Origin of the sequence: Bradyrhizobium sp. S3.3.6 (assembly GCF_040546905.1) — a bacterium.
Taxonomy (GTDB): Bacteria; Pseudomonadota; Alphaproteobacteria; order Rhizobiales; family Xanthobacteraceae; genus Bradyrhizobium; species Bradyrhizobium cytisi.
This window is the reverse complement of sequence record NZ_JBEPOT010000009.1, coordinates 113,047-170,717: the sequence shown is the minus strand read 5'-3', so window position 1 is coordinate 170,717 and position 57,671 is coordinate 113,047. Positions and strand designations below refer to the sequence as shown.

The 57,671-nt window shown below is 64.1% G+C and carries 49 protein-coding genes; 33 read left to right on the top strand and 16 right to left on the bottom strand.

Translation table 11 applies throughout. From position 1 onward, the window contains the following. Positions 1 to 84: 84 nt before the first annotated feature. On the bottom strand, positions 85 to 2,370 hold the full coding sequence (locus ABID59_RS24945) for a xanthine dehydrogenase family protein molybdopterin-binding subunit (protein WP_354085139.1): 2,286 nt from the start codon (positions 2,368 to 2,370) through the stop codon (positions 85 to 87). After that, on the bottom strand, positions 2,367 to 2,858 hold the full coding sequence (locus tag ABID59_RS24940) for a (2Fe-2S)-binding protein (protein ID WP_092231998.1): 492 nt from the start codon (positions 2,856 to 2,858) through the stop codon (positions 2,367 to 2,369). The genes ABID59_RS24945 and ABID59_RS24940 overlap by 4 nt, the downstream gene beginning before the upstream one ends. A gap of 515 nt (positions 2,859 to 3,373) precedes the next feature. Between ABID59_RS24940 and ABID59_RS24935 the strand changes: the two genes are divergently transcribed. The 4 genes from ABID59_RS24935 to ABID59_RS24920 all read left to right on the top strand — a co-directional run bounded on the left by ABID59_RS24935 (position 3,374) and on the right by ABID59_RS24920 (position 6,044). After that, positions 3,374 to 4,138, top strand: coding sequence for an alpha/beta fold hydrolase (locus ABID59_RS24935; protein WP_354085138.1), 765 nt, complete (start codon positions 3,374 to 3,376; stop codon positions 4,136 to 4,138). A gap of 23 nt (positions 4,139 to 4,161) precedes the next feature. After that, the gene (locus ABID59_RS24930) at positions 4,162 to 4,506 is read left to right on the top strand and encodes a hypothetical protein (RefSeq protein ID WP_148750890.1); all 345 of its coding nucleotides are present in this window, start codon (positions 4,162 to 4,164) and stop codon (positions 4,504 to 4,506) included. 186 nt (positions 4,507 to 4,692) lie between these two features. Next, entirely contained in the window at positions 4,693 to 5,364 is a 672-nt protein-coding gene (locus ABID59_RS24925; protein WP_354085137.1) for a dienelactone hydrolase family protein, read from the top strand. Positions 5,365 to 5,561: 197 nt separating this feature from the next. Then, positions 5,562 to 6,044 carry a hypothetical protein gene (locus ABID59_RS24920; protein ID WP_354085136.1) on the top strand — a complete coding sequence of 161 codons (483 nt, stop codon included), beginning with the start codon at positions 5,562 to 5,564 and terminating at the stop codon, positions 6,042 to 6,044. Between the two features lie 117 nt (positions 6,045 to 6,161). Here the strand turns inward: ABID59_RS24920 and ABID59_RS24915 are convergent, their stop codons facing one another. The 3 genes from ABID59_RS24915 to ABID59_RS24905 all read right to left on the bottom strand — a co-directional run bounded on the left by ABID59_RS24915 (position 6,162) and on the right by ABID59_RS24905 (position 8,211). After that, entirely contained in the window at positions 6,162 to 6,902 is a 741-nt protein-coding gene (locus tag ABID59_RS24915) for a polysaccharide biosynthesis/export family protein (protein WP_354085135.1), read from the bottom strand. 202 nt (positions 6,903 to 7,104) lie between these two features. Next, complete coding sequence (msrA, locus tag ABID59_RS24910) at positions 7,105 to 7,761, bottom strand: peptide-methionine (S)-S-oxide reductase MsrA (RefSeq protein ID WP_354031352.1); 657 nt, start codon at positions 7,759 to 7,761, stop codon at positions 7,105 to 7,107. A 132-nt stretch (positions 7,762 to 7,893) separates the two neighbouring features. Further along, positions 7,894 to 8,211 carry a hypothetical protein gene (locus ABID59_RS24905; protein ID WP_148750894.1) on the bottom strand — a complete coding sequence of 106 codons (318 nt, stop codon included), beginning with the start codon at positions 8,209 to 8,211 and terminating at the stop codon, positions 7,894 to 7,896. A 408-nt stretch (positions 8,212 to 8,619) separates the two neighbouring features. Here ABID59_RS24905 and rpsT point away from each other — a divergent pair, with 408 nt between their 5' ends. The 8 genes from rpsT to gyrB all read left to right on the top strand — a co-directional run bounded on the left by rpsT (position 8,620) and on the right by gyrB (position 20,639). Next, on the top strand, positions 8,620 to 8,886 hold the full coding sequence (gene rpsT / locus ABID59_RS24900; protein ID WP_018319466.1) for a 30S ribosomal protein S20: 267 nt from the start codon (positions 8,620 to 8,622) through the stop codon (positions 8,884 to 8,886). Between the two features lie 1,280 nt (positions 8,887 to 10,166). Continuing rightward, positions 10,167 to 11,579 carry a chromosomal replication initiator protein DnaA gene (gene dnaA / locus ABID59_RS24895; RefSeq protein ID WP_246229822.1) on the top strand — a complete coding sequence of 471 codons (1,413 nt, stop codon included), beginning with the start codon at positions 10,167 to 10,169 and terminating at the stop codon, positions 11,577 to 11,579. Positions 11,580 to 11,669: 90 nt separating this feature from the next. Then, entirely contained in the window at positions 11,670 to 12,494 is an 825-nt protein-coding gene (locus ABID59_RS24890) for a hypothetical protein (RefSeq protein ID WP_354085134.1), read from the top strand. A gap of 620 nt (positions 12,495 to 13,114) precedes the next feature. Then, complete coding sequence (gene dnaA / locus ABID59_RS24885) at positions 13,115 to 14,455, top strand: chromosomal replication initiator protein DnaA (protein ID WP_502916830.1); 1,341 nt, start codon at positions 13,115 to 13,117, stop codon at positions 14,453 to 14,455. A gap of 252 nt (positions 14,456 to 14,707) precedes the next feature. Next, complete coding sequence (gene dnaN / locus ABID59_RS24880; RefSeq protein ID WP_354085132.1) at positions 14,708 to 15,826, top strand: DNA polymerase III subunit beta; 1,119 nt, start codon at positions 14,708 to 14,710, stop codon at positions 15,824 to 15,826. A 99-nt stretch (positions 15,827 to 15,925) separates the two neighbouring features. Then, positions 15,926 to 17,062 (top strand): DNA replication/repair protein RecF, encoded by a 1,137-nt coding sequence (recF, locus tag ABID59_RS24875; RefSeq protein WP_354085131.1) that lies wholly within the window; start codon positions 15,926 to 15,928, stop codon positions 17,060 to 17,062. Positions 17,063 to 17,180: 118 nt separating this feature from the next. Then, positions 17,181 to 17,924 (top strand): hypothetical protein, encoded by a 744-nt coding sequence (locus ABID59_RS24870; protein WP_354085130.1) that lies wholly within the window; start codon positions 17,181 to 17,183, stop codon positions 17,922 to 17,924. Between the two features lie 279 nt (positions 17,925 to 18,203). Then, positions 18,204 to 20,639 carry a DNA topoisomerase (ATP-hydrolyzing) subunit B gene (gyrB, locus tag ABID59_RS24865; protein ID WP_148750899.1) on the top strand — a complete coding sequence of 812 codons (2,436 nt, stop codon included), beginning with the start codon at positions 18,204 to 18,206 and terminating at the stop codon, positions 20,637 to 20,639. Positions 20,640 to 20,817: 178 nt separating this feature from the next. Here the strand turns inward: gyrB and ABID59_RS24860 are convergent, their stop codons facing one another. From ABID59_RS24860 to ABID59_RS24845, 4 genes are all read right to left on the bottom strand, one after another. Next, positions 20,818 to 21,723: a LysR family transcriptional regulator gene (locus tag ABID59_RS24860; protein ID WP_354031666.1), complete on the bottom strand. Its 906-nt coding sequence runs from the start codon at positions 21,721 to 21,723 to the stop codon at positions 20,818 to 20,820. Between the two features lie 481 nt (positions 21,724 to 22,204). Next, positions 22,205 to 22,339 carry a hypothetical protein gene (locus tag ABID59_RS24855; protein ID WP_354085129.1) on the bottom strand — a complete coding sequence of 45 codons (135 nt, stop codon included), beginning with the start codon at positions 22,337 to 22,339 and terminating at the stop codon, positions 22,205 to 22,207. Positions 22,340 to 22,458: 119 nt separating this feature from the next. Further along, positions 22,459 to 24,120: a pilus assembly protein TadG-related protein gene (locus tag ABID59_RS24850; RefSeq protein ID WP_354085128.1), complete on the bottom strand. Its 1,662-nt coding sequence runs from the start codon at positions 24,118 to 24,120 to the stop codon at positions 22,459 to 22,461. 1 nt (position 24,121) lies between these two features. Then, the gene (locus tag ABID59_RS24845; RefSeq protein WP_354085127.1) at positions 24,122 to 24,532 is read right to left on the bottom strand and encodes a TadE/TadG family type IV pilus assembly protein; all 411 of its coding nucleotides are present in this window, start codon (positions 24,530 to 24,532) and stop codon (positions 24,122 to 24,124) included. Between the two features lie 363 nt (positions 24,533 to 24,895). Between ABID59_RS24845 and murA the strand changes: the two genes are divergently transcribed. Beyond that, positions 24,896 to 26,191 carry a UDP-N-acetylglucosamine 1-carboxyvinyltransferase gene (gene murA / locus ABID59_RS24840; protein ID WP_354085126.1) on the top strand — a complete coding sequence of 432 codons (1,296 nt, stop codon included), beginning with the start codon at positions 24,896 to 24,898 and terminating at the stop codon, positions 26,189 to 26,191. Between the two features lie 222 nt (positions 26,192 to 26,413). Continuing rightward, positions 26,414 to 27,805 carry an MATE family efflux transporter gene (locus ABID59_RS24835; protein WP_354085125.1) on the top strand — a complete coding sequence of 464 codons (1,392 nt, stop codon included), beginning with the start codon at positions 26,414 to 26,416 and terminating at the stop codon, positions 27,803 to 27,805. Between the two features lie 133 nt (positions 27,806 to 27,938). Here ABID59_RS24835 and ABID59_RS24830 read toward each other — a convergent pair whose 3' ends face one another. Beyond that, positions 27,939 to 28,343 carry a VOC family protein gene (locus ABID59_RS24830; protein ID WP_354085124.1) on the bottom strand — a complete coding sequence of 135 codons (405 nt, stop codon included), beginning with the start codon at positions 28,341 to 28,343 and terminating at the stop codon, positions 27,939 to 27,941. Positions 28,344 to 28,402: 59 nt separating this feature from the next. Beyond that, complete coding sequence (locus ABID59_RS24825; protein ID WP_354085123.1) at positions 28,403 to 29,518, bottom strand: FUSC family protein; 1,116 nt, start codon at positions 29,516 to 29,518, stop codon at positions 28,403 to 28,405. 118 nt (positions 29,519 to 29,636) lie between these two features. On the opposite strand from ABID59_RS24825, the gene ABID59_RS24820 reads away from it, so the two are divergent. Then, complete coding sequence (locus tag ABID59_RS24820; protein WP_354085122.1) at positions 29,637 to 31,007, top strand: MmgE/PrpD family protein; 1,371 nt, start codon at positions 29,637 to 29,639, stop codon at positions 31,005 to 31,007. 4 nt (positions 31,008 to 31,011) lie between these two features. Here ABID59_RS24820 and ABID59_RS24815 read toward each other — a convergent pair whose 3' ends face one another. Next, positions 31,012 to 32,445, bottom strand: coding sequence for a serine hydrolase domain-containing protein (locus ABID59_RS24815; RefSeq protein ID WP_354085121.1), 1,434 nt, complete (start codon positions 32,443 to 32,445; stop codon positions 31,012 to 31,014). Between the two features lie 146 nt (positions 32,446 to 32,591). Continuing rightward, a complete protein-coding gene (locus ABID59_RS24810) occupies positions 32,592 to 33,653 on the bottom strand; it encodes a helix-turn-helix domain-containing protein (RefSeq protein WP_354031340.1) in 1,062 nt (353 codons plus the stop codon). A 222-nt stretch (positions 33,654 to 33,875) separates the two neighbouring features. On the opposite strand from ABID59_RS24810, the gene ABID59_RS24805 reads away from it, so the two are divergent. The 3 genes from ABID59_RS24805 to ABID59_RS24795 all read left to right on the top strand — a co-directional run bounded on the left by ABID59_RS24805 (position 33,876) and on the right by ABID59_RS24795 (position 38,322). Continuing rightward, on the top strand, positions 33,876 to 34,793 hold the full coding sequence (locus ABID59_RS24805; RefSeq protein ID WP_148750960.1) for a pirin family protein: 918 nt from the start codon (positions 33,876 to 33,878) through the stop codon (positions 34,791 to 34,793). Positions 34,794 to 34,895: 102 nt separating this feature from the next. Next, positions 34,896 to 35,810: a phosphoribosylaminoimidazolesuccinocarboxamide synthase gene (locus tag ABID59_RS24800; protein WP_354031338.1), complete on the top strand. Its 915-nt coding sequence runs from the start codon at positions 34,896 to 34,898 to the stop codon at positions 35,808 to 35,810. A gap of 295 nt (positions 35,811 to 36,105) precedes the next feature. Continuing rightward, the gene (locus ABID59_RS24795; protein WP_354085120.1) at positions 36,106 to 38,322 is read left to right on the top strand and encodes an SLC26A/SulP transporter family protein; all 2,217 of its coding nucleotides are present in this window, start codon (positions 36,106 to 36,108) and stop codon (positions 38,320 to 38,322) included. 126 nt (positions 38,323 to 38,448) lie between these two features. Here the strand turns inward: ABID59_RS24795 and ABID59_RS24790 are convergent, their stop codons facing one another. Continuing rightward, positions 38,449 to 39,942 carry an NAD-dependent succinate-semialdehyde dehydrogenase gene (locus tag ABID59_RS24790; RefSeq protein ID WP_354085119.1) on the bottom strand — a complete coding sequence of 498 codons (1,494 nt, stop codon included), beginning with the start codon at positions 39,940 to 39,942 and terminating at the stop codon, positions 38,449 to 38,451. A gap of 122 nt (positions 39,943 to 40,064) precedes the next feature. Continuing rightward, positions 40,065 to 40,385 carry a hypothetical protein gene (locus tag ABID59_RS24785; RefSeq protein ID WP_148750910.1) on the bottom strand — a complete coding sequence of 107 codons (321 nt, stop codon included), beginning with the start codon at positions 40,383 to 40,385 and terminating at the stop codon, positions 40,065 to 40,067. 339 nt (positions 40,386 to 40,724) lie between these two features. Here ABID59_RS24785 and ABID59_RS24780 point away from each other — a divergent pair, with 339 nt between their 5' ends. Together ABID59_RS24780 and ABID59_RS24775 are read left to right on the top strand one after the other, a co-directional pair. Then, a complete protein-coding gene (locus ABID59_RS24780) occupies positions 40,725 to 41,918 on the top strand; it encodes a serine hydrolase domain-containing protein (RefSeq protein ID WP_354085118.1) in 1,194 nt (397 codons plus the stop codon). A 153-nt stretch (positions 41,919 to 42,071) separates the two neighbouring features. Next, positions 42,072 to 43,766 (top strand): AMP-binding protein, encoded by a 1,695-nt coding sequence (locus ABID59_RS24775; protein WP_354085117.1) that lies wholly within the window; start codon positions 42,072 to 42,074, stop codon positions 43,764 to 43,766. A gap of 173 nt (positions 43,767 to 43,939) precedes the next feature. On the opposite strand, the gene ABID59_RS24770 is transcribed toward ABID59_RS24775, so the two are convergent. Then, complete coding sequence (locus ABID59_RS24770; protein ID WP_354085116.1) at positions 43,940 to 44,941, bottom strand: adenosine kinase; 1,002 nt, start codon at positions 44,939 to 44,941, stop codon at positions 43,940 to 43,942. Between the two features lie 124 nt (positions 44,942 to 45,065). Here ABID59_RS24770 and murJ point away from each other — a divergent pair, with 124 nt between their 5' ends. The 13 genes from murJ to lnt all read left to right on the top strand — a co-directional run bounded on the left by murJ (position 45,066) and on the right by lnt (position 57,576). Next, positions 45,066 to 46,598, top strand: coding sequence for a murein biosynthesis integral membrane protein MurJ (murJ, locus tag ABID59_RS24765; RefSeq protein WP_354085115.1), 1,533 nt, complete (start codon positions 45,066 to 45,068; stop codon positions 46,596 to 46,598). Between the two features lie 93 nt (positions 46,599 to 46,691). Beyond that, entirely contained in the window at positions 46,692 to 47,744 is a 1,053-nt protein-coding gene (gene trpS / locus ABID59_RS24760) for a tryptophan--tRNA ligase (protein WP_354085114.1), read from the top strand. A 109-nt stretch (positions 47,745 to 47,853) separates the two neighbouring features. Beyond that, positions 47,854 to 48,348, top strand: coding sequence for a universal stress protein (locus tag ABID59_RS24755; RefSeq protein ID WP_354085113.1), 495 nt, complete (start codon positions 47,854 to 47,856; stop codon positions 48,346 to 48,348). Positions 48,349 to 48,496: 148 nt separating this feature from the next. Then, the gene (locus ABID59_RS24750; protein WP_354031329.1) at positions 48,497 to 49,066 is read left to right on the top strand and encodes a NifU family protein; all 570 of its coding nucleotides are present in this window, start codon (positions 48,497 to 48,499) and stop codon (positions 49,064 to 49,066) included. A gap of 204 nt (positions 49,067 to 49,270) precedes the next feature. Further along, a complete protein-coding gene (gene tsaB, locus ABID59_RS24745) occupies positions 49,271 to 49,966 on the top strand; it encodes a tRNA (adenosine(37)-N6)-threonylcarbamoyltransferase complex dimerization subunit type 1 TsaB (RefSeq protein ID WP_354031328.1) in 696 nt (231 codons plus the stop codon). Further along, entirely contained in the window at positions 49,963 to 50,448 is a 486-nt protein-coding gene (gene rimI / locus ABID59_RS24740) for a ribosomal protein S18-alanine N-acetyltransferase (RefSeq protein ID WP_354085112.1), read from the top strand. Before tsaB ends, rimI begins: the two co-directional genes overlap by 4 nt. Before the next feature lie 38 nt (positions 50,449 to 50,486). Beyond that, the gene (locus ABID59_RS24735; RefSeq protein WP_354031327.1) at positions 50,487 to 50,942 is read left to right on the top strand and encodes a Fur family transcriptional regulator; all 456 of its coding nucleotides are present in this window, start codon (positions 50,487 to 50,489) and stop codon (positions 50,940 to 50,942) included. 4 nt (positions 50,943 to 50,946) lie between these two features. Then, on the top strand, positions 50,947 to 51,627 hold the full coding sequence (locus ABID59_RS24730) for an HAD family hydrolase (protein WP_354085111.1): 681 nt from the start codon (positions 50,947 to 50,949) through the stop codon (positions 51,625 to 51,627). Positions 51,628 to 51,818: 191 nt separating this feature from the next. After that, on the top strand, positions 51,819 to 53,213 hold the full coding sequence (miaB, locus tag ABID59_RS24725; protein ID WP_148750921.1) for a tRNA (N6-isopentenyl adenosine(37)-C2)-methylthiotransferase MiaB: 1,395 nt from the start codon (positions 51,819 to 51,821) through the stop codon (positions 53,211 to 53,213). A 64-nt stretch (positions 53,214 to 53,277) separates the two neighbouring features. Next, on the top strand, positions 53,278 to 54,276 hold the full coding sequence (locus tag ABID59_RS24720; RefSeq protein ID WP_027531542.1) for a PhoH family protein: 999 nt from the start codon (positions 53,278 to 53,280) through the stop codon (positions 54,274 to 54,276). Between the two features lie 60 nt (positions 54,277 to 54,336). Continuing rightward, the gene (ybeY, locus tag ABID59_RS24715; protein ID WP_148750922.1) at positions 54,337 to 54,846 is read left to right on the top strand and encodes an rRNA maturation RNase YbeY; all 510 of its coding nucleotides are present in this window, start codon (positions 54,337 to 54,339) and stop codon (positions 54,844 to 54,846) included. Between the two features lies 1 nt (position 54,847). Further along, positions 54,848 to 55,966 carry a hemolysin family protein gene (locus ABID59_RS24710; protein ID WP_354031323.1) on the top strand — a complete coding sequence of 373 codons (1,119 nt, stop codon included), beginning with the start codon at positions 54,848 to 54,850 and terminating at the stop codon, positions 55,964 to 55,966. Then, positions 55,963 to 57,576: an apolipoprotein N-acyltransferase gene (gene lnt, locus ABID59_RS24705; RefSeq protein ID WP_354085110.1), complete on the top strand. Its 1,614-nt coding sequence runs from the start codon at positions 55,963 to 55,965 to the stop codon at positions 57,574 to 57,576. Before ABID59_RS24710 ends, lnt begins: the two co-directional genes overlap by 4 nt. The last annotated feature ends 95 nt before the right edge of the window (positions 57,577 to 57,671 follow it).

Below are 57,671 nucleotides of genomic sequence, written 5' to 3'. Positions count from 1 at the left end.
GACGACCTCCAGAAAATCCCAAACGAAAATCCGCCGGAGGCTTCCCCCCCGGCGGATCATCAGACGTCACGATCAAGCGCGGCCTTACGCCTTCATCGCTCCCTTCACGGCCTCGGCCGTGATCGGCAGCGCTCGGACACGGGCGCCGGAGGCGTTGAAGATGGCGTTGCCGATGGCAGGCGCCACCACAGTCACCGCGGGCTCGCCGACGCCGGTGGCCTTCTCGCCATTGGCGATCACGGCGACCGCGACCTCCGGCACCTGGCTCATGCGCAAGGGCGTGTAGCCATCGAAATTGGTCTGCTCGATGCCACCGTCCTTCAGCGTCGCCTTCTCGTACAGCGCCAGCGACAGGCCCCACAACGCCGCGCCCTCGACCTGGGCACGGATGTTGTCGGGATGCACCTGCGTGCCGACATCAGTCGCGACCGTGAGCTTCTTCACGGTCACTTCGCCCGACGGCGCCACCGCGACATGCGCGACGCAAGCGGTCCAGCTTGCGGTCGCACGTTCCTGCGACGACACGCAGGCGACGCCCATGCCTTCTCCCTTGGGGAGTTTCTTGGTGCCGTAGCCGGCAAGGCCCATCGCGGCCAGCAGCGTGTTGCGCAGCCGCTGCGCGCCGCCGTCGTTGTTGCCGGCACCGTCGAGCAGCGAGATGCGGTATTGCGCCGGATCCTTGCCGGCCGCGGCCGCGATCTCGTCGATCATGCTTTCGACCGCCCAGAAGGTCCAGCCCGGCGCCACCGAACGGAGCTGACCCGACGGAGTGGCGCTGTGCGCCATCTCGTTCTTGATCGCCCGCACGTGATGGTTGGGCACCGTGTAGAAGAAGTCCGACCCGTTCACCGTGAACGCATCGAGCGGCCCCTTCTTGTCGACCGAGGGCGACAGGAAGTCGGGGATGCCCCAGCGCTGCGTCGGCCAGGCCGAGACCACGTCGTGGCTGAGTGCGACGAGCTTGCCGTCGCCGTCCACGCCGGCCTTCACTTTCTGGTAGGTGAGCGGACGCGAGAAATCCATCGTCATGTCGTTCTCGCGCGTGTAGATCACCTTCACCGGCTTGCCCACGGCCTTGGCCGCCTGCACAGCCGGCACCATCATGTCGGCATCGAGCCTGCGGCCGAAACCGCCGCCGAGCCACATCTGGTGCATGACCACGAACTTCGGATCGATCCCGGCGGCGCCGGCCGCGATGGCGCCGGAGCGCGTCGCGAACTGGTTGCCGGAATAGATGTGCAGGATGTCGCCCTTGAACTCCGCGGTGGCGTTCATCGGTTCCATCGGCGCGTGGATATTGATGCTGGTGGTGTATTCCGCCTCCAGCACCTTGGCCGCCGTGGCGAGAGCAGCCGCGGGATCGCCGTCCTTGACGAAGAACTGGCCGGAATCATCGAGCTTCTGAAGCCGCTTGGCTTCATCGAGCAGCGACTCACTCGATACCTTTGCATTCGGGCCGCCGTCATAGCTGACCTTCAGCGCCGCCGCCGCCTTCTTGGCGTTGGCATAGGTGTTGGCGACCGCAACCACCCAGCCGGTCGTGGTCTGGGTCTTGTCGTCGAGGGTGACGGCCTTGATGAAGCCTGGCACCTTCTTCGCATCGGAGTCGTCGACCGATTTCACCGTGGCGCCGTAGCGCACCGGCGGCGTCACCACTGCGCCATAGACCATGCCCGGAATCATCACGTCGATGCCGTACTTCGCCGTGCCGTTGGTCTTGGAGGGAATGTCGATCTGCGGCACCGACACGCCGATCATGGTGTACTGTTCCGGCGCCTTCAGCTTGATCGCCTTCAGCTCGTCGGGCGTGAAGGTCTTGGTCGCCTTGCCGCTCTTCACGACATCGGCGAACGACATCTGCTTCTTCGACTTCGCATGCACGATCATGGAGTCGCGCACTGCGAGCTCGCCTGCCGGTACGCCCATCGCGGCGGCCGCACCTTCGGTCAACGCCATGCGTCCGGCAGCACCCGCCCGGCTCATCGCGTCGAAATTCATCATGGTCGACCAGCTGCCGCCGGTGATCTGTGCACCGAGGACCGGGTCGTTGAATTTTGGATCGTTGGAGGCGAGGTTGACCCGCATGTCGCTCCACTTGGCACCCAGCTCCTCGCAGACGATCTGCGCCATGGTGGAGGCGATGTGCTGGCCCATGTCTGCCTTGCCGCAGGTTACGGTGACCAGGCCATCGGGCGAGATCGCGTACCAGACGCTCGGCTCGAAATTGGCGGGAGCCGCAGCGAGTGCTTCGCCGACACCGGGCACGCCGGCATAGCCGAGCACGAGGCCGGTGGCGGCGGTGCCGACCAGGAAGGTGCGACGGCTGAGATCTGATATCTCGGGGGTAATTTTTTTCACGTGATGGTTCATGTGGGCCTCCGCTCGTTGCCGGCGGCGGATGCGGTGCGCATCTCGGTGGCGGCGCGCATGATTGCCTTCTGGATCCGCGAATAGGTCATGCAACGGCAGAGATTGCCGTCCATGTGGGCCACGACCTCTTCCTTGGTCGGATTGGCATTCTTCGCCAGCAGCGAGGCTGCCTGCATGATCTGCCCGGACTGGCAGTAGCCGCATTGCGGCACCTGCTCGGCAATCCACGCCTTCTGCAGGGGATGATCGCCCTTGGCGGAAAGACCTTCGATGGTGGTGATCTTCTTGCCGGCGACGTCGCCGACCATGGTCTGGCACGAGCGTACGGCTTCGCCGTTGACATGCACGGTGCAGGCACCGCACAGGCCGGCACCGCAGCCGAATTTCGTTCCGGTCATCTGCAATTGTTCGCGGATGGCCCAAAGGAGCGGCGTGTCGTTTGCCGCATCCACGGACATGCTCCGCCCGTTGATGGTGAGCGTTGGCATAGGCGTCTTCCCCTGCCGGTGCAATGAAGCCGCTTACGGCGGCAACTTGTGTAGCGGACACCCACCGGGTCGGCGGCCGCCTTGCCCGCAAGAATGATCGCGTTCGCGCGCGGAGGCAAATGCAATTTGGAATCAGTCGAAACTATCGCGGCGTCCGCTTGTTGTGCGATGCGACAACAGCGCTGACGCTAGCGACTGGACACAATTGAAGGTGCGCCAAGCATGGATGCCATCGCGACGAGGCAGTTTCCTCCGAGTAACCCAGCGGGCTAGAGTATGAAGTATGATGAAGTGAGATCGCCGATGCGGACATTCCTTCTCCCCTTGTGGGAGAAGGTGGCGCGCAGCGCCGGATGAGGGGTATCTATCCGCGAACTCACTGCGAGCTTCACTCGCGGAGAGATACCCCTCACCCGTCTCGCCGCTTTGCGGCGAGCCACCCTCTCCCACAAGGGGCCCACAAGGGGAGAGGGTGCATCCGTGTCGCAGATAAATAAAATACAAAGGCGGAAACAATGCCAAGGATCGATCGGGATGGCGTCGGGATCTATTATGAAGTGCACGGCGACGGGCCGCCGCTGCTGCTCACCCACGGCTATTCCTCGACCTCGGCGATGTGGCACGGCCAGGTCGATGCGCTTGCGAAGCACCACAAGCTCGTGCTGTGGGACATGCGCGGCCACGGCCAGTCCGATTATCCCGATGACCCCAACGCCTATAGCGAAGCTCTCACCGTCGGCGACATGGCGGCGATCCTCGATGCGGTCGGCGCCGAGCGCGCCATCATCGGCGGACTGTCGCTCGGCGGCTACATGTCGCTCGCGTTTTACCGCACTCATCCAACGCGCACGCAAGCGCTGCTGATCGTCGACACCGGCCCGGGCTTCAAGAAGGACGACGCGCGCGAGGCCTGGAATGCGCGTGCGCTCGCCACCGCCGACAAGCTCGACCGCGAAGGTCTCGACGTGCTGAAAGCGGCCACCCGCGAGCGCGCCACCGCCAGCCATCGCAACGCCAAGGGACTGGCGCTCGCCGCGCGCGGCATGCTGACCCAGCGCGACGCCAAGGTGATGGAGCTGCTGCCTGATATCAAGGTGCCATCGCTGATCGTGGTCGGTGCCGACGACGCGCCATTCCTGGCGGCGTCCGATTACATGGCGGCAAAAATCCCCGGCGCACAAAAAATCGTGATCCCCGCGGCCGGGCACGCCGTCAACATCGATCAGCCCAAGGCTTTTGTTGACGCCGTGGCGCCTTTCCTGAAGAACTTGCCGGGATAGGCGATCATCGAGGGATCACGGCAATGAAGCGGGCAATCCTGGCTGCGGGCGCAGCGCTTCTTTCAATGGCAGCGTCGGTGCAGGCCGAGCCGTTCGGCACGGTGCCGCTGCGCCATCCCTTCGTCGACACCTTGTCGAACAACACACCGTTGGCGTTCGGGATGGATGCGGGCCAGACCGCGCACGTCCTCGGGCAGCCCTTGCAATACGTCAAAGGGCGCCCCGGCAACGAGATCTATCTTGCGTTACGCGACATCGGCGGCAGTGGATTGGTGCCGTACCACCGCCACCGGCTGTTCCTGCAGTTCCGTCATGGCCGGCTGGCAGGATGGAAGGAGGATTACGGCGAGAACTGGATGTGGGAATAGGCGCGGCTGCGCCACTGCCTCCCCTCATCCTGAGGAGCTTGCGAAGCAAGCGTCTCGAAGGATGAAAGGCCCCCGCCGCTGCTACAGCTCGGCCTCTATCCTTCGAGACGCGCGCGAAGAGCGCGCTCCTCAGGATGAGGGGAGAGAGCACTGATTTCGGATCGACAAGCAAGAAGGACAACCCGCGTGGGACAAGACATCAAGCTGACGGCGTCGGACAATTTCAAGCTGGGCGCCTATCGCGCCGATCCCGCAGGCGCGCCGAAGGGCGCGGTGGTGGTGATCCAGGAGATTTTTGGCGTCAATCATCACATCCGCTCGGTCTGCGACCGTCTCGCAGGCGAAGGCTATGTCGCGATCGCGCCGTCGATCTTCGACCGGACGTCGCCGGGCTTCCAATCCGGCTATACGCCCGATGAAATCGCGGAGGCGCGAAAATTCGTTGCCAATCCCGATTGGGACGCGATGCTGCGCGACACGCAAGCCGCGATCGATGCGGTGAAGGGCGTCGGCCCGGTCGGCATCATCGGCTTCTGCCTCGGCGGCAGCATCGCCTTTGTCGCGGCGACGCGGCTCACCGGCCTGAAGGCCGCGGTCGGCTATTACGGCGGCGCCGTCGTGCGCTTTGTCGATGAGAAACCGAGGGTGCCGACGCAGCTGCATTTCGGCGAGAAGGACCACAGCATTCCCTTGACCGACGTCGAGACGGTCAAGGCGAAACGGCCTGAGGTCGAGGTCTTCATCTATCCCGGTGCGCAGCACGGCTTTCATTGCGACGAGCGGCCGAGCTATGACAAGGCCAGCTCCGAGATCGCCTGGCCGCGCAGCATGGACTTTTTCGCGAAGCATTTGAAATAGCCGCTGTCATTCCGGGATGCGCCGACAGGCGCAGGCCCGGAATCCATCGGACGGCGGAGTTGGTGGCGCGATGGATTTCGGGCTCGCGCTACGCGCGCCCCGGAATGACGTGAGGAGGAAGCAGGAATCGGGTGGCTGCATCACGACGCGCGGCGATAGAGCTGGCTGGTCACGCCAGTTCACGCCGGGAGAGCGTCATGCAGCAGGCCAACACGAATCTCGTCGTCCGCAACCCGTTCGGCACCATGGATGTGCCGGAGCCCAGCGATTCCGAAGTCATGCACTATGCCATAACCGCTACGCTGGCCGGCGATGCCGCCGATGGCAATGCGGCGCATTGGGCATCCATTCCGACGCTCTCCGACCCGCTCGAAGGCGCCTGGGCGAGCCGCTGGAACGGCGGCGCCGACCCGACCATCGCCGGCGATACGCCGGATCAATGGAAGCAGGGCCGCGCGGAGGCCCGCGTCGTAGGCGAGCGGATTTACCTGCGGTTCGATTGGGACAACGGCCGGCGGCACGGGCTGATCGATGCTGCGCGAGAGAGCGGCAATGGCCTGATCGGGAAGTACATCAACCTGACCAATCCCGCGATCATGCGGCCATGGGTCGGGCTCGTGGTCGATGCCTCGCGGATTGATGGGTGCTTTCCGAACGGACGGCTTGATTTTCGGAGATAAGCTCTCCGTCATTCCGGGACGTGACGAAGTCGCGGGCCCGGAATCCATCGGGCGTCAGAGTTGGTGGAGAAATGGATTCCGGGCTCGCGCTTTCGCGCGCCCCGGAATGACAGCGAGCTAGAACCAGCGCTCGCCGACGAACACGGTATCGCCCGGGCTGACCGGCGTGCCGAGCGGCACGACGGCACGCATGGCGCCGCCGCCTTCGGTGTGCGTGACGGTGACCACGTCGCGTTTGGCGCGCGGCGAGAAACCGCCGGCGATCGCCACTGCGCTTTCGACCGTCATGTTGGGCACGTAAGGATATTGGCCGGGCGCTGCGACTTCGCCGAGGATGAAGAACGGGCGGTAGGACTCGATCTCCACGGCGACCGACGGCTCGCGGATGTAGCCGTTGCGCAGACGCGCGGCGATTTCACCGGCGAGCCCTGCGGTGGTGCGGCCACGCGCCGGCACCGCGCCGATCAGCGGCATGGTGATGGAGCCGCCGGCGTCGATGGCGTAGCTGTTGGTGAGACCTTCCTGGCCATAGATCACGACGCGCAGCTTGTCGCCGGCATCGAGGTGATAGGAGGCGTCGTAGCGCATGGGTGCCGCCACCATCGGCGCCGCATAGGCGACCGGCACGGGGGCAGGACCCGACGCAAAGGAATTGCTGAGCGCGGCAATGGCGCCGCCGCCGTTGTCGGCGACGACGACCGGCTGCCGTGCGCTATAGGGCTGGCCGTAGGCCATGGCGTCGAGATCGGGACGGGACTGCACGTATGCGACAGGACCGGCGGTCTGCATGCAGCCGCCCAGGGCCAGCGCGGCGGACGCTGCCAGGATCGACCATCGAAACGCGCGTGCAACCGGCACCGGAGCCATCCCTCGGAACGAGACAGCTCCAGTGATGCACCGGTTATGGTTAATAAAAGGTTGAGGGGGTCTTTGGCGCGAAGATGCGAACCGTACACTCCGTCATGCCCGGGCTTGTCCCGGGCATCCACGTTCTTGGTGCTGCACGAAAGATCGTGGATGGCCGGGACAAGCCCGGCCATGACGAGAGTTTGGGTTTCGATCAGGCGCTCACACCAACACCGATGGGGCATGACACGCCGGTGCCGCCGAGGCCGCAATAGCCGGCGGGATTCTTCGCCAGATATTGCTGATGATAGTCCTCGGCGAAATAGAATTCGCCGGCCGGCGCGATCTCGGTGGTGATGGGCCCGAGACCCTTTGCAGCGAGCGCCTTCTGATAGAGCGCCTTGGACTCCAGGGCCGCTTGCTGCTGCGCGTCGGAGGTCGTGTAGATCGCGCTTCTGTACTGCGTACCGAAATCGTTGCCCTGGCGCATGCCCTGCGTCGGGTTGTGGTTCTCCCAGAACGTCTTCAGGAGAGTCTCGTAGGAGATCTTCTTCGGATCGAACACGACCAGCACCACTTCGGTGTGGCCGGTGCGCCCCGAGCAGGTCTCTTCATAGGTCGGGTTCGGCGTGTGACCGCCGGCATAGCCGACGGCAGTCGCATGGATGCCGTCGCCGAGCTCCCAGAATTTGCGCTCGGCGCCCCAGAAGCAGCCGAGCCCGAACACGGCCTGCTCGAGGCCTGCGGGATAGGGCGGCGCGAGCTTCGCGCCGTTGACGAAATGAGTGGTCGCGGTCGGAATCGGTTGCGCGCGGCCGGGCAGCGCGTCAGCTGCGCTCGGCAGTGCGGTGGTCTTGCGCATGAACAGCATGATCGGATCTCCGGGAAACAAGCTGTCGCACGCCTGAGCCAGGTGCTCAGGCGGCGTGCTCGCGATCGAGTGGGGATATAGGTCTTTACGCGCAAAGGCGCAGCCTTGTTACGGCACCGCATGCGCGAAAGCTCAGTCCCTGGAATAGCCGATCAAGGGTTTCCGCGGCCGGAACAGGATCATCAGCAGAATGCCGAGAATGCCGAGGACGGCGAACACCGGCTGGTCCAGCACCAGGCGGATCACCGAGGTCCAGAGCCAGGGCGCCTTGGCCTCGACCCAGGTCCGAACGGCGGACTGGCTGGCCTGGTTGATATCGTTCCAGAACTGGCCGAATCGGGTGAAGCGCAGGGTCTGGTCGGCCACCCAGCGGGCGCCGTCATAGACCATGAAGAAGAACCCGCCGGCCAGCAGCAACAAGCCAATCAGTCGGAAAAAGCCGCGGATCATGCTCACCCTCTATGGTCACCCGATCGGACGACCCCAAGAACGTTGAAGAAACGCTGACGAAACGCCGTCAGCCAATAGCCGGGAGGCGGCAGAAATTCAACCTCATCAGGGCGTTACGGTCCCCTTTGGCGTGCCAGGAGCCTGCCTTTCCAGCCCCCTAAAGCGTTGACGGTGCCAAAGACCCCCTCTATAAGGGCGCCAACTGGCGGTGGGCGCAATCCTGCCGCCGCTGTTCTTTGAGCAGTTGCAGGCTCTTTTGAGCCTCAGAGATGGCCGCAAGGCCTATCGCTCATGCTCCGGGAACGGCCCAGCAACCGAACACCTTAAATCCGAGCGTCGATTCCGCGGTCAAGCTGCCGGCGCTACCCGACCAAGACGCGACCGGTACCCGCAAAGGACATTGAGACCATGGCCAACACTACCTCCGCCAAGAAAGCGACGCGCAAGATCGCCCGCCGCACTGCCGTCAACAAGTCGCGCCGCACCCAGATGCGCGGTGCCGTGCGTAACGTCGAGGAAGCCATCGCGACCGGCGATCGCGCCGCCGCCGTCAAGGCGCTGGCCAACGCCGAGCCCGCGCTGATGCGCGCCGCGCAGCGCAACATCATTCACAAGAACAACGCCAGCCGCAAAGTCTCGCGCCTCACCGCGCAGATCGCCAAGCTCGCGAAGTAAAGTCGCTCGCCAAGCAAGTTCGTCACACGACCCGATCGTCTCGTTCGATCGGTTGAAGCGAGCATCGCATTCGTCAATCAGCCCGGCTTCGCGCCGGGCTTTTTGTTGCCTGTCACAATTCGTCCTTGCGGTCTTTGGGCAACCAATCTTCCGTTGGAAGAGTCTTGTCGTCTTCGCTATGCTATATCCGTAATTCTACCTGTCGTTGTTTTTGCCACAGCGGAAACTTTCAGTGCAGTGCGAAAAACCCCTGCGGGGCGGGCCTAAGTTGGATTCTCGCGCGCGCGAGTTCGGCACACCGTAGTTTCCCCGGAATGCGTTTCGCGCTGGGGTTACCCTGTGAAACGCGACTCAAAAAACGATGTCTCGCTAATCACTTATCCACATAGCAGCGCCAAGCATTTGGAAAATTCGGGTGCACGGCACGTGCGTGACGCTTTTGTAAAAAATTTTTGGCGGTGGGGGAGTCTTTGTCACACGACGTCCGGCATTTTCGAATCTGTGCACGAATCCAGAAACTTGCTCCGGAGCCTGTGAACAACTCCCGCGCGGCGTTAACGCAGATCAAGTTTTTAATCGCCTCAAGTGTGAATCAATTCCGTTGCGAGTCTTTCCGCATAGTGTATTTCTTAAGTCGTTCGCGGCGCCCACGATCTTGAGACCAGCGCGGTTTTGGAAACGGGGCGAGCGTGCAAATCGGCGGCGGTGTGCACGTAGGCGACGCTTCAACAAGCGATTGTCGGATCAAAACCCACAGCAATGTGGGAACGGTAGCTCTTTGTCAAAATGTCTCCAAGCGGGATTTTTCTCAATCTCGCCCGCGCCAGGCGCAAATGAGGGACCTTACGAAGCTACCCCGACACGCACGATGGCGTAGCCGAACGGACGAACAGTGCAGACGGGCAGGACATCGGCGACTTCAGTCGCAGTTGTCTTCTAGGACACGCAGGACCTTGTCGTGAGCAATCACGGCAGGACGGGGAGGTATCATGTCTTACGGACTCAACGCGGTATTGAAGCAAGTTTCCTTTTCCAAGTATGCCATTCTGGATCTGTCGGACATCCAGCCTCCCGCGTGTGACGCAGCGCCGAGTACGCGCTGACCTCGCGAACACCCCATCTCTGACATCGCTGATCTGACCGCGGCGTTCGCGCCGAGCGGCCGGGCTGTGTCCGACGATGGGCTCGCTCGAGGTCGCGCCATTGCAGAAACCCTGATGGCAGGAACTCTGCATGGTGCTCACAACGCAACCTTATCTCTCAAGAAAAGTTCTCAAATGATGACGACATCGGAACAGGATCGCTGGTCACGCGTGAAGAGCCGGCTGCGCTCGAACGTTGGCGAAGACGTCTATACGAGCTGGTTTGCGCGCATGGATCTCGAAGGCGTGCAGGAGGAGAGCGTGCGGCTCTCGGTCCCAACCCGCTTCCTGAAGAGCTGGATCCAGGCCCATTATGCCGAGCGCGTGCTGTCGTGCTGGCAGGCCGAGATGCCGGAAGTGCATCGCATCGATCTCACCGTTCGCTCCGCGGTGCGCCCCGTGGTGCAGTCGAAGGAAGCGCCGGCACCGGTCGAAGCGCGCCGTGCGCCTGCGCCCGAGCTGCGCTCGACGGCGACCGCGCCGGTGTCCGCCAATCATGATGCGCTCGGCGGCTCGCCGCTCGATCCGCGCCTGACCTTTGCGAGCTTCGTCGTCGGCCGCTCCAACACGCTGGCGCACGCCGCCGCGCGTCAGGTCGCCGAGGGGCGCCGCGGCGATCCCGTCATGTTCAACCCGCTTTACATCCATGCCGGCGTCGGCCTCGGCAAGACGCATCTCTTGCAGGCGGTGACCTGGGCCGGCAATTCCGGTAACGAGCGCAAGGTGCTCTATCTCACCGCGGAAAAATTCATGTACGGCTTCGTCGCCGCGTTGAAGACGCAGACGGCGCTCGCCTTCAAGGAAGCGCTGCGCGGCATCGACGTGCTCGTCATCGACGATCTCCAGTTTCTGCAGGGCAAGTCGACGCAGGCCGAGTTCTGTCACACGCTGAATGCGCTGATCGATGCCGGCCGCCAGGTCGTGATCGCGGCCGACCGTCCGCCGTCCGACCTCGAAAGCCTGGATGACCGCGTCCGCTCGCGTCTGGCCGGCGGTCTCGTAGTCGAGATGGGCTCGCTCGGCGAAGAGCTGCGCCACGGCATTCTCAAGTCGCGCGTCGCAGCCGCCCGCACCCATCACGCGACCTTCGAGGTGCCTGAGGAGGTGCTGACCTATCTGGCGCGCGCCATCACCCATAACGGCCGCGACCTCGAAGGCGCCATCAACCGCCTGCTGGCGCACTCGAAGCTCAACAACCGGCCGGTGACGCTGGAGATGGCGGAGCACGAGGTGCGCGACCTGATCCGGCCGCAGGAGCCGAAGCGGATCAAGATCGAGGACATCCAGCGCGTGGTGGCACGGCAGTATAATGTCAGCCGCTCCGACCTCTTGTCCTCGCGCCGGACCGCCAATGTGGTGCGTCCGCGCCAGGTGGCGATGTACCTCGCCAAGACGCTGACCCTGCGCTCGCTCCCCGAGATCGGCCGCCGCTTCGGTGGCCGGGACCACACCACGGTGCTGCACGCCGTGCGCAAGATCGAGGCACTGGTTTCCAAGGACAATGCGCTGTCCGAGGAGGTCGAGTCGCTCAAGCGCCAGCTTCAGGAATAAACGCCTGGGCTTTTGGGCTTGGGGGCGCCCTATAAGCGCAATATTTGGATTGCAAGATTGCGCTTATAGGTTGTACCTTGGATCGCAGGGATGGCTGGTGCGCGACGAGGGAAGGTTAAACGACTGGCCTACGGCCGGTTCAACGAGTTTATCCAAGCGCAGGAACCGGCCGTTGGTACCCTGCCGTTGATCCATATCTCGCGCGGGTACGTTTTTGACGCAATTGTCCGCGGGGATTTTCTAACCCCTCAGCTTTGTGAAATATTCCAAAAAAAGCTGACCTACACCTTTTACGGTCGCCCCGCCTATCGAGCAAAGGATGGCAACAATGCACGAATGGAGTTCGAATGGCCGATTATCTTTGTGTTAGACCCTACGAAGGTAGGAAGTCTTTACAGGATTTTTCCATTCGATACCGGCGCCTACGCTCTTGGTCTTTACAAGCCGTTTTTTGATCCCAGATCTGACATTCTGGATTTTGCGCTTGCTCCATCAATTGAAAGCGCACGCAAGCTGGTCGGCACGTGCTATTTAAGTCACGAGGAATACTACTGCGGCTATAGCCGAAAGAACATTGAGATTCCAATCCGGCAATTCGAAATACAAGGAGTGGCCGAATTAAGCCGCCTGCCGGGTGTACAGAACGGCGCTCTCGGAACACGTGTTCGGGACGAGCGCTCGTCAGCTATCGAAGTTCAGATCAACAAACCCATCTCGCTAAAGGAGTCGCTGCTGGCGATTGTGCTACCCGCTCCGTATATGGGAGATCCTCTAACCCAAGCGGCGCTTGCTAGGTGGGGCGTGACTGAAGTCCACGACTATTCCACCCTGCACAACATGGGCGGTGAGGCATGGATAGGACAAGTCTACCAAATCGTAGATCAGGTGCTAAAGCGGCTGGGATTTCTTAAATGACTCGGTCCAAAGACTTCCATCCAACTGAAGGATTGAGGAACACGAACGCTTCACGAGGGAAGCTTGTCGGATTTCGCCGAATGGCACCTCGTGCCCCGGCGACGGTATTGCCGGTTTTTGTAGATGCTGTCGATTCGAAGGCTTCTCAGTTGCTATACCAGCGCATAGACGACGCAGGTACCGTCAGCGAGTTTTTGGCCGATCCGAATCTGCGTGCGGAGCACCTGATTGAGAGATCCCAGGATATTGGACAAGAACTTAGCGTTAGCAGGGGTGATAACGCCATCCATGCTTACGAATTCGACACCACGAAAATAGTAGTAGATACCAAAAACAGCTTCAAGGAATCGTTGAAAGCTCTACTCTCCGAAAGAGATTTTTCAACTAGTCCGTTCGCCGCACTCGAACTGGCTCGTTTCCTTGAGGACTCAGAGCTTGAGCAGGACTATGCAACGCGCTGTACCCAAGATCTTCTGAAACAATCAACCCAACTTGCATTGTGCTGGGTCTCAGCCGCCCAACTTTCACCTAGGGCACGAAAATCGGCTTTGGCCGTAGCCGTTTCGGGAGCCTCTCGCCGCGTCGATAGCAAAGCAGAGAGAACTTATTTTGGTGACGCTTTGCCAACCCATATTTGGCCTAGCTTCCAGGGCCGACTTCGTGAATCAGTTGGAGATAAAGCTTTTAGGAGCTGGTTCAAAAGGATGGACCTTGAAGGGGTGCAGGACGAAAGCGTGCGGCTCTCGGTCCCGACCCGCTTCCTAAAGAGCTGGATCCAATCTCATTATGCGGAACGTGTTCTGTCCATCTGGCAAACAGAAATGCCGGAAGTGCATCGCATCGACCTTACTGTCCGGTCCGCGGTACGCCCAGTCGCGCGGAAGGAAGCGCGGGTCTCGGCCAATCATGATGCGCTCGGCGGCTCGCCGCTCGATCCGCGCCTGACCTTTGCGAGCTTCGTCGTCGGCCGCTCCAACACGCTGGCGCATGCCGCCGCGCGTCAGGTCGCCGAAGGTCGCCGCGGCGATCCCATAATGTTCAACCCGCTCTACATCCATGCCGGCGTTGGCCTCGGCAAGACGCATCTGCTGCAGGCGGTGACTTGGGCCGGCAATTCCGGCAACGAGCGCAAGGTGCTTTATCTCACCGCGGAAAAATTCATGTACGGCTTCGTCGCCGCGCTGAAGACGCAGACGGCGCTCGCCTTCAAGGAAGCGCTGCGCGGCATCGACGTGCTCGTCATCGACGATCTCCAGTTTCTTCAGGGCAAGTCGGCGCAGGCCGAGTTCAATCATACGCTGAACGCTCTGATCGATGCCGGCCGCCAGGTCGTGATCGCGGCCGACCGTCCGCCGTCCGATCTCGAAAGCCTGGATGACCGCGTCCGCTCGCGTCTGGCCGGCGGTCTCGTGGTCGAGATGGGCTCGCTCGGCGAAGAGCTGCGCCACGGCATTCTCAAGTCGCGCGTCGCAGCCGCCCGCACTCATCACGCGACCTTCGAGGTGCCTGAGGAGGTGCTGACCTATCTGGCGCGCGCCATCACCCATAACGGCTGGGATCTCGAAGGCGCGATCAACCGGCTCTTGGCGCATTCCAAGCTCAACAACCGTCCGGTGACGCTGGAGATGGCGGAGCACGAGGTGCGCGACCTGATCCGGCCGCAGGAGCCGAAGCGGATCAAGATCGAGGACATCCAGCGCGTGGTGGCGCGGCAGTATAATGTCAGCCGCTCCGACCTCTTGTCCTCGCGCCGGACCGCCAATGTGGTGCGTCCGCGCCAGGTGGCGATGTACCTCGCCAAGACGCTGACCCTGCGCTCGCTCCCCGAGATCGGCCGCCGCTTCGGCGGACGCGACCAAACCACGGTGCTGCACGCCGTGCGCAAGATCGAGGCACTGGTTTCCAAGGACAATGCGCTGTCCGAGGAGGTCGAGTCGCTCAAGCGCCAGCTTCAGGAATAAACGCCTAGGTACCCCTCTCTCCACCTCCCGCCGCCCCGGCCATGCCTGGGCGGCGGTCGCGTTTTTGCCTGTAAATCGTGGGGAACTGCCCCCCGATCCCTTGAATCCCGGGGCCATCCGCGCCACCTTGCGCGACCCTGATGGCTTTGGTCATATCGGCTGGATGATCCGGCTTTCCGGGGTCTTCGGTGCCGCGGCGCGCTTTCCTCCGCCCGGCTTTTTCCTTCTTTTGGGGATCGGGCGAGTAGTGCAATGAAGGTTACGGTCGAACGCGCGCAACTTCTGAAGTCGCTGGGCCATGTCCATCGCGTGGTCGAGCGCCGCAACACGATTCCGATCCTGGGCAACGTGCTGGTGCGCGCCGAGAACGCGAAATTGTCGCTGAAGGCAACCGACCTCGACCTCGAGGTCACGGAGACGCTGCCTGCGGAAACCGCCACGGCCGGCTCGACCACCGTGCCGGCGCACATGTTCTACGACATCGTGCGCAAGCTGCCGGATGGCTCGCAGATCGTGCTGGAAGCCGACGGCGACCGCGCGGTGCTGGCGATCCGCGCCGGCCGCTCGCGCTTCACGCTGCAGACCCTGCCGGAGAACGACTTCCCGGATCTCGCCACCGGCGAGCTGTCGCATTCGTTCTCGCTCGCCGCCAAGGACGTCAAGCGGCTGATCGACCGCACCCAGTTCGCGATCTCGACGGAAGAGACGCGCTATTACCTCAACGGCATCTATCTGCACGCCGCAAGCTCCGCGAACGCCGCGACCCTGCGCGGCGTTGCCACCGACGGCCACCGCCTCGCCCAGCTTGACCTGATCCAGCCCAAGGGCGCCGAGGGCATGCCCGGCGTGATCGTGCCGCGCAAGACCGTCGGCGAGGTGCAGCGCCTGATCGAGGACAACGAGGCCGAGGTCACGATCGAGCTGTCGCCCGCCAAGATCCGCTTCACCATCGGTAACGTGGTGCTGACCTCGAAGCTGATCGACGGCACCTTCCCCGATTACGGCCGCGTCATCCCGCAAGGCAACGACAAGGAGCTCGTCGTCGACAAGAAGGATTTCGAGAACGCGGTCGACCGCGTCTCGACCATCTCGAGCGAGCGCGGCCGCGCGGTGAAGCTGTCGCTGTCGCCGGGCAAGCTGGTGCTCTCGGTGACCAATCCGGATTCCGGCAGCGCCACCGAAGAGCTCGAGGTCGAGTACGCCTCCGACGCGCTCGATATCGGCTTCAACTCCCGCTATTTGCTCGACATCGCAGCCCAGATCGAAGGCGACGTCGCCACGCTCAAGCTCGCCGACCCGGGCTCGCCGACCCTGGTGCAGGACAAGGACGACAAGAGCGCGCTGTATGTGCTGATGCCGATGCGGGTGTGAGGGGCTACCAGCCTCTTCACGCATTGACTACATCCGTCATGGCCGGGCACAGCCGTCCGAAGGGCGGCGCCGCTGACGCGCGCCAATGACAAAGACCGCATGACCCCCTCCCGCATTCATCGCCTGACACTGACGCATTTTCGCAATTATCGGGCGGCGGGGCTCGAGACGGCGGCTGACATGGTGGCGCTGGTCGGGCCGAACGGGGCGGGCAAGACCAATTGCATCGAGGCGATCTCGTTCCTGTCGCCCGGACGCGGCTTGAGGCGCGCCACGCTGGAGGACGTCGCCGACAACCAGGGCGACGGCTCCTGGGCGGTGTCCGTGCAAGCCGAGGGCGCGCTGGGGCTGGCCACGCTCGGCACCGGCATTGACGCACCGCGACCCGACACCGCGGTCAGCCGGCGCTGCCGCATCGACCGCGAGCCGGTGAATTCGGCGGCCGCGTTCGGCGACCATATCCGGATGGTGTGGCTGACGCCGGCGATGGACGGGCTGTTCATGGGCGCTGCTTCCGAGCGGCGGCGCTTCTTCGACCGCCTGGTGCTCGCGATCGACAGCGAGCATTCCAGCCGCATCAACGCGCTCGAACGTTCGCTGCGCTCGCGCAACCGCCTGCTCGAGACGCGCAATTATGACGACCATTGGTGTGACGCGATCGAGCGGGAGACCGCCGAGCTTGCGGTCGCGGTCGCCGCAACGCGCGGCCAGACCGCGGCGCGGCTGACCGGCATGCTGAACGCGCGCGCACAGCAATCCGCGTTTCCGTCGGCGCAGATCGCGCTCGACGGCTGGATGGAGAACGCGCTGCTGACCGAGACCGCGACCTCGGTCGAGGACCGCTACCGCCAGATCCTGCGCGACAACCGCCCGCGCGATGCGATTGCCGGCCGCACCACCGACGGGCCGCACCTCACCGACCTCCAGGTCATCTACGCGCCGAAGAGCATGCCGGCGCGCGACGCCTCGACCGGCGAGCAGAAGGCGCTCCTGATCGGCCTCGTGCTGGCGCATGCAACGCTGGTCGCCGAGATGACCGGCATTGTGCCGCTGCTCCTGCTCGACGAGGTCGTCGCCCATCTCGATCCGAACCGCCGCGCCGCGCTGTTCGACGAGCTGCGCAAGCTCGGTGCGCAGGTGTGGCTGACCGGCGCCGACCCGGCCGCCTTTGCCGGAATCGGCGCCGGCAGCGAAGTCTTTGACGTCGAGAGCGGACACGTTTCCGCGCGGCGATAGCTGCGTCGTTGAACCCGAACATTTCCCGTCGCGACTAGCTCCCTGAGGCCGCACCGACGGTGTCGCAGCCGTTGCAATCGCGGCGATCTCACAGCGCGCGATGTCCTTGAGGGTGACCATGCGGACGGTAAGGCTCGGGGTGAAAGCTCCGGCACGATGGCGGGCGTTTGCGTGCGGCCTCGCCTTCCTCGCAAGCTGCCTGCTCGCGGCCACCGCCAGCGCCTGGATGCCGCATGTCTCAGTGCTGTTCTCGCCCGGGCTCACGCCGGATCCCGAGGCCAGGCTGCCCGCACCGACCCGTTACGGCTACCGGGGAATCCACACCACCGTCGTGCAGGGCGTTGCAACGCCGCTCCGCACCAAGTTAGAGGCGACCGTGCCCGCGGAGCTCGGCAACGTGCTCGCCTTCTACCGCAGCGAGCTCGGAAAGCTCGGCTGGCAGGAACAGCGCGATGGCGCGGTGGTCTCCGCCGATCACGTCCAGCTCGCCTTCGTCTCCCCGGTCGGGCCCGGCATGCTGGCGCTCGACCGCAAGGACAGCAGCACCATGGTCAATCTCGTGCAGAAAAACGCATCTGTCGCGACCAGCGCGAACGTCATGCCCGAGCCCGGCCAGGCGAAGCTGGTGTTCTCCAATATCAGCGGGACGGACGCCGAACTCACGATCAACGACCAGACCGTCAAGCGCGCCGCCGGCACCCGTGCGGTGTCGCTGGATCTGCCACCCGGCAAATACTCCTACGAACTGGGCGCGCCCGGCCATCCCGCCACCACGCACGTCCTTGACCTTGCCGCTGGCGATACCTGGGAGCTCACGATCGGGCGTGACGGCGAGGCATGGTCACCGCTCCTGCTGTATTGATCCCAGCATGATCATGATCGGGAGCGCCTCGGAACCAGCTCTCGCTCCCCCCGCAAAATCCACGTCTTTCGGGCTCCGAAAACACCCCTCGAATCGGGCTTTTCGCGAGCCCCCAAATCGGCCTTCGCGCGCCTTGAAAACCGGCCCAAAAATCCTATCTCATCAAAGGGTTGCCACAGGATACTTTGCGCTAGGCGCAATTGGTCTTTCATGGCACAAATAGCCTGCAAATCAGCGCCTTTTGCGCGGCTGATTCGGGCGACATCTCGAAGGCCTCTCATGACAGAACCTGCTCGGCAGACGCCTGCCGAAAACGAGCTCTCAAATCCAAGCGATTACGGGGCGGAATCGATCCGCGTGCTCAAGGGGCTCGACGCCGTCCGCAAGCGCCCCGGCATGTATATCGGCGACACCGATGACGGCTCGGGCCTGCACCACATGGTGTACGAGGTCGTCGACAACGCGATCGACGAAGCGTTGGCGGGCCACGCCTCGCGCGTCGACGTCGTGCTCAATGCCGACAATTCCGTCACCGTGCGCGACGACGGCCGCGGCATTCCCGTAGACATCCACAAGGGCGAAGGCATCTCCGCGGCCGAGGTCATCATGACCCAGCTGCACGCCGGCGGAAAATTCGACCAGAACTCCTACAAGGTCTCCGGCGGCCTGCATGGCGTCGGCGTCTCCGTCGTCAACGCGCTGTCGAGCAAGCTCGGCTTGCGCATCTGGCGCGACAACAAGGAGCACTACATCGAGTTCGCCCATGGCGACGCGGTGGCACCGCTGGCCGTCGTCGGCGATGCGCCCGGCAAGCGCGGCACCGAGGTGACGTTCCAGGCCTCCCCCAACACCTTCAAAAACATCGAGTATGATTTCGCCACGCTCGAGCACCGGTTGCGCGAGCTCGCCTTCCTCAATTCCGGCGTCAACATCGCACTTTCCGACATGCGTCACGCGGTCGAGAAGCGTGAGGAGATGCACTATTCCGGCGGCGTCGAGGAATTCGTCAAATATCTCGACCGCAACAAGAAGGCGATCGTGCCGGCACCGATCATGGTGCGCGCGGAGGCCAACGGCATCGGCGTCGAGGCCGCATTGTGGTGGAACGACAGCTACCATGAGAACGTGCTGTGCTTCACCAACAACATCCCGCAGCGTGACGGCGGCACCCATCTCGCCGGCTTCCGCGGCGCACTGACGCGCCAGGTCAACGGCTATGCTGAGGCCAATGCGAAGAAGGAAAAGATCGCGCTGACCGGCGACGATTGCCGTGAAGGCCTCACCGCCGTGCTGTCGGTGAAGGTGCCGGACCCGAAGTTTTCGTCGCAGACCAAGGATAAGCTGGTGTCCTCGGAAGTGCGTCCCGTGGTCGAGAACGTGCTCAACGAGGCGCTCCAGGCCTGGTTCGAGGAGCATCCGTCTGAAGCCAAGATGATCGTCGGCAAGGTGATCCAGGCCGCCGCCGCCCGCGAAGCCGCGCGAAAAGCGCGCGAGCTGACCCGCAAGAGCCCGCTCTCGGTCTCCTCGCTGCCCGGCAAGCTCGCCGACTGCCAGGAAAAGGATCCGGCGAAATCCGAGCTCTTCATCGTCGAGGGCGACTCGGCAGGCGGCAGCGCCAAGCAGGGCCGCAACCGCGAATTCCAGGCGGTGCTGCCGCTGCGCGGCAAGATCCTCAACGTGGAACGCGTGCGTCCCGACAAGATGCTGCACAGCGAGCAGATCGGCACGCTGATCACCGCGCTCGGCACCGGCATCAGCGACGAGTTCTCGATCGAGAAGCTGCGCTATCACAAGATCATCGTGATGACGGACGCCGACGTCGACGGCGCCCACATCCGCACCCTGCTGCTGACCTTCTTCTACCGGCAGATGCGCGACATCATCGACGGCGGTTACCTCTATATCGCCCAGCCGCCGCTCTATAAGGTTAGCCGCGGCAAATCCGAGCAATATCTGAAGGACGAGCGGGCGCTCGAAGATTATCTGATCGACACCGGCCTCGACGACTGCGTGTTCATTCCCGGCGTCGGCGGCGACCGCACCGGCCGCGACCTGCGTTCGCTGGTCGACGATGCCCGGACTGTCCGCAGCGTCCTCCGCAATTTGCACAGCCGCTACAATCGCAAGGTGATCGAGCAGGCCGCGATTACCGGCGTGCTGAACAAGGCGATCTACGGCGATCCCGAGAAGGCTGCCGCAGCCGCGCAATACATCGCCGGCCGCCTGGACAATCAGTCCGAGGAGGTCGAGCGCGGCTGGCTCGGCCAGTACGTCGAAGGTCAGGGTTTCCAGTTCGAGCGCACGGTGCGCGGCGTCAGGGAAGCCGCCGTCATCGACGACGCCTTCCTGGGCTCGGTCGAAGCCCGCAAGCTCGACGAATACACCGTGAAGCTTCAGGACGTTTATGCCCGCCCCGGCAAGCTGCGGCGCAAGGACGTCGAGCACATGGTCTACGGCCCGGTCGACCTGTTCGAGGCGGTCACCGACGCCGGCCGCAAGGGCGTCACGCTGCAGCGCTACAAAGGGCTGGGCGAGATGAACCCGGAGCAGCTCTGGGAAACAACGCTGGATATCAATGCGCGCTCGCTGCTGCAGGTGAAGGTCAAGGAGGTCGACGAGGCCGACGACATCTTCACCAAGCTGATGGGCGACGTGGTCGAACCGCGCCGCGATTTCATCCAGGAACATTCGCTGAGCGCGACGATCGATATCTAGGACCGGTTGCGCGCTTGGGAAGCCTGCCGCTCACGACTGCAACAGAACATGGTCCACAGTGTCCGTGCGCCCGATCTTCGAGACGCCGGCCTTGGCTCTTCGGGATGAGATCACGTTTTGCGGCGACATGCTGGACAGTCTCGGCTGCCGTGCCGGAGTTGAACGGCCCATCAGCACCCTATTTCAGCCCGAGGGGTACCGATATCGGCGGGTTCGCAAACGTCGTTGAAAGACTGCGCAGGAGCTCCGTGGCATCGTTCCGCTCAAGTCCCGCTCGCGAGCAAACATAGGCGTTGAGGGCCGGTAATGGCGGCAAATAATACTCTTTCGCCTCTACCAGATCGCCAGGCGCGATCGATAAAGGAACGGCTCCCAGCCCTATCCCGGCTCTCACTGCCGTCATGCGCGCCTGATAATCCGGACTATAAAATACAATCCGATACGAGAGCCCTGCCTTTACGAGCGGACGGATCATGTAGTCGTCTTCAGGGAGGGTCACCAACGGGATTGGGTCGCCCGGTCTGATGACAAAGCCATTTGCACGAATCCAGACCAGCGGCACGCTGAACTGGTGGACAATCGTGTCCCTGAATTCGTGGTCCGAGTCCGGCGCAAAAACGCAGGCGATGTCAATGTAACCTTCCAAAAGGCCTTTCCTGATCGCGCTCGAATGATCAGCATGGACGAATATATTGGATAGCGCATCCGGAGGCCTGTCGTGCATGAAGCGTTCAACGAACGCGGTGCTAAGGCCGAGCCGCAGCGCAGTCGGCCCACCTTCCTTGCCCCCGAGTTGCAGCACCTGGTCGTTGGCATCCAGAATCTTACGAGCTTGAATCAAGACTAGCTTGCCCAGCTCCGTCGGCGTTGCGCCACTCGAGCTCTTCTGGAAAACTGCACCTCCGATCAGATTCTGCAAACGCTTTACCTGAGAGCTGACAGCCGGTTGCGAGAGCCCAAGACGCTCGCCAGCCTTGCTCAGGCTGCCAAGCTCTGTGATTGCGACAACCGTGCGCATAATCTCAATCGGGATAATGGTACCGTTCTTGCTTGACATTCTCCCCACCAGCGTGCGCTTGATCATCGCCAAGGGACTGATCGACTAAACAGCGGTCCTGGTTGATTACGATCAAGGGAAAATCTTTTTCGCGGACAAAGCGCCGGCGTCGGACACGACAGCGCATAGCTCGTCCAATCCGTCATTATCCCATGCTGCGACACATGCGCCGACGCGCAAAATGCATATCAAAGCAGCCGTCGGTAACCGCTTTGAGCTTTATGAGCTCGCGCGTCAGGAGCGCAACCGAGCCAAACGCGATCTGCCCAATGGTTGAATACGTTGCAAACGTCGGTTTAGAAACATCGCAAGCTTCCTTGCGCGCTCTATCCTAAGTTTCAATCTTGAGCTTGGCAAGTTCCCGCCGATCCAATTCGAGACTGCTACCCTGTCGTACCCCCGTTCAAACAGTGTCTCCCGTGCAGCGCAGACGCTTGGCTTTGCTCGAACTCCCGTCGGCTGATCTTACCTGGTTCACTCACACAAGTTGCCGCCGGATTGCGAACCCTCACGCCAGTTCCGCCGCAGCGCGCTGCATGCTCGAGGCAATGTCGTTGGTGGCCGCGCTCTGTTCCTCGACCACCGCGGTGGTATTCGCGACATACTCACTGACGTGTCCGATGGCAGATCGGATCGCTGTCATCGCGGTCGCAACGTCACCGGAGACGACATTGAGAGATTCGATTGAGCTTCCGCTAGAATCCGGCGCACCTATGCGCCTGATCCGGTTCAGCAGGTTACGCACAGTCCAGCGGCTCACGTCTAATTGACGAGCACTGCGCCGTCACAGCGGACGCCCGTGACCCAGACGTCGGCCTGGCCGACTCGCACACCAAGCGTTGACAGGGTCGAGGCGATGAGCTGATCGATCGACGTAGTCGCCCCCGACAGGATCCCGGCCACCGTCGACGTCAAACCCGGGATCGGAAGGCCTGCGCCGTTGATGCTGAGCGACAGGTCGCCCAACAGGCTCGACGTCAAGGACGACGCAAAGTTCTGGGTCGAGACCGTCTTCGCCAGCTGAGACTGGATGTCGACATAAGTGAAGGTCACCGGCGTCGCCGACGTATTCCCCATCGCCGCGTGCGCACGGCCGGATACGTTCAGCCCGCCTACGCCAACCAGCACGGCTGGCGGAGGATTGGGCTTGCTGGTGAAGTTCGTCATGTCAGCCATGGAAACATTGCCGATCCAGGCATCGACAATGCCGGGCGTCACGCCGAGATTGACCGTCGAATTGCTGACGTCCGGATGGCTGCAGGAGATGGCATCGAGCGTTGCCGTTCCCTGGGCGATCTCGATGTAAATCGGAAGATTGAGAGCGGGGACGAGACCACTTCCTCCGACCTGGACCGTGAGCAGGATTCTGGTTTGAGCAGTATGCACGCTCGCGCCCTGTGTCCCAAGCGTGACCCATCCCGATCCGACCGGTCTCTCCCCGATCGTCACAACCAGGCTTGCGTTCAAGACGCCGGGAAGCCCTAGATTGACTGACGTTGCGATTTGATGAGTACCGTTGGCCACTTCGGCAATCGCCGAGACGAGGCTGTAGACCGAGAGGCTGACGCCGACTTTGGGTTTCTGGCCCACCGTGAGGCCGTTATATGGCCCCAGGTCAATCAGTGAGGCGAGGCTGAGCTTGTTCGAGAGGCTCGATACCGCTTGCGAAATAGTCGACAGGGCAATTGTCGCCGAGCTTGCGCCGTTGGCGGCCTGTTGCGCAGCAAGCGCCGCTGCGATGGCATCGGACATCTTGACGTTGCCCGTCAAAAGGCTGTCGTAGGTCACCCCCGTCAGGTTCACGCGTGTCGCAAGGGCCGTCAGGAAATCGAAGGCATCGATCTTGGCATTGATCAGCGACTGATAATCCATCGCAGATAGCGAGAGGCTGGTGCCGAGCATGCCGCCAAGAATGGCGTTCAAGAGGCCGCCATTGATCGACGCCAGCCGCGAGCCGATTGCGAATGACGCGAGAGCGGTGCTGGACGCCGTCGCCGTCGTATTGATCGTGAAGTTGCTGCTGCCGGTAAAGTAGCGCGCGAAATAAAGCGGCGTCTGAGTTTTCAGGGTGACCCGCGCAGCGTTCGCCGCGCCGGTCGCTGGCGTTACAAAGCGGGCCTGTGGCGTCACCGCCGAATTCGGCGTGTAGGTGCCGAGGTTCACCGCGACAAGCGAATTGGCAGGAAAATTGTTCTTCACGACGGTTGCGGCCGCCGCATTATAGGCATTGGTGAGATTGCTCGCCGCGACGACCGCGGCAAGATCGGCCGCGCTCTGCGCCTTTCGCCTGTCGGCGAAGATCGCGCCGACGTCGACGGCAAGGGCGGTGCAGCCGATGACCAGCGTCATCAAACCCGCGCCCATGATCGTGAAGTTGCCCGAAATGTCGGCACGAAAGCGATCAATGAGCGATTTGTGCCGCATCTCAAAAGCCTCCGTATGGGATCACTGCCGACCGGGTGATCGGAAATGGCAGGCGTGGCGTGAATGGAAGCGCAAATATGAAGTCGGAAGACGCGTCGTACTGCACCGTTACGATGTAGATATTTGCGTCCGCGCCCGATGGCGCTGCAGTCACGCTGACCTTTGTTGCGTCCAGCAGAGGATAACTTCCAAGGTTCGTCGTGACGTAGGAAGTGGCGAGGCTGTTGCGCTCGCTGTCATTCAAGCCGGCGATCGATGTTCGTGCCGCCTCGGCTGCGAGTTGCTGAACACCGTGGACCATCGTGAGATAGGATCCGAATACCACGATACCGAAGATGATCGTCAGGAACACCGGAAGCAGCATTGCGAATTCGACCGCCGATGCACCACTCTCATTTCGCATGAAACGCATTAGAGGAGCCCCTGCTGTACGAACTTCTCCGTAGCTTGCCCGATGCCTGTCTTACAAAGCGTATAGGTGACGCAAGCTTAGGTTGAGGGGTTCATAAATGTTGATGGTGCCATAAGATTCAGCTCGTGACCGGCCCCTGACCCGATCGCGGTCAACTATGCCGGGCGAGGCTCATCGTTCTATTTTGCCCTCTCGGGGCGCCATCGGATCCAATCCGTTCTCCTGCTGGGCGCAACATCCGGTCGATTTCCGCAACAAATGAGCCGCAGACGGCGGGGCACAAAATTGATATTGGCGGCAATTCCCTATAGTTTCCGCCATGATAGCGGCCCAGCCCAACTGAAACAGGAAGCGAGAACCCAAGTGGCGCCCATCCAATATATCGTCGAGGGCGGTCACCGGCTCTCGGGCTCGATCGAGCCGGCCGGCAACAAGAATTCGGCGCTGCCGATCATCGCGGCCGCACTGCTCACCGAGCATCCGGTGACGCTGGAGAACGTGCCGCGGATCCGCGACACCGAGACCCTGGTCGAGCTGGTCCGCTCGGTCGGCGCGGCCGCAGAATGGACCGCCCGCAACACGCTTCACATCCACGCCAAGAGCATCCGCGCCGCCGATCTCGATCCCGAGCTCTGCGTCCGCATCCGCGCCTCGATCCTGCTCGCAGGCCCCCTGCTCGCCCGCTGTGGCGAGGTGATGCTGCCGCCGCCCGGCGGCGACATCATCGGCCGGCGCCGGCTCGACACCCATATGCTCGCGTTGGAGCAACTCGGCGCCAAGGTCACCGCGACCGACCGGCTGGAATTCCGCGCGCCAAAGCTCACCGGCGCCGACGTGTTCCTGGACGAGCCGAGCGTCACCGCGACCGAGAATGCGCTGGTTGCCGCAGTCGCGGCTGACGGCGTCACCCATTTGCGCAACGCCGCCTCCGAGCCGCATGTGCAGGACCTCGCCAACTTCCTGGTCGCGCTGGGAGCGAAGATCGAGGGCATCGGCACCAACACCATGATCGTTCATGGCCCGGCGACGCTGGGGGAAGCGACCTACAGGATCCAGCCCGACCATATCGAGGTCGGCTCGCTGATCGGTCTCGCCGCCGTGACGCGCTCGCCCCTGCGAATTGTCCGTGCCGGCGTCGAGCATCTGCGCTCGATCCGCATGGGTTTCGAGCGGCTCGGCATCGTCTGCCGCATCGAGGGCGACGACCTCATCGTGCCGTCGAACCAGACGCTGAAGATCCAGGACGATTTCGGCGGCCACGTGCCGAAGCTGGAGGACCAGCCCTGGCCGGCCTTCCCGGCCGATCTGATGTCGATCGCGATCGTCACCGCCACGCAGTGCGAAGGCGTGATCCTGATGTTCGAGAAGATGTTCGAGTCGCGGATGTTCTTCGTCGACAAGCTGATCGGGATGGGCGCGCGTATCGTGCTATGCGATCCGCATCGCGCCATCATTGCGGGGCCGAGCCGGCTGCACGGCGCGACGCTGAGCTCGCCCGACATCCGCGCCGGCATGGCGATGCTGCTCGCCGCCGTCTGTGCCGAGGGCACCTCCACCATCAACAACGCCGACCAGATCGAGCGCGGCTATGAGCGCATCGACGAACGGCTGAACGCGCTGGGCGCGAAGATCCGGCGCGTGCCCGAGCGGATGGGGTGAGGCTCTTTCCTGCCCTTGCGGGAGCACCCTCCCCGACGACAGTATCGTAGGGTGGGCAAAGCGAAGCGTGCCCACGATCTCTCTCGAAAATCTGTGATGGATGGTGGGCACGGCGCTGGTGCGCCTTTGCCCACCCTACGATACCGAGCTAGCGGATCGAGCCTCTCACCGTGTTGCTCTCGGGGCCATGTTTTCGACGTGCGGCCGTGCTATTGAGCCGCCATGCTCGACACCGTCCAACCACAACAGCCGCCGCAAGCCGGCGCGCAAAGCCATCTCGCGCAGGAGTTCGTCGAGACGTTGCGGCTGGCCGTGCCGATGATGCTGACGCAGCTCGGGCAGATCGCGATGATCACCAGCGATCTCGCGCTGATCGGGAGGCTCGGTGAGGATGCAGTCGCCGCTGCGGCACTTGCGCACACCGTCTATTTCGTCAGCTTCACCTTCGGGCTGGGATTGATGGCCGCGGTGTCGCCGCTGGCCGCGCAGGCGTTCGGCGCCGGCGACGTCAGGCGCATCCGCCTGTCCTTGCGCGTCGGCCTCTGGGTCGCGCTGCTGATCTCGCTGCCGATGATGGCCTCGCCGCTCTATGGCGAGCGCATCCTGATTGCGCTCGGACAGGCGCCGCATTCGGCGAACCTCGCCCAGCGCTATCTGAATGGCCTTGCCTGGGGCATCGCGCCGGCACTCGGCTTCATCGCGCTGCGCAGCATGATGAGCGCGGTGAACCGGCCGCAAGCGCCGCTGTGGATCACGCTCGCGGCGATCCCCGCGAATTTCGCGCTGGTCTACTGCCTGATCCATGGCCTGTTCGGCCTGCCCGAGCTCGGCCTGTTCGGGGCGGGACTGGCGACGACGCTCGTCAATCTCGGCACCTTCATTGCGGCGCTCGCCATCGCGGCGTGGCGCAAGCCGTTCGCCGACTATCATCCGCTGGCCCATCTGTGGCGGATCGACTGGCCCTTGATGCGTCAGCTCGTCGCGATCGGCGCGCCGATCTCGTTATCCCTCCTGCTGGAATACGGCCTGTTCTCTTCGGCCGCGCTCTTGATGGGGCTGATCTCGACCACTGCGCTGGCCGCGCACCAGATCGCGCTCCAGGTCACGGCCGTGCTGTTCATGGTCCCGCTCGGCATCGGCATGGCCGCGACGGTGCGGGTCGGTCATGCCTATGGCCGTAACGAGCCGGCCGGCGTCCGACGCGCGGGCCTCGTCGCAGCCGTGCTCGGGATCACGTTCGTCGCAGGCCTGACCGTTGCCATCATCCTCGGCCGCTATGAGCTGGGGCGGCTGTTCCTCGGCAGCAGCGAGGCCAGCGCGCCGACTGTCGAGCTGACCGCAACACTTTTGCTGGTCGGCGCAACCTTCTTCATCGCCGATGCGCTGCAGACCATCATGGGCGGTGCGCTGCGCGGCATCAACGACACAAGGATGACATTGGTGTTCGCGGCGATCGGCTATTGGTGCGTCGGCTTCCCGATTGCCTGGGCGCTGGCCTTCCACGCCGGCCTCGGTGCGGTCGGCGTCTGGATCGGACTGTCGATCGGATCGTTCGTCTATGCCGGCCTCTTGATCTTGCGATTCCGCATGCTGACGCGCAAGCTCGCGGGATGATCAGACCCGTTCGCGAAGTCGCCCCGAATGTCGATGCCGGCAAGGGAGGATTTTGGAGCCGGAGCGATGACGCCGTCGGTCGAGCTGTTCTGCTCCTTGGCGGTCCCTTCAGCTGTCTCGACACAGCCGCTTGTCAAGTTCGCACCGGCTGCCCGATCCCCAGCAAGTTACCTTCGCTATCGCGGAACCAGACGCCCCGCTCCCCAACCCCCTTGCTGGGATAATTCCCGGCAATCTCTGCAATTCCATTGACGGTCTTCAAGCCGGGCAGGTCGTACTCCTCGAACTCGACTCCCCGCGCGCGAAGCTCGCGCACCGTTGCCTCGATATCCTCGACTTCCCATCCCATCTGCGTGTGCGTGCCGGATTGTGTTCCGGCCGAGACGAACAGCGCAAACTCGCTCCCCGCGCAGACATAGCGAAGCCCGCCCGCACGTTCTTCAACCGGCTCAAGCCCGAGCTTCTCGGAGTAGAACGCCCGCGCGCGGTTCAGGTCCTTGGCCGGCAGCCGGGTTGCCACCTTCGCGTTCCCTAACATGCTCTCTCCTTCCTTCATTACGCGTTGCCGTCAAAAGCCGACGTTTGCGGGTTCACGCCCTATTCCGCTACGCGCCCGGGCTTGTCATCCGCGGCCTCCGACCATTCGCCGACGACGCGGTCGAGATCGCAGAGATTCTGGTGCATCTGCTCCAGCGAGAAGCCGAGCGCGAAGAAGCGCTCCGCGGTGTCGCTCGCGTGGCCGCGGATCAACCCGTCCTGGCGCACGGCCGCGACGGCTTCCGAATAGTGCTGAAGTGCGATGTGCACGGGATGGATCGGCGGCGCGCCGGCGCCCTCGCGCAAGGCTTCGGCCGCGGATTTGAGGAAGCGCAGGAACGCCGCGCTGACTTCCGCCAGCGGTCCGGCGAGCCTGACCTGCACCTCGACCGGCAGCGGCACCACGGTGGCGCGGCCGATCATCACCACGTCGTGGCGCAGCCGCAGAATCGTGCGCAGCAGCGGGCCGGTGTCGGGACCGCTCGACAGCCGCGCCGAACGCTCGCGCTCAGCCTCCGCACCGATCGCATTCATGCCGACCATGGCGGTGCCGATGCCGTCCTGGATCCGGTGCAGCGCGTCGTTGTCGCGGCCGCGGGTGAGGCCGGCGAGCAGCTCCGCGAAAGCCTCCGCGATCAACTCGAGCAGCTTTGCTGCACTGGCGCGGATCTGCCGCACCGCGCGCGACGGCAGCAGCAGGAACGAGACCAGCAGCCCGGTGATGGCGCCGACCGAAACCTCGCTGACGCGGTCGATCGCCGACGCCAGCGGATCGGCATGATGCATGGTCGGGACCAGCAGCACGATCACCGCGGTCACGGTGGCGGTGCTCAGGGTCGGATAGATCGACGCGATGAAGGCCAGCGGCGCGACCGCCAGCACCAGCAGCCCCAGCAGGCCGGCTTCGCTGGAATAGGGGATCGTGATCGCGATGGCGCCGCCATAGATGGCGCCGCCGATGGTGCCGAGCATGTAGTCGCGCGTCGCCTTCAGCGAACGGCCGACGCTCATCTGGGTCACGATCAGCGAGGTCAGCACCGCCCAGAGCGGCAGCAACAGATGCAGCGCGGTCGCGATCGCATAGGCGGCGGTCGCCGCCACCGTGACCCGGAGCGCCAGCCCCAATTGCGTCCGCCGCGACCGGATGCGGTCGAACAGCTCCTTTGCGCCTGCCATCGTCGAATGTCCCGATCCTCGTTGACCAGCCAGAAGCATAGCTGATGCCCGCGGCTCCAAGGCCGCTTGAAAGGCAAAATCAGCCCGCCTAATTTGCCGGCCAAAACGAGGAAACACGATGGCTCACGAAACCGCAACGCTCGCCGCCTACGTCGCCGACCTGAAATTCGCGGATATTCCGGCGGAGGTGCTGGATCGCGCCAAGGTGCTGACGCTGGATTTCCTCGGCAGCGCCATCCGGGCGCGGAGCGAGGCGGAATCGACCCCATCGATCTTGAAGATGCTGGAAGCGCTCGCGCTCGACACCAAGGGCTCTTCCACCGTGTTCGGCGACAGCAAGACCTGGACACCGGCGGTGGCGGCCCTGCTCAACGGGGCGCTCGGCCATTCCCTCGATTTCGACGACACGCATGCGGATTCCTCGCTGCATCCGAGCGCGCCGGTGGTTCCGGCCGCCTTCGCCGTCGGCGAGATGGTCGGCGCGTCGGGCCGCGACGTGCTGACGGCGATCGTGGCGGGCTATGAGGTCTGCTGCCGGCTCGGCAATGCGCTCGACCCGACCTCGCATTATGCGCGCGGCTTCCATCCGACCGCGACCGCCGGCACCTACGGCGCGGCCGCGGCGGCGGCAAAACTGTTCGGGCTCACCGAGACGCAGATCATCGCCGCCTTCGGTGTCGCCGGCAGCCAGGCAGCGGGCTCGCTGCAATTCCTGATGAATGGCGCCTGGAACAAGCGCTACCAGGTCGGCGCCGCCGCGATGAACGGCGTGATCGCCGCGACGCTGGCGCGCAACGATTTCGTCGGCGCGACGGAATCGATCGAAGGCAAGCACGGCCTGCTCGCCGGCTACACCGACGATGCGCATCCCGACAAGGCGGTGGCCGGGCTCGGCAAGACCTACGAGACCATGAAGATCGGCGTCAAGCCGTATCCGAGCTGCCGCTACACCCATGCGGCGATCGACGCGCTGATCGCGATGCGGCGCGAGCACAATCTGACGCCCGACCAGGTCAAGCGCGTCGAGATCGGCTTGCACCGCAACGGCATCACCCTGACCGGCGATGCCGCGACCAAACGGCACCCCACCTCGATCGTCGGCGGCCAGTTCTCGATGTTCTTCACCGGCGCGCTCGCGCTCGACCAGGGCTCGTTCGGCTGGGACGATTACAGCCGTCTCGGCGACGCCGCGATCGACGCGCTCGCCGACAAGTTCGACGTGGTGCAGGACGACCGGCTCGAGGTCGGCCGCACCCATCCCTTTGGCGCCCGCGTCAGCATCACCACCGATGACGGCGTGCACGAGCGCCTCTACGCCGATCCTTCCGGAGAGCCGACATCGTTCCCGGATGCGCAGGCGATGCAGCAAAAATTCCTGACGCTGGCGCGGCCCGTGCTGAATGCGCGGGCCGACAAATTCGCCGATGCGATCATGACGCTGGAGCGGTTCGACCGCGTGGCAAAGGCGACGGAGCTGGGGCGGCAGTAGCCGCCTAGTTCGCGCCCGCCATCTTCCCTTTCTCGCGCGTCGTCGCCACCACGTCCCGCACCAGATCGAACACGCCATCGGCTTCTGGCGGCGCGTTCGGCGAACGGCCGAGGCGCACGATCACCAGCCGCTCTGACGGGATCACGATCGTGTACTGCCCGATCGTGCCCTTGGCGAAGAAGGCATCGCGCGGCCAGCCATGCTTGATTCGAAACTTTGCGCCAAAGCTGTCGCCCTGGTTGGTCCAGAAGCCGGCGCCGATGCCGACCCACGCGTTTGGCGTGGCAGTCGCGGAATAGTTCACCCAGCCCTCGGGGAGGATGCGCTTGCCGCCAGCGACGCCGTCGTTGAGATAGAGCTGGCCGAAGCGCGCCCAGTCGCGCGCGGATGCCAGCATCTCACCGGAGCCCTCGATCGTGCCGGCACCGTCGAGCTGAAGCGTGACGTTGTTCATGCCGAGCGGGGCAAACAATTCGCGGCGCGCGAAGGCAAGCGCATCCGCGGGCTTGCCGCCGGCGGCGTTGCGGATCAGATGCGCGAGAATGATGGTGTTGCCGTCATGATAATTCCACACTGTGCCCGGCGCGGTCGCGAGCGGCGCGCGCTCGGCAAAGCTGGCCATATCGTCTTCGGCGTATTTCATAGCATTAACCGGCTCGAGCGCGGAGCCGAGCCAGGCCTCCAACGAGCTTCCGAGCGCAATGCCTGCGGTGTGACGCAGCAATTGATCGACGGTGATGACATGCCGCGGATCGTCCGGATTTTGCCAGGCGGTGATCGGCGCGGGCCCGTCGAGCTTCAACTTGCCCTGGCGCACGAGAATGCCTGTCAGCGCCGACATCACCGACTTCGTCATGGAGAAGCCGAGCAGCTGCGTCTCCGGCCCGACACCGTCAGCATAGCGCTCGGCAACGATGCGCCCGGCCTTCATGACGACGATCGCGCGGGTGCGGCGATAAGGCGGTTGCGCGGGCTCGGCGAAGGCGCGGTCGAGCGCGGCGGATAGCCCCTGGCTTTGCGGCGGCACCAGTCCCGGACCGGCGATCTCGGGGAGCAACGCCGGCTGCTTGTCGTCAGGCGGCACCGCGACGTCGACGAGCCCCTGGTCGTGCTCGAGCGTGCAGCCGAGCCCCTCGCGATAGACCGCATGGCTGCGGCCGATGCCGAACAACGTCACGGTGACATCCTTGCGGGCGCGATCGACCCGAACATCCATCGCCCAGGTCAGGAGACCCGCACCCGGCATCGCATCGGTGGTCTCGGCGAGGTCGCGCATGGGATCGAGGCCGGAGACGAACGTCTCCGAGCAGAGCGTGTCGGCGATGAAGCCGGTGGCAACCCTCGGCACGTCGCGGGCCCGCGCCGCGCCGAGGGCGAGGCCGGCAAAGGCGATGGCGGTGGCGGTGGTAGCGAGGATGATCTTGCGGCAGCGGGTCACGGGCTTTCTCCGGCTTCGGGGCGAATGGCGGAGAAGGAGCCGGATGCGGGCGAAGCGTGCTCGCCGGATTTGAAATACGACCTCGTCGAAACTGACCGGCGCTAGCCGAACTTGAAATTCTAATATGATTCCAACGAGATAATAATCTAGACCGCATCAACCTTGAGCCGCCGATACTCCGTCGGCGTCACGCCCGTGACCGCCTTGAAGGCGCGATTGAAGGGACCGAGCGACTGGAAGCCGGCGTCCATGGCGATGGTGATGACGGGAACCTCAGCCTGGGTGGGATCGGCGAGCGCGGCCTTGGCCTCCTCGATCCGGTGATTGTTCAGAAACACATTGAAGTTGCGATAGCCGAGCCGCTGGTTGATCAGCCGGCGCAGCCGGTATTCCGGAATTTTCAACCGGCCCGCCAGCGCGCCGATGGTGATGTTCTCCTGACGATAGACCCGCTCGTCCGCCATCAGCCGCATCAGGGCGTCGATGAGCTTTTGATCGGCGGCGTCATCGGCCGCAGGCTGACTGAAAACAATCGGCGGTGCGGGCTCCGTCGCGGCCGGAAACAGATCCGCCCCGTCAACCCGCATCATGGCATAGACGATCGCCGCGACGGTGCAGGCGAGCACCCCGGCATTGATGGTTTCGGCGACATCGCCGACGTGGTGCCCGGCGACGGCGATCTGGAGCACCGCGTTCAGCCCGCCATAGAGCGCGGTTGCGCAGACGATGAAGACTCGAGCGCTGCGGCGGCGCTCGACCAGGTCGGCCGGCCAGGAGGCGATCGTCTGCCCGATCGCAAGCGCAATGAATCCGAGCACGATCAGATTGACCACCGTCACCGAGAACCGCACATGGCCACTGGGTGCAATCCAGACGCAGCCCGCGAAGCTGAAGGCCGTCACCAGCGCCCAGACCGATCCGTGCCACCAGCGGAGGCGAAACTCGTCGTCGAACAGGGAGCGTGTGAACAGCCAGAACACCACCATGGTGCCGGTCGACAATGCGATCAACGGTGCATGCCAGAGCGGGATCCGCGACGTGACATCCAACGAATAGCTCACAGCATGCGCGGCCGCGCCCAGCGCGAAGGCCGCGCCGAGGCGGGCGGCCAGCACATTGCGGAAGTCGGCGAGCAATGACGCCGCTAGCACCAGCAGCAACGCAACGCTGGCGGCGCGAAAGGCGAGATCGATTGCGGCAAGTGTCATCGGGCGATGCGATCGGGCGCGGTTGAAACCAGCCAAACATCGTTCGTTGCGCCAGCTTTTTCAAGGACCATCCTCATCTACAGATGTCATCGCCCGCGAAGGCGGGCGAACCAGTACTCCGAGGCGCGGGGAATGACAGCGAGTTTGTGGAACAGCCTTTGTCGCGACGGCGATGCGAAATTCTGCTACCATCGCGTCCAAGAAAGTCAAAAGGAGTCCACCATGAGCTGGCAACCCTCCAACGATCCCGTGCTCGGCGATCCCATGTCCTGCGACGCGCTCGATCTCGTCATCGTGCCGCGCACCCGCGATCTCGGCGATGGATTCGCGGTGCGGCGCGCATTGCCGCATGGCAAGCGGCAGATGGTCGGGCCGTTCATCTTCTTCGATCATTTCGGCCCGGTGCAGTTCGTCTCCGGCAAGGGCATGGACGTACGGCCGCATCCGCATATCGGGCTTGCCACCGTCACCTATCTGTTCGACGGCGCGATCATGCATCGCGACAGCGAGGGCAATGTGCAGGAGATCGCGCCGGGTGCGATGAATTTGATGACGGCAGGCCGCGGCATCGCGCATTCCGAGCGCACGCCGGATGCGCAGCGCGCCTCGGGTCAGCAGATGCTCGGCCTGCAAAGCTGGATCGCGCTGCCGGCCGGCTCCGAAGAGATCGATCCCACGTTTCAGCATTATGCGGCCGGCGAGCTGCCGATGATCTCCGAGCGCGATTTTACCGCGCGGGTGATCGCCGGATCCGCCTTCGGCATCGCCTCCCCGGTGAAAATGGTCTCGCCCTGGTTCTACACCGAGGTCACGGCTGTTGCGGGTGCTAGTGTGCCGCTCGATCCCGACCATGAGGAGCGCGCGATCTACGTGGTTGACGGCGAGGTCGAGATCGCGAACGAGCGCTACGAAGGGCCACGGCTGCTGATTTTCCGCCCCGGCGACCGCATTACCGTGAAGGCGCTCAGGGCCACGCGGATGATGTTTCTCGGCGGCGATGCATTGGAGGGCCCGCGCCACATCTGGTGGAATTTCGTCTCCTCCAGCAAGGAGCGGATCGAGCAGGCCAAGCAGGACTGGAAAACCGGCCGCTTCACCGCGGTTCCGCAGGAACATGAGTTCATTCCGCTGCCGGAATAGGCTAATCCGGTTTCCGTCGGGCGCGGCCGGATGTGCTTCCTGAAAGCCAAGTCTGCAAAAAGCCAAGTCTGCCCTGAAAGCTAAGTCTGCGAAAGCTTTGCGATGACCACGATGCTCTCCAGCGACCTGCCCCTGACCAAGATCGGGCGTGGCAAGGTGCGCGATATCTACGCCGTCGACGACGACCGCCTGCTGCTGCTGACCACCGACCGCATCAGCGCCTTCGACGTCGTGATGGGCGAGACCATCCCGATGAAGGGCGCGGTGCTGACCCAGATCAGCGCGTTCTGGTTCAACAAGCTCGAAGGCGTGGTGCCGCATCACATGATCAGCGCCGACACCGACGAGATCATCGCAGCCGTGCCGGCGCTTAAAGCCCATCGCGCCGAGATTCTCGGCCGCGCCATGCTGTCCCGCCGCACCACCGTGTTCCCGATCGAATGCGTGATCCGCGGCTATCTCTCCGGCTCGGCCTGGAAGGAATATGCCGGCTCCGGCACGCTGGCGGGCGAAAAACTGAAGGCCGGCCTGGTCGAGAGCGAGAAGCTCGAGCCCTCGATCTTCAGCCCCGCAACCAAGGCCGAGACCGGCCATGACGAGAACATCACCATCGCCAAAATGCGTGAGGTCGTCGGCAACGAGGTCGCCTACACGCTCGAAAGCATGACCCGCGCGATCTACACTCTCGGCGAAGAGCTGGCGCGCGAGCAGGGCATCATCATCGCCGACACCAAGTTCGAGTTCGGCCGCGACAAGGACGGCCGCATCATCCTGATCGACGAAGTCATGACGCCGGACAGTTCGCGGTTCTGGGCCGTCGACGCCTACAAGCCCGGCCAGCCGCAAGCGAGCTTCGACAAGCAGCCATTGCGCGACTATCTCGACGTCGAGCGCCGCGCCGGCCGCTGGAACGGCGACGCCCCGCCACCGCCGCTGCCCGCGAGCGTGGTGGATGCAACCAGCAAGCGGTATCTGGAAGCGTATCGGCGGGTGACAGGACGAGAGCTGAAGATTTAGCTCCGTCATTGCGAGGAGCTCTTGCGACGAAGCAAATCCAGACTGCCGCCGCGAGGAGACTCTGGATTGCTTCGCTACGCTCGCAACGACGCGGAAGGGCTGCTGCGCCCCTCCAGCACTGTCAACCTAGCTCCATCACCGCCGTCATATGATCGCCTATTCACACGCCGTAGGCCGCATCCTCTCCGGATGCCCGAAAACTGTCGGCTATCTCATACTTGCAAGAATTCTGTTGCGCTAGGCTCGCAGTCGTCTACCTCTCCGGGCGGGTATTTTCATGAGCGAGTGTGACGGCGTGACAGATCCTGCAATTGGCTTCGATCCGGTCACCGGGGTCAGTCCGTCCGTCAAGCGTGCGCTGAATGATATGCTGGGCGGGGGTGCTGCAAGCATCCTCACCCTCACGTTCGGGCTGTCCTATGCGCTGCTGATCTTCGCCGGTCCGCTCTCGCCCTATCTGTCCTACGGCATCGCTGCGACCTTCATCAGCTCCGCGGTGCTTGCCGCCGTGATCGGGCTCGGCAGCTCCCTGCCCTTCGCAATTGCCGCCCCCGACAGCTCGACCGCGGCCGTAACAGGAATTCTGGCGGCCTCGCTGGTCGAGCATATCGAAGCGGCCAATCTGTCGGCACCGCTGCTCTCGCCGGTCCTGATCACGCTCGGCCTGTCGACGGTGCTCACGGGAATCGTGCTGTGCGGGCTGGGCCTGACGCGGATGGGCCGCGCCATCCGCTACGTGCCCTATCCCGTGGTCGGCGGCTTTCTCGGCGCCACCGGACTTCTCATCGCCCTCGGTGCGATCAGGGTCATCACCGGTTACCCGGTGCAGCTCACGACGCTGCCGCGCTTCGCCAACGGCACCACGCTGCTGGAAATCGGGGCCGCCTGCGCCATGGCGCTGGTGCTGTATCTGACCTGGCACCGCTCGCGGACTCCGTTCGGGCTGCCGATCATCCTGGTCGGCGGCGTGCTCACGGCGCATCTGGCGTTCTGGATCTCGGGTGTCTCGCTCGACCAGGCACGTAGCATGGGCTGGACCTTTCAGCCGCCGCCGCAGGCCGCATTCATGCTGCCCTGGCACGCCGACGACCTCGCCCGCTATCCCTGGTTTGCCGTGCCGGACCTGCTCGGCAATCTCGTCGCAGTCATCTTCGTCACCGCGTCGAGCACGCTGTTCAACACCACCGGCATCGAGGTCGCCGTGCACCGCGAGGCCAATCTCGAGCGCGAGCTGAACGTCACGGGCGCGGCCAACATCCTTAGCGGCGTGCTCGGCGGCTATACCGGCTGCAGCTCGATCAGCCGCTCGATCCTCAATTTATCCAGCGGCGGCCGCGGCCGGCTCTCCGGCCTCACCGCCTCGGCGCTGTCGCTGCTAATGCTCGCGATTGCGCCAGAGCTGCTCGGCTTCATTCCGAAATTCGTGCTCGGCGGCCTGCTGCTCTATCTCGGCGCCGACCAGCTGCACAAATGGATCATCGAGTCGCGCAAGCGGCTCTCGAAGCTCGAATATCTGTCGCTGGTCGCCATTATCGTCATCATCGTGGCCTGGGGTTTCGTGCCGGGCATCCTGATCGGCGTCATCATCGGCTGCGCGACCTTCGCCTTCAGCGCGGCGAGGGTCGAATCGATCAAGTACAGTTTTGACGGCTCCGAATATCGCTCCTCGCTCGACCGCTCGCGCGACGACCAGGAGGTGCTGCTGGCCCATGGCGGCAAGATCCAGGGGCTCAACCTCCAGAGCTATCTGTTCTTCGGCTCCGCCAACCGGCTCTACCAGCACGTCAAGCAATTGCTCCAGCAGCGCCCGGAGTGCCGCTATCTGCTGTTCGACTTCAAGCTCGTCACCGGCGTCGACTCCTCCGCCGCCTACAGTTTTGCCCAGATCAAGCGCAGCGCAGGCGATCTCGGCGTCGAGCTGATCCTGGTGCATCTGTCGGCGGCGGCCGAGAAGGTGCTGCGCGCCAGCGACTTCGTCGGCGAAGGCGTCACCATCATCGGCGAGCTCGATCACGCGCTGGAATGGTGTGAGAACGAGCTGATCTCGCAGCACCAGGGCCTGGCGCAGGAAGAAGCGAGCCTACGCGACTGGTTCGCCGGCATTCTCGACAGCGAGGACGACGCCGACGAGCTGATCCGCCGCTGCCAGCGCATCGAGGTCGAGGCCGGCGAGGTTATCGTGCAGGCCGGCGATCCCGCCGATTCCATGCACTTCATCCTCGACGGCCGCGTCGGCATCATGATCCCCGCCGACGACGACCGCACCACGCGCGTGCGCAGCCTGGGGCGCTACACCACGATCGGCGAGATGGGCATGGTGTCACAGACGCCGCGCAGCGCCACCATCCAGGCCGAGGTCGACAGCGTGCTCTACGTGCTGAACACCCACCAGTTCGACGCGATCAGGGAAGAAGACCCCGCGCTCAGCCACAAGCTGCTGACCTATTTCGTGTCGGTGATGGCGGAGCGGCTGACGTTCGCAAATAGGACGATCGCAGTGCTGCGGCGGTGATCAATACGTGACCCAGAAGGTCGTCATGCCCGGGCTTGTCCCGGGCATCCACGTTCTTTGTACCGCGGGACAGGACGTGGATGGCCGGGACATGCCCGGCCATGACGAGGAGGAAGCTGCGACTGCCTACACCCCCGCCATCATCACGTATTTGATCTCGACATATTCTTCCATGCCGTGACGCGAGCCTTCGCGCCCCAGGCCGCTTTCCTTGACGCCGCCGAAGGGCGCGACTTCCGTCGTGATCAGGCCGGTGTTGACGCCGACCATGCCGGATTCCAGCGCTTCGGCGACGCGCCAGACGCGGCCGAGATCGCGGGAGTAGAAGTACGACGCGAGGCCAAACGGCGAGGCGTTGCACATCGCGATCACGTCGGCTTCGTCCTTGAAGCGGATCACCGGCGCGAGCGGGCCGAAGGTTTCTTCCTGCGCCACCAGCGAGTCCGCCTTGACGTCGGCAAGCACGGTCGGCTCGAAGAAAGAACGTCCGAGCTCGCTGCGCTTGCCGCCGGTCACGACCTTGGCCCCGCGCTTGACGGCGTCGGCAATGTGGCGCTCGACCTTGTCGATCGCCTTCATGTTGATCAGCGGGCCCTGCGTGACGCCGGCTTCCGTGCCGTCGCCGATCTTCATCGCCACGACCTTCGCCGACAACTTCTTGACGAACTCGTCATAGATCTTGTCCTGGGCGTAGATGCGATTGGCGCAGACGCAGGTCTGGCCCATGTTGCGGTATTTCGAGACGATCGCGCCTTCGACCGCCGCGTCGATGTCGGCGTCGTCGAACACCACGAACGGCGCGTTGCCGCCGAGCTCGAGCCCGAGCCGCTTCACGCCGACGGAAGCCTGCTGGTAGAGGATCTTACCCACGGCGGTCGAGCCTGTGAAACCGACGAAGCGCACCGCCGGATGCTCGCACAGCACCTTGCCGATCGGCGGCGCGTCACCGGTGATGATGTTGAGCACGCCCTTGGGGATGCCGGCCTTCTCGGCGAGCACGGCCAGCGCCAGGGCCGAGAGTGGCGTCTCGTTGGCGGGCTTGAGCACCACGGTGCAGCCCGCGGCCAGCGCCGGCGACACCTTTCGGGTGATCATGGAGTTCGGGAAGTTCCATGGCGTGATCGCGCCGCAGACGCCGATCGGCTGCTTGATCGCGAGCAGCCGTGCATCGGGCCGTTGCGTCGGGATGGTCTCGCCATAGACGCGGCGGGCTTCCTCTGCGAAGAACTCGATATAGGCGGCGCCGATATCGACCTCGCCGAGCGCTTCTGAAAGCGGCTTGCCCTGCTCGGAGGTGAGGATCAGCGCGAGGTCCTCGCGGTTGGCGGTGATCAGCTCGAACCATTTGCGCAAAATATTGGAGCGCTGCTTGGCGGTGTGCTTGGCCCAGGCCGGGAAGGCGCGGTGGGCTGCTTCGACCGCCTTGGTGGTGTCGTCCGCGCCGAGCTGCGGGACCTTTGCGATCTCGACGCCGGTCGCAGGATTGTTCACGGCAAAGACCGGCGTGCCGACCCAGGCGCCGTCGATGTAGCAGGCCTCCTTCAGGAGCGAAGGGTCCTTCAACCGGTCACGCAGGGTGGCGGTGGCGTGCTGGGCGCGTGCTGCGGCGGGCGGCGTCATGGCGTTACTCCTCGGACGATCATTTGGGGGCGATCGGATCGGCCGGAATATAGGGACAGACGGCGCGCAATGCACCGTCCCGCAACGCACATCTGCCGGGAGCTAAACTCGGAGCGGGAAGGTTACGCCGCGCCGCTCATATAGGTCTCGCGCCGGCCGATCATGCGCTCGGCGGCGGCCTTGGCGCCGGCTTTCGAGGAGGTCGCACAGGTGCGATATTCGAGATCGGGCGCATCGGAGGTGTCGCGGCGGCCGAACCAGGATTTAGAGCCGACCGGCAGCAGGGCCAGCGCCTGCGCCAGATTGTCGACCGCGCCGAAGGAATAGAGCGCACCGGTGCCGGCGGTGCGGACCTCGTAGATGCCGGGCGAAATCGGAGCTTCGAGATTGTCGCCCCGTCCGGGACGGGGATAACGCTTCCATTCGCTCCAGGTCGAAATCATCTCGGGTCCTCTCGCGGCCAGTAGACAGCCGCCAAATTTGCATCAAGTCTTAACGTCAGCTGCCGATCGGGCCTTAAGCTGAGCGCCGCAACGCACAAAATGTTTCAAGTGCTCCAAACGTTCGAAACATATCGCCTGAGCCTATCCATGGTCACGGCGAAGTGCGGCCTTCCACCGCAGATTGTGAAGAAGTGTTGCAGATCAGTCGTCCCGCGCCGGGCCGGGACCGTCAAGTCACGACATCGCGACCGCAAGGTGGATATGGCCACGCTTGCCGCGCAGCGGATGCGGGAGGACAATCGATCGCTTCCAACAATAATCAAACCGGAGGAAACGCGCATGCAAGGCAAAGCTGAGATCGACGGGATTCTGAGCAAGACAAGCGACGCCAAGGAAATCCCCGGCGTTGTCGCGATCGCCGCAAGCGGTACTGAGGTCCTGTATCAGGGCGCGTTCGGCAAGCGCGATCTGTCCAAGCCCGATGCGATGACCGCGGACAGCGTGTTCTGGATCGCCTCGATGACGAAGGCGGTGACGAGTGCCGGCGCGATGCAGCTGGTCGAGCAGGGCAAGCTCTCGCTCGATGCGCCGATCGGATCGCTGCTGCCAGATCTCGCGCAGCCGCAGGTGCTGGAAGGCTTTGATGCCAAGGGCGAGCCAAAACTGCGGCCGGCAAAGAGCGCGATCACGCTGCGCCAGCTGATGACCCACACCGCCGGCTTCGCCTACAACATGTGGAACGGCGATCTCGCGGTCTATCTCGAGAAGACCGGCATCCCCGCCATCACCACCTGCCAGAATGCCGCGCTGAAGACGCCTGTTATGACCGATCCCGGCACGCGCTGGGAATACGGCACCAATATCGATTTCGCCGGCAAAGCCGTGGAGGCCGTCAGCGGCAAACGTCTCGATGCGTATCTGCGCGACAATCTGTTCGCACCACTCGGCATGTCCGACACCGGCTTCAAGATCACCGACGACATGCGCAAGCGTCTGGTCGGCATGCATGCCCGCGGCGAGGACGGCCAGCTCGCCGCGATCCCGTTCGAGCTCGAGCAGGAGCCGGAATTCCACATGGGTGGCGGCGGGCTCTATTCCACCGCTGGCGACTACATCAAGTTCACCCAGATGATCCTGAACAAGGGCCGCGGCAACGGCAACCAGGTGCTGAAGGCCGAGACGATCGCCATGATGGGGCAAAACCAGATGGGCGATCTCAACATGACCAAGATGACCACGGCGGCGCCGATCTACACCAACGACGTCGATCTCTATCCGGACCAGGTGAAGAAGTGGGGCCTCAGCTTCATGATCAACACCGACAAGACCGCAGAGGGCCGCAGCGCAGGCAGCCTCGCCTGGGCTGGCCTCGCCAACACCTACTATTGGATCGACCCCGCGCGCGACGTCACGGGCGTGATCCTGATGCAGCTGCTGCCGTTTGCGGACGCAAAATGCCTGCAGGCGTTCGCGGGATTCGAACGTGGCGTCTATGCCGGGCTCGATGCGGGGAGCGGACAGAAGGCGGCCTGAGGGGCTGAGAACTCTCACCAAACGTCATGGCCGGGCTCGTCCCGGCCATCCACGCCTTGCCTTGCTGCACGGAGAACGTGGATGCCCGGGACAAGCCCGGGCATGACGACTGAGAAAGATCACGCCGACCATCTTTGACGAGAGGATTTCGATTTGGCGGATAAAAGTGACAGTTACGTTTGCGGCATTTCGGATACGCCGCTGCTCGGCGACACCATCGGGCGCAGTCTCGACCACGCCGTGCGGCGCTGGGGCACGCGCGAGGCGCTGGTCTCGCCCAGCCACGGCGTGCGATGGACCTGGATTGAATTCGCCGAACGCGTCGACGCGCTCGCCGCGGGCTTTCTCGCGCTCGGCCTCGAGCGCGGTGAGCGGATCGGCATCTGGTCGCTGAACCGTCCGGAATGGACACTGACCCAGTTCGCCGCCGCCAAGGCCGGCCTGATCCTGGTCACGATCAATCCGGCCTACCGGCTCAGCGAGCTGGAGTTCGCGTTGAAGAAAGTCGGCTGCGCGGCGATCGTCACCGCGACGGCATTCAAGACCAGCCAATACATCGAGATGCTCAATACGCTGCTGCCGGAGCTGGCGAGCGCCAAGCCAGGACAGCTGCAGGCGGCACGGCTGCCAGCCTTACGGATGGTGATCCAGATCGGCGGGCCGTCAGCACCCGGCACGATCCCGTTCGAGGACGTCGCGCGAATGGGTGGCGCCAACCACCGAGAGCAGCTTGCGGCGCTCGGCGCGGCGCTTCAGTTCGACGATCCCGTCAACATCCAGTTCACCAGCGGCACCACGGGATCGCCCAAGGGCGTGACGCTGACTCACCACAACATCCTCAACAACGGCTATTTCACCGGCCGCGCGATGCGCCTGACCGAGCAGGACCGCATCTGCATTCCCGTGCCGCTCTACCATTGCTTCGGCATGGTGATGGGCAACCTCGCATCCGTCACGCTCGGCACGACCATGGTCTATCCCGGCGAGGGCTTTGATCCACTGGCGACGCTGCGCGCGATCGAGCAGGAGAAATGCACCGCGCTTTACGGCGTGCCGACCATGTTCATCGCGGAGCTCGATCATCCCGAATTCGCGACGTTCAACCTGAAATCACTCCGCACCGGCATCATGGCCGGCGCGCCCTGCCCGATCGAGGTGATGAAGCGCGTCAACACCGAGATGAACATGCGCGAGGTCACGATCGCCTATGGCATGACCGAGACCAGCCCCGTCAGCTTCCAGAGCGCAACAGACGACCCGCTCGAGCGGCGCGTCTCCACCGTCGGGCGGATTCATCCGCATGTCGAAGTGAAGGTCGTCGATCTCGAAGGCCGGATCGTCAAGCGCGGCGAACGCGGCGAGCTCTGCACCCGCGGCTACAGCGTCATGCTGGGCTATTGGGAGGAGAAGGAAAAAACCGGCGACGTTCTCGACGCCAACGGCTGGATGCACACCGGCGATCTCGCCACCATCGACGACGAGGGCTATTGCAACATCGTCGGCCGCATCAAGGATCTGGTGATCCGTGGCGGCGAGAATCTCTATCCGCGCGAGATCGAGGAGTTTTTGTACCGTCACCCGAAGATCCAGGACGTGCAGATTTTCGGCGTGGCCGACACCCGTTATGGCGAGGAGCTCTGCGCCTGGATCCGTGTCCGGTCCGGCGAGACACTGACGGCAGAGGAGGTCCGCGCTTTCTGCGATGGCCAGATCGCCCACAACAAGATCCCGCGCTATGTGGAGTTCGTCGACGAATTTCCGATGACCGTGACCGGAAAGATCCAGAAATTCGTGATGCGCGAGGCGGTCGAGCAGCGGCTGGGATTAAAGGCGGCGAAGACGGCGTGATGCGGTGAGTGCTCTCACCACACCAACACTGTCATTCCCCGCGAAAGCGGGGAATCCAGTACGCCGTGGTTTCTCCGTATTCCACTAGCGTCTCTGGAATACTGGGTCGCCCGGTCGAGCCGTGCGACGACAGCGGAGAGTGAGGCTCGCAATGACGGGGAGAGAGAAGACGACTAAATCGTCAGCCCGCGCTGCTGCGCCAGCTCCTTCAGCGACACCTGCGGACGGGCGCCGATGTGCTGGATCACTTCGGCGGCAGCAAGCGCACCGAGCTCGCCGCACTGCTTGTGCGACAGATCGCGCGAGAGGCCGTACAGGAAGCCGGCCGCGAACAGATCGCCGGCGCCGGTGGTGTCGACCAACTGCTTGATCGGCGAAGCTGGAGCTGCGACGGCGTCGGTCGGCGTCACCACCACGCAACCCTTCTCGCTGCGGGTGACCACACCGAGCTTGACGTCTTTGCGCAGCTGCTTGAGCGCTGTGTCGAAGTCGGAGGTTTCGTAGAGCGAGCGCAGCTCGGATTCGTTGGCGAACACGATATCGGCAGTGCCGTTGCGCATCAGCCCCAGAAACTCGTCGCGGTAACGGCCGACGCAGAAGGAGTCCGACAGCGTCAGCGCCACCTTGCGGCCGGCCTCGTGCGCGATTTTGGCCGCCTTGACGAAGGCTTCCTTGGCGCCGGGCGGATCCCAGAGATAGCCTTCGAGATAGACGATCTTGGCGGCCGCGATCTCGGCCGGATCGATATCGGCCGGCGACAAATCCTGGGCCGCGCCGAGATAGGTGTTCATGGTGCGCTCGCCGTCGCCGGTCACCAGGATGTAGGAGCAGCCGGTGGCAGGACCGTCCTTCGCGGCCGGCGTGTTGAAGCCGACGCCGGCGGCGCGGATGTCGTGGACATAGAGCTTGCCGATCTGGTCGTCCTTGACCTTGCCGACGTAAGCGGCACGCGCGCCCAGGCTGCCGATGCCGACGATGGTGTTGGCGGCCGAGCCGCCGGAGACTTCCGTCGCCGGGCCCATGTCGGCATAGATCGCGGCGGCCCGCGCCTCGTCGATCAGTGACATGCTGCCCTTGGTCATGCCGTGCTTGGCCAAAAAGGCTTCATCGGTCCGGACCAGCACGTCGAACAGCGCGTTGCCGATGCCGAGAACGTCATATTTCACGTCAGCCATTCACCTTGATCCTGTTTGCCGGATTGCGATACCTGCGGAAATCCGCTTCCTGTCGGCCTGAAATCCGGCTCGCGGCCTATCACGACCGGACCCGCACGGGCAAGCAACGGTATTATAACGACCGATGATCCGCTCCTTCCTGACCGTCTCGACGGGAACACTGGCCTCGCGGCTGCTGGGCTTTGCCCGCGATTCCCTGATCGCGGCGCTGCTCGGCACCGGCGCCGTGGCGGATGCGTTTCTGGCCGCCTTCCAGCTCGTCAACGTGGTGCGGCGCCTGCTCAGCGAAGGGGCACTCAATGCAGCCCTGATTCCGGCCTGGCTGCGCGTCCGTGACCGCGATGGCGAAGAGGCCGCCTCCGCGTTTGCGGGACGCGTGCTCGGGACGGTCAGCGCGGCCCTGATCGTGATCTCCATCGTGATCGCGCTGTTGATGCCGCTGATCATCACGATCGTCGCGCCGGGATTCGTCGGCAGCCACAGGCTCGATCTCGCCGTGCAGAACGCGCGGCTGATGCTGCCTTATCTCGCCTTTGCCGGCCCGGTCACGGTGCTGATGGGGCTGCTGAACGCACAAGAGAGATTTGCGCTCACGGCGTTCTCGCCGCTGCTGTTCAACATCGCACTGATCGCGACAATCGCCGCGCTGCTGCTGGGGCGCGCCGATGCGTCGCTCGCCGCGTGGATGCTGGCGGCGACCGTCGGCATTGCCGGCCTGCTGCAGCTCCTGATGCTGCTGTCGCAACGAAGTGCGCATCTCGCGACACCGTTGCGCGCAAGCTTCGACAAGGAGATGCGCGGCTTCTTTGCCAAGGCGATCCCCGGCATGATCGCAAGCTCCGGGCCGCAATGGCTGATGGTGGCCGGCGCGATCATCGCCTCGGCGACGCCGTCGGCCGTGTCCTGGCTCTATTTCGCCAACCGCCTGATCGAGCTGCCGCTCGGCATTGTCGGCGTCGCCATGGGCACGGTGCTGGTGCCGGAGCTGACGCGGGCGGTGGGGAGCGGCGATCGCGACGCGGTGGCGCATGCGGAATCGCGCGCACTGGAGCTCGCGACCGGGCTCGCGCTGCCCGCCACGCTCGGCCTCGCCGTGTTGGCCGAACCGATCGTGCGGCTGTTGTTCGAGCACGGCGCGTTCGGTGCGGAGGACAGCGCAGCCACCGCTCGCGCGTTGATGTGGCTGGCGCTCGGGCTGCCGGCGCATGTGCTGATCAAGGCGCTGTCGCCGGCCTTCTTTGCTCGCAGCGACACCATGACGCCGCTGCTCGCCACGGCCAAAGGCTTTGTGGTTGCGGTCTTGCTCGCCGTCCTGCTCCGCCATTTCTTCGGCGCGAGCGGGATCGCTGCAAGCATCGCGGCGGGCGCCTGGAGCAGCGCATTCTCGCTGCTCCGCAATGGCACCAGCGAATTCGGCTTCTCGGTCGACGCTGCCGGCCGCAAGCGGCTGCCGCGGATCGTGCTTGCGGCCGCCGCCATGGGCGCGCTGCTCTGGCTGACGACGGGGCTGATGCCGGTGGAGGCCCACGGCCTGATCCGCTTCATTGTGCTGGGCTTGCAGATCGGCGCCGGAATTGCCGTCTACGGCCTGCTCCTGCAAATCCTCGGCGCGGCGTCCTGGCGCGAGGCGGTCAACGCCCTGAAGCGGCCCGCCTAGCCAACCCCTGGCGGGCAAAGCCATCGAATTACCCTTGACGGGGCAGCCCCGCTGTTGGAAACGACGGCCCGAATACCTCCAGGAACTCTTGCCATGCCATTCGTTGAACGGGTCTTTTCGGGCGTCCAGCCGACGGGCAATCTGCACCTCGGCAATTACCTCGGCGCGATCGTCAACTTCGTGAAGATGCAGGAAACCCACAACTGCATCTATTGCGTCGTCGACATGCACGCGATCACGCAGGGCCTGGACGTCTGGGGCGGCCCGGCCGAGCTCGCACGCAACACCCGCGAGGTGACCGCGGCGTTCATCGCCAGCGGCATCGACCCCAAGAAGCACATCGTATTCAACCAGAGCCAGGTCTCCGGCCACGCCGAGCTCGCCTGGATCTTCAACTGCGTCGCGCGCATGGGCTGGCTCGGCCGCATGACCCAGTTCAAGGAGAAGGCCGGCAAGGACCGCGAGAACGCCTCGGTCGGGCTGTTCGACTATCCCGTGCTGATGGCCGCCGACATTCTGCTGTACCGCGCCACCCACGTTCCGGTCGGTGAGGACCAGAAGCAGCATCTCGAGCTCTCGCGCGACATCGCCCAGAAGTTCAACAACGACTTCGGCGATTCCATTCGCAGCCACGGCGGCAATGACGGCCTGTTCTTCCCGCTGCCGGAACCCCTGATCACGGGCCCGGCGACGCGCGTGATGAGCTTGCGCGACGGCACCAAGAAGATGTCGAAGTCGGATGCATCGGACAATTCGCGCATCAATCTGACCGACGACGCCGACACCATCGCGCAGAAGATCCGCAAGGCGAAGACCGATCCGGAGCCCTTGCCGAGCGAAGAGAAGGGCCTGGAAGCACGTCCCGAGGCCGACAATCTCGTCGGCATTTTCGCCGCGCTCTCCGGCCGTCCCAAGGCCAGCGTGCTCGGCGAGTTCGGCGGCGGCCAGTTCTCCAGCTTCAAGAACGCGCTGGCGGAGCTGTGCGTAACGAAGCTCGCGCCGATCGCCGGCGAAATGAAGCGCCTGGTCGCCGACCCCAGCCATATCGAGACCATCCTGAACGATGGTTCCGATCGGGCCCGTGCCCTCGCCGAGGAGACCATGAACCTCTCCAAGGACGTCGTCGGCTTCGTCCGCCGCCGCTGAAGATTGCGGTTGCTAGCTTGGGCCTGCGCCATGGCGCGGGCCGCTTCGCCTCTCCCCAAGCGGGAGCGAGTGTGGCAGCATGCCCGCCTGTGCACATTCCGGGATAGGCATGACCAGCAAGCGACTTTGCTTCGAGCCGGGTCACAAGCCCAAATGTCTCGTCATCGTCGACGACACCGCCGAATGGGATCGCGCGGTCTATTACGCCAGCCGCTGGGCGATCCGCGCCGGCGGCGGCGTGGTGATGCTGCGCATCATCGAGATCGAGGACCAGAACCAGCAATGGCTGGGCGTCGCCGACATCATGCGCGCCGAGGCGCATGAAGCGGCGGCGGCCGCGCTCGACCGCGCCGCCGGCCGCGCCAACGGCATCGCCGCGATCACGCCGGAACGGCTCATCCGCGAGGGCGCCGCGATGGAGCAGCTGCTCGCGGTGATCGACGAAGACCCTGATATCGCCATGCTCGTCCTCGCCGCCAGCCCGGGCGCGGAAGGGCCGGGACCGTGGGTGGCGCTGCTCACCCATGCGCTCGGCACGTTCCCGGTGCCGGTGACCGTCATTTCCGGCGCGCTGAGCGACGGAAGCGTGGATTCGCTGTCGTAGCCTTCCGAGGAGGTTCAGCGAACGCCCTAACCCGCTGAAATGACAGCGAAACGACCCTCCCCACCCCCTTGACCGTGCGTTTGCCGTCGCCATCTGCTACTGGATAGAGCACGCGCCGGCCTTGAACCGGCGACGTCCGGAGAAAACCATGTTCATTCAGACCGAAGCCACCCCCAATCCCGCCACGCTCAAATTCATTCCCGGCCGCGTCGTGGTCGACGGCGGCCCGATGGAATTTTCGAGCCGCGAAACCGCTGCGCGCTCGCCGCTCGCCGAAAAGCTGTTCGAGGTGCCCGGCGTCACCGGTGTGTTCTATGGATCGGACTTCATCACCGTGACCAAGGCGAACGGTGAATGGCAGCAGCTCAAGCCCGCGATCCTCGGCGCCATCATGGAGCACTACATGTCCGGCGCGCCGCTGCTCGCGGACGGTGCGGCCACCAGCGACGCCGATCTCGACGACGAGGACGAGTTCTTCGACGAGTCCGATGCCGAGACGGTCGACATGATCAAGGATCTGATCGAGACCCGCGTGCGGCCCGCAGTCGCCAATGACGGCGGCGACATCACCTTCCGCGGCTTCAAGGACGGCATCGTCTATCTCAACATGAAGGGCGCCTGCTCCGGCTGCCCGTCATCGACCGCGACGCTTCAGCACGGCATCCAGAATTTGCTGAAGCACTTCGTGCCTGACGTGGTCGAAGTCCGGCCGATGTAAGCGAGGTGCCGTAGGGTGGGCAAAAGCGAAGCGTGCCCACCTTCTTTTCTTGGAGACAAGTTGGTGGGCACGGCGCAAGAGCGCCTTTGCCCACCCTACGAAGTGCGGCAATATCGGGGGACTTCGAAGAGTGAATGACGAATGGCGGATAGGCGTCTGGTTCGCTAAACTGCTCCCTATTCGCCACTCGCCATTCGCTTTTTCATGCTGATCCTCGCCATCGATACTGCGCTCGAAGCATGCGCGGCTGCCGTTCTCGACACCGACGCCGGTGAGCTCCTCGCGCAGGAGCAGCTGCTCATGAAGCGCGGCCATGCCGAGGCGCTGATGCCGATGATCGCGCGCGTGATGCAGTCGGCCGATCTCGCTTTTACGGCGCTCGACCGCATCGCGGTCACGGTCGGCCCCGGCAGCTTCACCGGCTTGCGGGTCGGCATTTCGGCAGCACGCGGTCTCGCGCTCGCGGCCAAGCGGCCGGCTGTCGGTCTCACCACCTTGTCGGCCTATGCGGCCGCCATTGTCGGCCAGAGCGGACCTGCGCCGGTGATCTCGGCGATCGATGCGCGGCACGACCACGTCTATTTCCAGATCGTCGCCGGTGACGGCAGTTTGCTGGTCCGGCCGGCCGTCGCTCCCATCGACGAGGCGATCGCGGCCTCGCAATTCGGCGCGCCGCATCTGGTCGGCAATGCCGCGAAAATTCTCGCCGAGCGCTGGCCGAAGGATGCGCCGCAACCTGTTTCGGTCGACGCGCAGCCCGCGCCCGACATCAGCTGGGTCGCCTGGCTCGGCGCTGCGGCAAATCCCGACACCAATCCGGCGCGGCCGTTCTATCTGAAGGCGCCCGATGCAAAGCCGGCGGCCCAGCCGCTGCTCGCGGCTCAAGCCGCAACGTCATGACGAGATGGTTTTCGGAATGGTGGCGCGGCGGCACCGCCGCCGTCGAACCGGCGTCAGCGCGCGACGCGGCGCGGCTGGCGCAGCTCCATGGCGTCTCCTTTGCGCAGGGCTGGGGCGAAAGCGAGTTCGAGACCATGCTCAGCGAGCGCAACACGCTCGTCCACCGCTTGCGCCTGGGGCGCCAGACGATCGGCTTTGCAGTGTCGCGGATCGGCGCGGACGAAGCTGAAATCCTCTCGGTCGCGGTCGACCAGTCCCATCGCGGCCGCGGTCTCTCCCGCACGCTGCTGATGACCCATCTCGGTCACCTCGCAGGGCGAGGCGTGCGCACGATCTTTCTGGAGGTCGAGGAGAACAATCAGCCGGCGCGACGGCTCTATGCGCGATGCGGATTCGTGGTGGTCGGGCGCCGCGAACGCTACTATAAGCAGGCCAACGGGGAACAATTGAACGCACTTCTGATGCGACGTGACTTGTCCTAATATCGATGGCAGAAAGCGCCCCGTCAGGCAGATATCACATGACTGGACTTAAACCTTCTTCCGCATCCAAGGCGTCCGGCATCGAGGGGCGCTGTGCCGCCACCGGCATGCGCATGACCGAGCAGCGCCGCGTCATCGCCCGCGTGCTTGCGGAGGCGGTCGATCACCCCGACGTCGAGGAATTGTACCGGCGCTGCGTCGCCGTCGACGACAAGATCTCGATCTCGACCGTCTATCGCACCGTCAAGCTGTTCGAGGATGCCGGCATCATCGAACGCCACGACTTCCGCGAGGGCCGCGCACGCTACGAGACGATGCGCGACAGCCATCACGACCACCTCATCAATCTGCGCGACGGCAAGGTGATCGAGTTCACCTCCGAAGAGATCGAGAAGCTTCAGGCGGAGATCGCCCGCAAGCTCGGCTACAAGCTGGTCGACCACCGGCTCGAGCTCTATTGCGTTCCGCTCGACGACGACACGCCGACGTCTTGATCTAGTGGCCGTTGATCTCATCATCTTCGATTGCGACGGCGTGCTCGTGGACAGCGAGGCGATCTCCTGTCGCACCCATGCCGACGTGCTGACCCGGCACGGCTATCCGATCACATCGGAGCAGGTGTCCGAGCGCTTCCTTGGCCGCTCGACAAAACAGGCCAATCTCGAGATCGAAACCGAACTCGGCCGCAAGCTGCCAGAGGCCTATCACGGCGATCTGCAGGACGAGCTGTTTCGCGCATTCGAAGCCGACCTCGAAGCGATCCGCGGCATCCACGACGTGCTCGACGTCGTGACGCAACGTGTCTGCGTTGCATCGAGCGGTTCGCATCCGCGCATGCGGGTGAGTCTCGGAAGCACTGGGCTCTATGAACGCCTCGCACCAAACATCTTCTCGTCCTCGCAGGTGACAAACGGCAAGCCCGCACCGGACCTATTCCTGTTTGCCGCGAAGGAAATGGGCGTCCCGCCCCAGCGCTGTGTCGTGATCGAGGACAGCCTTTCCGGCATCGCCGGCGCGCGCGCGGCCCGGATGAAAGTGTTCGGCTTTTACGGTGGCAGCCATTGCGGGGCCGGCCATGCCGAGACCCTGCGCCAGGCGGGTGCCGACTTGACCTTCTCGGACATGCATCAATTACCTGAGCTGGTCCGCCGGATCGAAGTGGACGCGCTGACGGGCTGATTTCGTCCTCTCGGCGTCATTTCGGGGCAATGCGCCAGCATCGAACCCGGAATCACGTGCCAAAACCTCTGGATTCCGGGTTCGCGACTGCGTCGCGCCCAGGAATGACAGCCGAAAAGCCCCCCAATCGCTGGATTTTCGGCTCTCCAGCCTATATCTGATGGGCGTCCTGCACCTCAATTCCGGGTTCCATGAAGCCGCCGCGCAAGCTGCACATCAAATCATATGGCTGCCAGATGAACGTCTACGATGCCCAGCGCATGGTGGACACGCTGGCTCCGGAAGGATTCGTGGAGACGGCGAATGCCGAGGAGGCCGACCTCGTCATCCTCAACACCTGCCACATCCGCGAGAAGGCTTCTGAAAAGGTCTATTCCGAGCTCGGCCGGCTGCGCGTCGCCAAGGACGAGGCCGCGCGCGAGGGCCGTGCCATGCAGATTGCGGTGGCAGGCTGCGTCGCGCAGGCCGAAGGCGAGGAGATCGTGCGCCGCGCGCCGGCGGTCGACGTCGTGGTCGGTCCGCAGAGCTATCATCATCTGCCCGAGCTGCTGAAGCGGGCCGGGAGCGAAGGCCGCGCGATCGAGACCGAGTTTCCGGCCGCGGACAAATTCGGCTTCCTCGCCCAGCCCAGGCCCGATGCGATCCGCGCGCGCGGCATTTCCGCTTTCGTCACGGTGCAGGAAGGCTGCGACAAGTTCTGCACCTTCTGCGTCGTGCCCTACACACGCGGCGCCGAGGTCTCACGTCCGGTGGCAAAGATCATCGACGACGTGAAGCGCCTTGCCGACAACGGCGTTCGTGAGCTCACGCTGATCGGCCAGAACGTCAACGCCTATCACGGCGACGGGCCTGACGGAAAAAGCTGGGGGCTCGGCCAATTGCTGGAGCGTCTGGCCGGGATTCCCGGCATCGCGCGGCTACGCTACTCGACCAGCCACCCCCGCGACGTCGATGACAGCTTGATTGCGGCCCATCGCGATCTCGATGCGCTGATGCCGTTCGTGCACCTGCCGGTGCAGTCGGGCTCGGACCGAATCCTGGCCGCCATGAACCGGAAACATACCGCCAATGATTATCTTGATGTCATCGACCGTTTCCGGTCGGCGCGCCAAGACATTGCTTTTTCATCAGATTTTATCGTCGGCTTCCCCGGCGAGAGCGAGCAAGATTTTCTCGCGACCCTCGCGCTTGTCACGCAAATCGGCTACGCTGCAGCATATTCGTTCAAATACTCCGCCCGGCCGGGAACGCCGGCCGCGGATATGCAGGAGACGGTGCCCCCCGCCGAGATGGACCAGCGATTGGAGCGGCTCCAGGAATTGATCGACAGCCAGCAATCGGCCTTCAACAAGGCTGCGATTGGCTCAACAGTCGACGTGCTGTTCGAACGTCCGGCGCGCAAGGACGGCCAGATCGTCGGCCGCACCGCCTTCCTTCAGCCTGCACATGTGATGGCCTCGCCCGACATCATCGGACAAATCCTGCCGGTGCGGATCGACAGCCTCGAGCGCTACAGTTTCCTCGGCGAGCTCGCCACGCAACGCACGCGCGAGCCCGCTTTATCATCCATCGCTACGGGAGCCTGAACCCTTGCCAAAAAGCGCATCGGATTCGTCTGCTATCGCTCCCAGCCGCAAATTTGACCGCGACATGCAAGTTCCGCCCGAGACCCAGGTCGTCATCGACTTCGACGACAACCGCGCCGCATCCGCGCTGGTCGGCCCCTATGGCCAGAATCTGGCGCAGATCGAGCGGAGGCTCGGCGTCGTCGTGGACTCCAAGGGCAATCACATCACGATCGGCGGCACCCGCGACGGCTGCGACGCGGCACGCCGGGTGCTGGAGACGCTCTACGCGCACGCCGTGAAGGGGCAGGATGTCGACCAGGGTGAGGTCGAAGGCGCGATCCGCGCCGTGATCGCCCAGGGCTCCCTGTTCGAGTTCGACGCCAAGTCGGCAAAGTCGGCCTTCGACAGCATCAACTTGCGCAAGCGCCCGGTGCGCGCGCGAACGGCCGCGCAGGACTCCTACATCCGCGCGCTGAAGCGCCATGAGCTCGTGTTCGGCATCGGCCCCGCCGGCACCGGCAAGACCTGGCTCGCGGTCGCGCATGCCGCGCAATTGTTCGAGCGCAAGGAGGTCGACAAGATCATCCTGTCACGTCCGGCGGTCGAAGCCGGCGAGCGGCTCGGCTTCCTGCCCGGCGACCTCCGCGAGAAGGTCGATCCGTATCTGCGCCCGATCTACGACGCGCTCTACGACCTCATGGACGCACGCATCGTCGAGCGCGCGCTGCAGACCGGCGAGATCGAGATCGCGCCGCTCGCCTTCATGCGCGGCCGCACGCTGACCAACGCCGCGATCATCCTGGACGAAGCCCAGAACACGACGTCGATGCAGATGAAGATGTTTCTGACCCGTCTCGGCGAGAACAGCCGCATGATCGTGACCGGCGATCCCTCGCAGATCGATTTGCCGAACGGCCAGACCTCGGGGCTCGCCGAGGCAACCCGTCTGCTGAGTGGCGTCGAAGGCATTGCGCAAGTTCATTTCAAAGCCGAGGACGTGATCCGCCACGAGCTCGTGGCACGAATCGTCTCCGCCTACGAAGGGTTGCCGCAGCGGCCGCCCGCCGGCAACAAATCCTGATGAGACAACAGCGGGACCACACGGGCGCAGATCCAGCGCCTTATCGTTCCGAACAAAACCATGTCACATCCCAACCTTCCCATGACCGAGGTCCTCGTCGTCGCCGATTGCTGGCAAAGCGAGCCTGACGCCGAAACCGTGATCCAGCGCGCCGTCGCGGCTGCCGCCGCATCCGTCGACGAAGATGTCGCCGACGCAGAAGTGGCCGTGATGCTGACCGATGATGCCGGCATCCGCACGCTCAACGGCAACTGGCGCGGCATCGATAAGCCGACCAACGTGCTGTCGTTCCCCGCGCTCCAGCCGGAAGGCGAATGGAAGCCGGGCGATGCGCCGCGCATGCTCGGCGACATCGCGATCGCCTACGAGACCATGCGGCGCGAGGCGGACGAGGAACATAAGCCATTCGATCATCATTTGAGTCATCTCGCCGTGCATGGTTTCCTGCACTTGATCGGCTACGATCACGAGAACGACGGCGACGCGGAAGAAATGGAAGCGCTCGAAACCGAGATTCTGGCTCACCTCGGCATCCCCGATCCCTATGCAGACCGCGCAGGGACGCACTGAGATGCCGGATTCAGAGCCTATTCACGACAATCCGCGCAACACGGCCAACCTGCCGGCCGTGGTCGCGCCCGGCGAGGTCATGCGCCCGACCGCGGACGGCTGGCTGCTGCGTGCCATCCGCACGCTGTTCGGCTGGAAGGCCGGCTCGGTGCGCGACGATCTCCAGGTCGTGCTCGATGCGACGACGCCCGACGACACCGGCTTCTCCGCGGTCGAGCGCACCATGCTGCGCAACATCCTCGGCCTGCACGAGCGCCGCATCGCCGACGTCATGGTGCATCGCGCCGACATCATCGCGGTGAAGCGCGACATCCCGCTCGGCGAATTGATGGACCGCTTCGAGAGCGCGGGCCATTCACGCCTCGTGGTCTACAACGAGACGCTCGACGATCCCGTCGGCATCGTCCACATCCGCGATTTGCTCGCTTTCATGACCGCGCGTGCGCGCGTTCCGCAGGCCACCAAGACCAAGCGCAAGAAGCCGCTGCCGGCCGGGCTCGATTTGCGCGCCGTCGACCTCGCGCTGCCGCTGCACGACGCGCGCATCATCCGCAAGCTGCTCTATGTGCCGCCGTCGATGCGGGCAATCGACCTGCTCGCGCAGATGCAGGCGACGCGCATTCACCTGGCGCTGGTCGTCGACGAATATGGCGGCAGTGACGGGCTGGTTTCGCTCGAGGACATCGTCGAGCAGATCGTCGGCGAAATCGACGACGAGCACGACAGCGACGAGCCGCCGTCGATCGTACGGCTGCCCGACAACGCTTTCATCGCCGATGCCCGCGCCAGCCTCGACGACGTGCGCACCGTGATCGGCGAGGACTTCGTCACCGGCGAGGCCGGCGAGGAGGTGGAGACGCTGGGCGGCTATCTCGTCAGCTTCGTCGGGCGCCTGCCGGTGCGCGGCGAGGTGATCTCGGGCCCCGGCAATTACGAGGTCGAGGTGCTCGATGCCGATCCGCGCCGCGTCAAGCGGCTGCGCATCTCGACGCGGAAGGAACGCCCCGCGCCGCGCACCCAGCGCGAGACCCGCCGCCGCGAGGCCGCGCCGGAGAACGGTCAGCCGCAGTCGGGCGACACGCCGACCCCGCCGCCTGGCGACGGGACCGGCCCGCAGTGAGCGCATTCCAGCGACTTCGGCAAATTGCGCTTGCCATCATCCTGACCTGGGGGTGGAAGCGCGCGCTGCTTGCGATGGCGTGCGGTGCGCTGTCGGTGCTGGCGCTGGCCCCGTTCAATGCCTGGCCGGTGCTGTTCGTCACCTTCCCCGTGATGGTCTGGCTGATCGATGGCGCCGGGGCCGGACGGTATGGCGGCGTCCCCGCCGCAGCGCTGACCGGCTACTGGTTCGGGCTCGGCTATTTCGTGCCCGGTCTCTACTGGATCGGCTACGCCTTCTTCGTCGATGCCGATGTGTTCGCCTGGCTGACGCCGTTCGCCGTGCTGGGCTTGCCGGCCTATCTCTCCATTTTCGCGGCGATCGGTTTCGCGCTGGCCCGCCTGCTCTGGACCAAGGATGCCACCCGGATTCTCGCGCTCGCCGCGAGCCTCACGGTCGGCGAATGGTTGCGCGGGCACGTGCTAACCGGCTTTCCCTGGAACGCATTCGGCTATGCGCTGTCGGAGCCGTTGGCGCTGGCGCAGACGGCCTCGCTGATCGGCCAGTGGGGCATGACGTTCCTCACGGTTGCGATCTTCGCAAGCCCAGCGGTGCTGATCGACCGCACGCGCGACCGCAGCCTGGCCTGGCGCGTGCCGGCCGGGGCCGTTGCGCTGCTGGTCGTCATGGGCATCTTCGGCGCCATCCGCATGTCGCTGCATCCGACCACGATGGTTGCGGGTGCCAGGCTGCGCCTGATGCAGCCAAACCTCCAGCAGGACCAAAAATTCAACTACTCCGCCAAGGCGGAGGTGATGAAGAAATATCTCGCGCTGTCGGACCGCGCCTCCGGACCGCAATCAACCGGAGTGAGCGCCGCCACGATCTTGATCTGGCCGGAATCCGCCTTTCCGTTCTTCCTGACCCGCGAAGCCGACGCGATGGCGCAAATCGCCGAACTGCTGCCCAAGGGCACGGTGCTGATCACCGGATCGGTCCGCGCTCCCGATCTGCCGCCGGGCTCGCCGATCACGCGGGCCTACAATTCGATCTACGTGATCGACCACGACGGCAGCGTGCTGGCGGTCTACGACAAGCTGCACCTCGTTCCGTTCGGCGAATTTCTTCCCTACCAGGGTTTGATGGAGAAGATCGGCTTCGAGCAACTGACGCGGATGCGCGGCGGCTTCATTCCCGGCACGGTGCGGCACGTGCTGCCGGTGCCGGGCGCACCGCCCGCGCTGCCACTGATCTGCTACGAGGCGATCTTCCCCGGCGAAGTCGGGACGCGCGATGAGCGCCCGGGCTGGATGGTGAACCTCACCAATGACGGCTGGTTCGGCATCTCGACCGGTCCGTACCAGCATCTAGAGCAGGCGCGGATGCGCGCCATCGAGCTCGGACTGCCGCTGGTCCGCTCCGCAAATACCGGCGTGTCGGCAGTGATCGATCCGATGGGCCGCACAGTGGCCAGCCTCGGTCTCGGCATCGAAGGCATTTTGGATGCAAGTCTGCCCATCGCAATCCCGCCCACTATCTATGCGAGAGTCGGCGATATCCCCGCAGCCATGCTCGTCGCGCTGGCTGTAATTCTGGCGGTACGGCGACGTGTTGCCAAACGGCACCCGTGATCACACCGTCGCCAGCGGTTTTCGGTCGACGTGGCCGGAAACCTTTGACAACCGTAGTCCCACGGTTGACAGACTGCAGGCGGGCTCCCCATTCT

Excerpts from the sequence above, each read along its gene's own strand:
- ABID59_RS24945 (WP_354085139.1), bottom strand. The coding sequence starts at position 2,370 with ATGAACCATCACGTGAAAAAAATTACCCCCGAGATATCAGATCTCAGC.
- ABID59_RS24940 (WP_092231998.1), bottom strand. The coding sequence starts at position 2,858 with ATGCCAACGCTCACCATCAACGGGCGGAGCATGTCCGTGGATGCGGCA.
- ABID59_RS24935 (WP_354085138.1), top strand. The coding sequence starts at position 3,374 with ATGCCAAGGATCGATCGGGATGGCGTCGGGATCTATTATGAAGTGCAC.
- ABID59_RS24930 (WP_148750890.1), top strand. The coding sequence starts at position 4,162 with ATGAAGCGGGCAATCCTGGCTGCGGGCGCAGCGCTTCTTTCAATGGCA.
- ABID59_RS24920 (WP_354085136.1), top strand. The coding sequence starts at position 5,562 with ATGCAGCAGGCCAACACGAATCTCGTCGTCCGCAACCCGTTCGGCACC.
- msrA (WP_354031352.1), bottom strand. The coding sequence starts at position 7,761 with ATGCTGTTCATGCGCAAGACCACCGCACTGCCGAGCGCAGCTGACGCG.
- ABID59_RS24905 (WP_148750894.1), bottom strand. The coding sequence starts at position 8,211 with ATGATCCGCGGCTTTTTCCGACTGATTGGCTTGTTGCTGCTGGCCGGC.
- rpsT (WP_018319466.1), top strand. The coding sequence starts at position 8,620 with ATGGCCAACACTACCTCCGCCAAGAAAGCGACGCGCAAGATCGCCCGC.
- dnaA (WP_246229822.1), top strand. The coding sequence starts at position 10,167 with ATGACGACATCGGAACAGGATCGCTGGTCACGCGTGAAGAGCCGGCTG.
- ABID59_RS24890 (WP_354085134.1), top strand. The coding sequence starts at position 11,670 with ATGGCTGGTGCGCGACGAGGGAAGGTTAAACGACTGGCCTACGGCCGG.
- dnaN (WP_354085132.1), top strand. The coding sequence starts at position 14,708 with ATGAAGGTTACGGTCGAACGCGCGCAACTTCTGAAGTCGCTGGGCCAT.
- recF (WP_354085131.1), top strand. The coding sequence starts at position 15,926 with ATGACCCCCTCCCGCATTCATCGCCTGACACTGACGCATTTTCGCAAT.
- ABID59_RS24870 (WP_354085130.1), top strand. The coding sequence starts at position 17,181 with ATGCGGACGGTAAGGCTCGGGGTGAAAGCTCCGGCACGATGGCGGGCG.
- gyrB (WP_148750899.1), top strand. The coding sequence starts at position 18,204 with ATGACAGAACCTGCTCGGCAGACGCCTGCCGAAAACGAGCTCTCAAAT.
- ABID59_RS24860 (WP_354031666.1), bottom strand. The coding sequence starts at position 21,723 with ATGATCAAGCGCACGCTGGTGGGGAGAATGTCAAGCAAGAACGGTACC.
- ABID59_RS24855 (WP_354085129.1), bottom strand. The coding sequence starts at position 22,339 with ATGACAGCGATCCGATCTGCCATCGGACACGTCAGTGAGTATGTCGCG.
- ABID59_RS24850 (WP_354085128.1), bottom strand. The coding sequence starts at position 24,120 with ATGCGGCACAAATCGCTCATTGATCGCTTTCGTGCCGACATTTCGGGC.
- ABID59_RS24845 (WP_354085127.1), bottom strand. The coding sequence starts at position 24,532 with ATGCGTTTCATGCGAAATGAGAGTGGTGCATCGGCGGTCGAATTCGCA.
- ABID59_RS24835 (WP_354085125.1), top strand. The coding sequence starts at position 26,414 with ATGCTCGACACCGTCCAACCACAACAGCCGCCGCAAGCCGGCGCGCAA.
- ABID59_RS24830 (WP_354085124.1), bottom strand. The coding sequence starts at position 28,343 with ATGTTAGGGAACGCGAAGGTGGCAACCCGGCTGCCGGCCAAGGACCTG.
- ABID59_RS24825 (WP_354085123.1), bottom strand. The coding sequence starts at position 29,518 with ATGGCAGGCGCAAAGGAGCTGTTCGACCGCATCCGGTCGCGGCGGACG.
- ABID59_RS24820 (WP_354085122.1), top strand. The coding sequence starts at position 29,637 with ATGGCTCACGAAACCGCAACGCTCGCCGCCTACGTCGCCGACCTGAAA.
- ABID59_RS24810 (WP_354031340.1), bottom strand. The coding sequence starts at position 33,653 with ATGACACTTGCCGCAATCGATCTCGCCTTTCGCGCCGCCAGCGTTGCG.
- ABID59_RS24805 (WP_148750960.1), top strand. The coding sequence starts at position 33,876 with ATGAGCTGGCAACCCTCCAACGATCCCGTGCTCGGCGATCCCATGTCC.
- ABID59_RS24800 (WP_354031338.1), top strand. The coding sequence starts at position 34,896 with ATGACCACGATGCTCTCCAGCGACCTGCCCCTGACCAAGATCGGGCGT.
- ABID59_RS24790 (WP_354085119.1), bottom strand. The coding sequence starts at position 39,942 with ATGACGCCGCCCGCCGCAGCACGCGCCCAGCACGCCACCGCCACCCTG.
- ABID59_RS24785 (WP_148750910.1), bottom strand. The coding sequence starts at position 40,385 with ATGATTTCGACCTGGAGCGAATGGAAGCGTTATCCCCGTCCCGGACGG.
- ABID59_RS24780 (WP_354085118.1), top strand. The coding sequence starts at position 40,725 with ATGCAAGGCAAAGCTGAGATCGACGGGATTCTGAGCAAGACAAGCGAC.
- ABID59_RS24770 (WP_354085116.1), bottom strand. The coding sequence starts at position 44,941 with ATGGCTGACGTGAAATATGACGTTCTCGGCATCGGCAACGCGCTGTTC.
- murJ (WP_354085115.1), top strand. The coding sequence starts at position 45,066 with ATGATCCGCTCCTTCCTGACCGTCTCGACGGGAACACTGGCCTCGCGG.
- trpS (WP_354085114.1), top strand. The coding sequence starts at position 46,692 with ATGCCATTCGTTGAACGGGTCTTTTCGGGCGTCCAGCCGACGGGCAAT.
- ABID59_RS24755 (WP_354085113.1), top strand. The coding sequence starts at position 47,854 with ATGACCAGCAAGCGACTTTGCTTCGAGCCGGGTCACAAGCCCAAATGT.
- ABID59_RS24750 (WP_354031329.1), top strand. The coding sequence starts at position 48,497 with ATGTTCATTCAGACCGAAGCCACCCCCAATCCCGCCACGCTCAAATTC.
- tsaB (WP_354031328.1), top strand. The coding sequence starts at position 49,271 with ATGCTGATCCTCGCCATCGATACTGCGCTCGAAGCATGCGCGGCTGCC.
- rimI (WP_354085112.1), top strand. The coding sequence starts at position 49,963 with ATGACGAGATGGTTTTCGGAATGGTGGCGCGGCGGCACCGCCGCCGTC.
- ABID59_RS24735 (WP_354031327.1), top strand. The coding sequence starts at position 50,487 with ATGACTGGACTTAAACCTTCTTCCGCATCCAAGGCGTCCGGCATCGAG.
- miaB (WP_148750921.1), top strand. The coding sequence starts at position 51,819 with ATGAAGCCGCCGCGCAAGCTGCACATCAAATCATATGGCTGCCAGATG.
- ABID59_RS24720 (WP_027531542.1), top strand. The coding sequence starts at position 53,278 with ATGCAAGTTCCGCCCGAGACCCAGGTCGTCATCGACTTCGACGACAAC.
- ybeY (WP_148750922.1), top strand. The coding sequence starts at position 54,337 with ATGTCACATCCCAACCTTCCCATGACCGAGGTCCTCGTCGTCGCCGAT.
- ABID59_RS24710 (WP_354031323.1), top strand. The coding sequence starts at position 54,848 with ATGCCGGATTCAGAGCCTATTCACGACAATCCGCGCAACACGGCCAAC.